The following is a 56,074-nucleotide window of genomic DNA, read 5'->3' as shown; positions in this document are numbered from 1 at the left end:
TGGCTATAACGCCGGCGTCGCAGGCACGAAACAGTCCGACCACCATATTTTCAACGTCAGGACGGACCCGAGCCTGAACCCTGTCGCGAGGGGTGACGGCGTCACCAATGACGCCGGCGCGATTCAATCGGCGCTCGACCAGGCCTCAAGAAACGGCGGCGGCATCGTCTACCTTCCCGCGGGAACCTACAATCTCGGAGTGACGGGCATCGCCATCCGGCCCGGCGTCGTCATTCAGGGCCATAGCAATGCCGACACGAAAATCATCTTCGGCCCGACGTCCGCTCAGGGCTCGTCCTTCGGCATGTCGGGCATTGAAGTTCCCGACAACGCGGTGTTGACGGGGATCGCGGATCTTTCGATTCAGAATGTCGACCTCACGAGCCAGAGGGTCATCAATCTCGACACGCGAGGCGGGACCATCAGCAAGTTCTTCATTCAGCGCGTCAATTGGGAACTCGGCAGCGGAGCGTCTATTTTTCCGGTCGGCGATCGAATCAGCATTATGAATTCCAACTTCCATCAGGCGGTCAACTTCCAGAATGGAAGCCCGGCGACCGGCGGATTGGGACCGATTTATATCCTCGGATCAAGCAATCTCGTCTTTGTCGGCAACACCGTCAAATGGGCGACCGATCAGGTTCTGATGAATGACATGGTTAATGCTTTCATCGAAAGCAATCACTTCACGCGCAGCGCGTCCGATAAGGTTGCCGCGACGTCGGCGATGGCTGCCGCCGCGTGCTGCACAAGCACGCCGGTCGGGACCGGTCAGATGGTCAGTCGCAGGCTCGGACGCCAGTTGACGATCCAGTTCGGCAAAAACATCATTATTGCAAACAACATTTTTGACGTGTCGGACGGCTCCCTCGACAGCACCCTGAACGATGGCGAAACGTTTCTGAATGAATCGAGAGGCCGTGAGGACGAAGGCGTCGTGACCTCGGCAAATAGCACGAGCGTCAGCGCCAACGCCAAAAGCTGGAATTATTATTCAAATTCGATGGTCATCATCGTCAGCGGCGCGGGAGCCGGGCAGTGGAGACACATCACACAGTTGAGCAACAACAGCACTTTCACCATTGATCAACCCTGGGACGTCGTTCCCGCGGCGGGCGATCATTTCACCATCGCGGTTCCTTCTTTTGAAAACGCCTGGATCAATGGCAACACCATGAGCAACAATCCCCAAGGGATCAGTCTGTGGGCAGGCGCATTTCTCAACACCAACGTCTCTTCTAACAAAATGACGGACAACGGCGGCATTTATCTCAATCCGATATCGACCAATTCCGACGCCGTTGGGCTCCCCGAGTTCAGCGTGTCGCGAAACATCGAAATAAAAGGAAACACTCTCGCTAACATAAACTCTACGAGATCGCCCTTTATCAACATAAACCTGACGAACATCTGGCCGAACACCTTTTGGGGGTATAGCACCCTCGGCGTCGAAGTACGCAACAACAGCATCACGACGCGCTCAGGCACCTATTCTTACCCATACCCGCAAGGCTTTCAGAATGTCGTCTATTACCAGGGGCAGACTCCTTATGTAGAACAAGGCAAGTCAGCTCTTGTCGGAAATATTTTCCAGGGAAACGCCTGCATCAATTGCCCGGTTGACTTCCAGATCGGCACCGGGGATCTCGATACGGTCATCTGGAATTCATATACCGTAAACTCCCCCGGAGTTACCTCGACATTGCTGCTCGATACAAGCCAGTTGAATTACTGGGTTCCGGGATCGATTGGCACAGTGATCGGACATGATTGAACGCGCATTGTTGCTTCATTCGGTCTGAACCGGCCAGCTCGCGCTAACCTTCGATCGGACACGACGGAGAAATCCGTCGTGTCCGCGCCGTTCATAACCGTAGAACGGCGGCCGCCGAGCCACGCCTACGATCGCGAGAATCGCTCGCATTGTCTGCCAATCCTACGCGCCAGCCCCTGACGGCGCCGCGCTTCGCGCAGTCCAGCACGGCGCAAGACTGGGATGCTTTTCTTCTTGCAATGATTTCCCGCGCGCTGGATCCGATGCATCGCGCAACGGACCTTTGAGGATGGAGTTCGATCGACATGCAGCGCGATCGCCCGGCGCAGGCCGCTGACTCTTGAATTACGATCAAGGACAGCGCGTTGAGGATGGCGTTGACGCGGCCATCGAGCGGTCGATCGCGCAGCTTCGCAGCGGCCGGACCGAGGACGCCCTGCTTGGTGTGCGCCCTTTGGACTCGCAGCAAGTTGGGAGTCCGGAAAAATCCACGCTCATCGGCCTGATTTGCCTCAGCGCCGCGGACTATGAGACGGCGCTTAACTGGTTCAATCGTTCGCTCAGCCTCGATCCCGCCAATACGCAAGCCTGGCTCCATCGCGGAGCGGCGCTGCAGCAGCTTGGCCGGGCGGAGGCGCTCGCATGCTATGACGAGGCGCATCGTCTTGGACTCGCAGAGCCGGCGCTCTTCTATAATCGCGGCAATCTTTTGCGCGCGGCCGGCCGGCTCGATGAGGCGATTGTGTCTTACGATGCCGCTTTGCGGCTCAATCCCGCCTATCCGGAGGCTTTACGCGCCGGCGCGCTTGTCCTGCGTGATCTCGGCTATCCGCAGGGCGCCATCGAATTTCTCGACGAGGCGGTGCGCCTCAGCCCGAGCTTCACCGAAGCCCTGATTGATCGCGGCGATATTCTGCAAGGTCTCGATCGTCTGGACGAGGCCATCGCCTGTTACGATCGCGCATTGAACAACGATCCGGACAACGCCGCCGCCTGGAACAACCTCGGCGCCGCTCTGCTGACGCTCGGCCGCTATGGGGAGGCTGACAAGGCGTTTGACGCCGCTTTGCGCGCCGACCCACATTCTCCTCAAGCCTGGAACAATCGCGGCAATCTGATGCTGGCGACGCAGCGCCCGGAGGCGGCGCTGTCCGATTATGAGCGGGCGCTCGCTTTGCGCGCTGACTATTCGGAAGCGTTGATCGGACGCGCGGGCGCGCAAAAGCAGCTCGGCCGGCTCGGCGAAGCTCTGGCCGGGCTGGATAACGCCCTCGCGTTGCAGCCGGACTCGGACCATGCGAAGAACAACAAAGCGGTCCTGCTGCTGCTGCGCGGCGAGTTCGCACGGGGCTGGGATTTTTATGAATCGCGCTGGATTATCAGCAGAACGCCCAAGCACGCGCTCAAGCTTGCCGTTCCCGAATGGGAAGGTCAGAAGCTCGCGGGCAAAAGCATCATCGTTTTCGACGAACAGGGTTTTGGCGACACGATTCAGTTTGTGCGCTTTTGCCTCGTTCTCACCGAGCTTGGCGCCAACGTCACCTTCTTCTGCCGCCGGCGTCTGCACCGGCTTTTCAAGAGCCTCGCGCCGCCGCTTCGGCTTATTGACCGCCTCGAGCCGGGCGATCTTGGACGCGGTGAGCGCTTTGATTTTCAAATCGCCCTTTGCAGCCTGCCGCGCGCGCTGAAAACGCGGCTCCATTCGATCCCGACGCCTATTCCCTATCTTTTTGCCGAGCCGGCTCTTGTCCAAAAATGGGCGTCTCGGCTTGGCTCGCACGGCCTCAAGGTCGGGATTTGCTGGCGCGGGAGCGCCAATCTGAAGGCCGATCGCGGCCGCGCCGTGCCGCTCGCCCTGTTCGAGAGGCTCATAGGCGCAGGGCGGACCGGCGAGGGCGTGCGGCTGATCAGCCTGCAAAGGCCGGCCGACCTGCCGCCGCAGGACGATCTCGCCGCCCTACCCTGGCTCGAACAGATGGGCGCGGACTTCGACGCCGGTCCGGACAGTTTCATCGACACCGCGGCTCTCATGCAGAGCCTCGACCTTATCGTCTCCTGCGATACCTCGACCGCGCATCTCGCCGGCGCTCTCGGCCGGCCCGTCACCGTTTTGCTGCAGCGCATTCCCGATTGGCGCTGGCTGCTCGATCGCGAGGATTGCCCCTGGTATCCCTCGATGCGCCTTGTAAGGCAAAGCCGGCTCGGCGACTGGAGCGAGCCAATGTCGCGCGTCGCGGAGGCGCTGCGAAATCTCGCCTCATGACAGCTCGAATTCTGACCAATCCCGCGCCGATTCGCGATAGCCTCGTCGCCGCGTCCAAGCCAGCGCCCGCCAGAGGGAATAATGCTTTCCAAAACGCGATGGGATGAGCGGCAAACGCAAGCGACGGATCTGTCAAAAACGCGCCCTCCCCGGCCGGAAAGAGTACGGGATAAGCGGTTCAGACGCGTTTGACCGCGGCCATGATGTAATTGATGCTCATATCATGCGCGAGCCGCCATTTGCCCGCCAGCGGATCGAAGACGACCCCTGTCTCATCGAAAACGCGCAGGCCCGCCGCCTCGAGCGACTTTCCGAGCTCAGCCGGGGTGATGAACTGGCTCCAGTCATGCGTGCCGCGCGGCGCCCAGCGCAGCACATATTCGGCCCCGACGATCGCAAAGGCGAAGCTTTTGAAGGTTCTGTTGAGCGTCGCGGCGACGAGCACGCCGCCGGGCCGCGTCATCGCGCCGGCGTGGCGCAGGAAGCCTTGTACGTCGCGCACATGCTCCAGCACCTCCATCGCGAGGACGACGTCGAAAACCTCGCCCTCGGCGTTCAGCGCCTCGGCGGTCGCGCAGCGATAGTTGATTTTGAGGCCCGCCAGAGCGGCGTGATCCTTCGCCGCTTCTATATTCCGGGGCGCCGGATCAATCGCGGTCACAACCGCGCCATGCCGGGCGAGCGGCTCGGCCAGAATGCCGGCGCCGCAGCCGATGTCGAGCACGCGCAGGCCGGCGAGCGGCTGGGACCCGTGACGGTCGCGCGGGCGCCCGTCGACCGTGAAATGGCGGCTCAGCAGATCGCGCAGATAAGCGACGCGCACGGGATTGAATTTGTGCAGCGCCGCCATCGGCCCGTCAGGGCGCCACCATTCGTCGCTCAGCCGGTCGAATCTTGCGACATCCTCCGGATCGACGGTCGATTCGGGCGCGATTTTTTCCCTTTGAACCATGGTTTGCATTCCGCTGGGCTTTATTGCATTGACTCGCCGCGCCGGCCTTTGCATGAATGCGCCGCCGCGAGGCGAAGCGATACCGCCTTCGCCGCGCCGGCGAAGGCTGATTCGACTTGATAGGCTCCGGGAGCCTATCGACGCAAATCGGCCGCCGAATGACCCCTCTCGCGCAAGCCCAGCCAAGGAGCGCTTTTCGCCCCGATGTCCCGTCTAGTCATGAAGTTTGGCGGCACGTCGGTCGCAAACATAGAACGCATCCGGAATGTGGCAAGGCATGTCGCGCGCGAGCGCAAGGCTGGCTTTGACGTCGCCGTCATCGTCTCCGCCATGTCGGGCAAGACCAACGAACTCGTCGGCTGGTGCCGTGAAGCCGCGAAACTCTATGACGCGCGCGAATATGACGCGGTGGTCTCGTCGGGCGAACAGGTCACCGCCGGGCTGCTCGCGCTGGTTCTGCAGGACGCCGGCATCCCGGCGCGCTCATGGCAGGGCTGGCAGGTGCCGATCCTCACCTCCGATTCGCACGGGTCGGCGCGCATTCTCGACATCGACGGGTCGGCGATCATCAAGGGATTTGAAGCGCGCGGCGAAGTCGCTGTGATCTCTGGCTTTCAGGGCGTCAACAAGGACACCGGCCGCATCGCGACGCTTGGCCGCGGCGGCTCCGACACCAGCGCCGTCGCCATCGCCGCCGCGATCAAGGCGGACCGGTGCGACATTTATACCGACGTCGACGGCGTTTATACGACCGATCCGCGGATCGTTCCGAAAGCGCGCCGCCTCGATCGCGTGGCGTTCGAAGAAATGCTGGAAATGGCTTCGCTCGGGGCCAAGGTCCTGCAGGTGCGCTCGGTCGAACTCGCCATGGTGCACAAGGTCAAGACATTCGTGCGCTCGTCGTTTGATGATCCGGAAAATCCGCAACCCGGCACCTTGATTTGCGATGAGGAGGATATTGTGGAGCAGCAGGTCGTCACCGGCATTGCTTTTTCAAGGGATGAAGCGCAGGTCACTTTGCGGCAGGTGGCGGACCATCCGGGCGTCGCCGCCGCCATATTCATGCCGCTCGCCGAAGCTAACATAAATGTTGATATGATCATTCAGGTCGCTTCCGAGGATGCGGGATCGACCGACATGACTTTTACGGTGCCAGCCGCCGATTTTGAACGAACCAAAGCCATTCTGCTTAAGGCGCAGCCACAGATTGGTTTCGCCAGCCTCCACGGAGCGAATGATGTCGTCAAAATCTCCGCCATCGGGGTCGGCATGCGCAGCCACGCGGGAGTGGCCGCCCGCGCGTTCAAGGCTTTGGCGGAAAAAGGCATCAATATCAGGGCGATCACCACGTCCGAGATTAAGTTTTCGGTGCTGATTGAGGCGGCCTACACGGAATTGGCGGTCAGGACTCTTCATTCGCTTTACGGCCTCGATAAAGCCTGAAGCGCAAATTGCCGCGCATTCCTTCGCAAACGCCCTACATTCTCTTGCGGTCCGGGGTTTGCACTGGTTAAACGAACCCAAGGCAGGAGAGAGCCTGCTCAGCGCTCTTTTCGCGCCCTTGGCGCATGATCATGAGGCCTCAAGGCCTGGACAGGAAACAGCCATGTATGGCGCCCTCGGCGGACCCCGTCTGCTGCTGCGCCGGCTTCGCGAAGTCATGGCGGAGCCGGTCAGTCCGCAGGCTAGGCTCGACAAGATCGTCGTTCACATCGCCGCCAATATGGTCGCCGAGGTTTGTTCGGTCTATGTCCTTCGCGCCGACGGCCGGCTTGAGCTCTACGCGACAGAGGGCCTGAACCGCGAAGCCGTCCATCTCACCACTATGCGGGCGAGCGAAGGCCTCGTCGGACTGATCGCCGAGACCGCCGAGCCGCTTGCTCTCGCCGACGCGCAAAATCACCCCGCGTTTTCCTATCGTCCCGAGACGGGCGAAGAAATTTATTCCTCTTTCCTCGGCGTGCCGATCCTGCGCGGCGGCAATACGCTCGGCGTGCTCGACATCCAGAACCGGGCGCGCCGGGTCTATACGGAAGAGGAAATCGAGGCGCTCCAGACGACGGCCATGCTGCTCGCCGAGATGATCGCCTCGGGGGAGTTGCAATCGATCGTGCAGCCCGGCGCCGACATCGCCCTCGGCCGTCCGCTCAGCCTCAAAGGCTCCCCTCTCGCTGAAGGGCTCGGCCTCGGCCATGTCGTCCTCCACGAGCCGCGCATCATCGTCAAACAACTCGTCGCCGAAGACGTCAAGCAAGAGATAGCGCGCCTCGACAAAGCCATCGCCGCGATGCGCGATTCGATCGACAATCTGATTGAACGCGGCAATATGGGGCCGGGCGAACATCGCGACGTGCTCGAGACCTTCCGCATGGTCGCGCATGATCGCGGCTGGCTGCGCCGCCTGCGCGAGGCCGTGACGACGGGCCTCACGGCCGAGGCCGCCGTCGAGCGCGTCCAAAACGACGCGAGAGCCAAGCTGCAGCGCCACACCGATCCCTCGATGCGCGAGCGCCTGCACGATCTCGACGATCTCGCCAATCGCCTGCTGCACGAGCTGACAGGACAGAGTTTCGTCTCGGCGCATGATGAATTGCCCGATAATGCGATCATCGTCGCGCGCACGATGGGACCGGCCGCGCTGCTCGAATATGACCGCTCCAAATTACGCGGGCTCATCCTCGAAGACGCGGGCGGCGGCAGTCATGTCGCGATCGTCGCCCGCGCGCTTGGCATTCCGGCGGCCGGCGACGTCGCCAATATCCTTGATTTCGTCGAACCGGGGGACGCGATCATCGTCGACGGGGCGCTCGGCGACGTGCAGGTGCGGCCAACGCCCGACGTCGAACACGCCTATGCCGAAAAGGCGCGGCTGCGCGCCAAACGGCAGGAGCAATATCGCAAGCTGCGGGATGTCCCCGCCGTCACGAAAGACGGCGTCGGGATCGACCTCCACATGAACGCCGGCCTTCTCGTTGATCTGCAGCATCTTGCCGAGACCGGCGCCATCTCGGTGGGCCTGTTCCGCACGGAGCTGCAATTCATGCTCGCCTCCCGCTTTCCAAAAATGAGCGAGCAGGAGCGGCTCTACCGCGCGGCGCTCGATCTGGCGCAAGGCAAGCAGATCACCTTCCGCACGCTGGATATCGGCTCCGACAAGGTGCTTCCCTACATGACCCAGCTGCAGGAGGAGAATCCGGCGCTCGGCTGGCGCGCCATCCGCATCGGGCTCGACCGGCCGGGGCTTTTGCGCACCCAGCTCCGCGGCCTGCTGCGCGCCGCCGCCAGTCGCGATTTGCGCATCATGTTTCCGATGATCGCAACGCTTGACGAACTCAGCGCCGCAAAAACCCTGCTCGATCGCGAAATGGCGCACTTGCTTCGTCATGGACGCGAGCCGCCGAAAGATCTCAAGGTCGGTATTATGGTCGAGGTGCCTTCACTCCTGTGGGACCTGCAGGAAGTGTGCAGCCGCGTCGATTTTATTTCGGTCGGATCGAACGATCTCATGCAGTATTTCTACGCGGCCGACCGCGACAACAAGCGCGTGTCGAAGCGCTTCGACTCCCTGTCCGCGCCTTTCCTGCGCGCCTTGAAGCAGATCGTGGACACGGCTCGCGCGTCATCGACGCCGCTAACGCTCTGCGGCGAAATGGGCGGCAAACCGATCGAGGCGCTGGCCCTGCTGGCGATCGGCTACCGCGGACTTTCGGTCTCGGCCGCCTCGATCGGCCCTGTGAAGGCGATGACGCTTGCAACTGATCTGCGTCTCGCCCGCGCCTTCGTCACCGGCCTGCTCGTCGAAAAGACGGCTGGCCATAGTCTGCGCGACGCGTTACGCACATTCGCAGAAGATCAGGGGATACCTATATAAGTCGGGTCCCTGTTCCGCAAACCGCGTCCATTCCCTTCCATTTCAACACAATTATGCTGCCGCAAGAAAAGCTCGATCTCATCTTACGCCGCTTCGAGGAAATCTCCGCCCGCCTCAACGAGGCGGTCGAGCCGGCGTTGTTCGTCTCGCTCTCGCGCGAACTCGCCGGGCTTGAGGGCGTCGCGGCGGCGATCCGCGACTATCGCACGCAGACCGCCGAGGTCGACGGGCTTGAGGCGATGCTCGCTGATTCCGCGACGGACGCCGAGATGCGCGGCCTTGCCGAAGAGGAACTGCGGGCCGCGCACATGCGTCTTGAGGAGTTGGAGCAGCAATTGAAGATCGCGCTCCTGCCGAAGGACGCCGCGGACGAAAAAAGCGCCATTCTCGAAGTGCGCGCCGGAACCGGCGGCGATGAAGCCGCGCTTTTCGCCGGCGATCTTTTCCGCATGTATCAACGCTACGCTGAATCGAAAGGCTGGAAGGTCGAGATCATTTCGGCCAGCGAGGGAACGGCGGGCGGATTCAAGGAGATCATCGCCGAGATCGTCGGCCGCGGCGTTTTCGCGCGCCTCAAGTTCGAATCGGGCGCGCATCGCGTCCAGCGCGTGCCGGATACCGAAACGCAGGGGCGCATCCATACGTCGGCGGCGACCGTGGCCGTGCTGCCCGAGGCGGAGGACGTCGACGTAGATATCAACGAAGCTGATCTGAAAATCGACACCATGCGCGCGCAGGGCGCCGGCGGCCAGCATGTGAACAAGACGGAATCGGCCATCCGCATCACCCATATTCCGACCGGCACGATCATTTTCGTGCAGGACGAACGCTCCCAGCACAAGAACCGCGCGCGGGCGATGTCGCTCCTGCGTTCGCGCATCTACGACGCCGAAAGACAAAAGCTCGACGCCGAGCGCGCGGCGGACCGGCGCTCGCAAGTCGGCTCGGGCGACCGTTCGGAACGCATCCGCACCTATAATTTTCCGCAAGGCCGCGTGACCGATCACCGCATTAACCTGACGCTCTATAAGCTCGACAAGGTCATGACCGGCGAGGCGCTGGACGAAATCATCGACGCCCTCATCACCCATCATCAGGCCTCCCTGCTGGCGGACAGCGAAAGCCAGAGGCTGTGAAGGGCCTCGCCGCGCCCTGGCTGATCTGGGCGCTTCTCTCCGCATGCTTCGCGGCATTGACGGCGATTTTTGCAAAAGTTGGCGTCGCCAACGTCAATTCCGACTTCGCCACACTCATCCGCACGGTCATCATCGTCGCCGTGCTCAGCGCGATTCTCGCGGCGACGGGGCAGTTTCAGCCGCTCGCGTCGATTTCGCCGCGCACCTATCTTTTTCTCGCCCTCTCGGGTCTTGCGACCGGCGCCTCCTGGATCTGCTATTTTCGCGCCCTTAAACTTGGCGAGGCCGCCCGCGTCGCCCCGATCGACAAGCTTTCGACTGTTCTTGTCGCCATCTTCGGCGTCGCTTTTCTGGGCGAACGCCTCAGCGGTCCCAATTGGGCCGGGGTCGCGCTCATCGCCTGCGGCGCGTTGCTCGTCGCCTACAGGGGCTGAACGGTCCCGCTTCTCCACGCAAAGCTTTCGCTTCGAACCATTCGGCTTCCGGCGCGTTACCTCAGCTTACCAAAAGAGGTGATCCATGCTCGGGAAATTGCCCTCGTCGATCGGCCATGCGCTCAAAAATGTGCGGCCGGGGCTCGAAAAGCTGATCTACGCCGACGCTGCTTTGGACGCGCCCGAAATCATCAGGGTCGAGAGCGTCGCCTTTGATGACAACGAAGCGATCCCGCCGCTTTTCTCGGCCGATGGGGAGGGCGAATCGCCGCCGCTGCGATGGCGCGGGGTGCCGGATGGCGCCGCCGGCATCGTGCTTGTCGTTGAGGACGCGGACAGCCCGACGCCGGCGCCCTTCATTCACGCTCTGGCGATCAAGACGCCGGCCAGCGACGATGATCTCATTCCTGGCGCATTGACGCGTAAAAGCGCCGCGGCGACCGAGGGACTGCTGCTTGGCCGGAACTCTTTGATGCAGGCGTCATGGACGCCGCCCGATCCGCCGCCGGGCCACGGGCCGCACCGTTATGTATTCGAAATTTATGCAATTGATCATATCCCGGAGCTCAATGAGCCTCCCGGCAAAAAGGAAATCCTTAAAATCCTGCGTGGGCACACGCTGGCCAAGGGGTGCATGATCGGAATTTACGAGCGCAATGCCTAACTTATGGGCTGAGGCGCATGGAACTCGAAACGTCGTCGGCGCTTTATGACGCGAATTTGACGTTGCGAGGGACACGCGTCGGGCGGTCCCTTCAGCCGACAGAGATGAACGGGACCACCCATGCTGATTCGCTACGGATACGAACTCACGTTTCAATGCTTTCAACCCACATTGATGGTGTGTCTTCTCGATTCGCATCCCGAATATGATTATCGCATTCGCTACAAAACCCCCTTTAGCGCCAATCCGTCGATCGCGACGCATACCTATGTGGATTCATTCGGCAATCAGGTCCGACGGTTCGTCGCCCCGGTCGGCGACCTCACCGTTTCGCGCGATTTCGTCATCGAGGACAATGGTCTGCCGGACGGTTATGAGCAACACGCCCAGGAAGTCCCGCTGGAATTTCTCCCGAGCGAAACGCTGGTTTATCTCCTCGGCAGCCGCTACTGCGAGACAGACAAGCTCGGCGACATCGCCTGGCAATTGTTCGGATCGGCGCCGCGCGGCTGGGCGCGGGTGAAGGCGATCTGCGATTTCGTCTGCAACCATCTGACCTTCGGCTATCAATATGCGCGAGCGACGCGCACGGCCTATGAGGCCTATAATGAACGCATCGGCGTTTGCCGCGATTTCGCGCATCTCGCCGTTGCTTTCTGCCGCTGCATGAATATTCCGGCGCGCTACGCCAACGGATTTCTTGGCGACATCGGCGTTCCGCCGGATCCCGCGCCGATGGACTACAACGCCTGGTTCGAAGCCTATCTCGACGGCCGCTGGATTACCTTCGACGCGCGCCACAATACGCCGCGCATCGGCCGTATCACCGTGGCGCGGGGACGGGACGCCACCGATATTCCGCTCGCGACCTCTTTTGGCCCGCACATTCTCAAGGGCTTTCGCGTCTGGACGGAAGAAGTCGACGAAACGCTCGTCCGCGGCCTGGAACGGCAAAGCGCCTAGAGCGCTTTCCGATTGAATGGAGTCATTCGATCGATCAGAAATCGCTCCAGACTCAAAAGCTGGAGCATATTCTTGTCGATCAGATCGACCGATCTGATCGGAATGTGCTCCAGCACGCAGAAGGGCCTGCGCGACGGTGTGGCGCCAATGCGGCGCCCTTAATGCAATTTTTAATTGACGCCTCTTGCGAAGACCTCGCGCCTTGACGAGGCGCCGCGATAAAGCCACGGTCCGGTCAGACGGCCCAGATCCGGGCCGCGCGGCGGCGTGGTTGGTCAGATGCGTCAGGTTTTGTGTAGAGGCGAAGCGTTTCCTTCGCGCGCGCGCTGCAATGCACGTCCTTCGCGTGCGCGAAGGAATGCGCGGCTTGGCGCGGCGTCGATCCTGCGCATCACGCCGCTGGCCTGCATCGCCGCCTTGGTCCTCGGCGGCTGCTCCACCATCAATGGCTACCTCGCTCCCGTGCCCTCCTCCTACGCCGACGCGCCGGGAACATCCCACGTCGAAATGGTGGTTGCGACGACGCGCACGCGGGCTGAGAGTTCAGCGATCATGTTTGCGGGAGGCAGAGCCCTTGAGCCCAGTTTCGCCGACATGATGGTTTCGATTCCGCCGGACGCCAATCGCACGATCGGCCAGGTTCAGTGGCCAAAGCAGCTTCCGGGCAATCCGGAAACCGATTTTGTGACCCTTAAGGCCGAGGTCATCAACAAAGATCAGGCGATCGCCACATTCTCCCGGCTTCTCAGCGAATCGAATAAAAGCGAGGCGCTGGTCTTCGTGCATGGCTTCAATGAGCGCTACGAAAACACTGTCTATGGCTTCGCGCAGATTCTGCACGATTCGGGCGCTCTTGGCGAGGTCGCGCCCGTTCTGTTCACCTGGCCCTCGAAAGGCAATGTCTTCGCCTATGGCTATGATCGCGAAAGCACAAATTATTCTCGCGACTCTCTCGAAGCGCTTTTGCGCTATCTAGTCAAAAACCCGAAGGTCAAGAAAATCTCGATCCTCGCCCATTCGATGGGTAATTGGGTGACCCTCGAAGCGTTGCGGCAAATGGCGATCCGCGATGGACGCGTCGCCGAGAAGATCAAACTCGTCCTCCTCGCGGATCCGGACGTCGATGTCGACGTCTCCCGCGAACAGATCGCGGCGATGGGACCTGATCGCCCGCATATCGCATTATTCGTGTCCGAAGACGACCGCGCGCTTGCCGCGTCGAAACAGCTGTGGGGCGCCCCGCGCTTAGGGGCCATCAATCCCGATATCGAGCCTTACAAATCCATGCTCGAGCGGGAAAATATCACCGTCATCAATCTCACCCACCTGCCTTCGCATGATCAATTCAATCACGGCAAATTCGCCGAGGATCCGAAAATCGTCGAACTGATCGGCCGCAGCCTTGCGTCCGGCCAGGCCCTGACCAATTCACAAGTCGGCTTCGGCGAGAAAATCATGGAAACGACGGCGAGCGCCGCGTCGTCGGTTGGTCACGCCGCCGGCCTCGTTGTTTCCGCCCCTGTCGCCATCGTCGATCCGGAGACGCGCGATCATTTCGGCGATCAGGTCGATCAATTCAGCGAATCGGTTCAGCAAATCGGGCCGCACGCCCAGCACTGAGCAGACGCGCCGGCCGCTCAGCCCTTTACGCTTATCGGCAATCTGATGCGGATTGCGCGTTGCGCAAGCATTCTGCGGGCCGCCATTCAGCGCTCGATGGCGGCGGCGGTTCCATGTTTTGAGCTAGGTCGGAGCCGGCGGCGCGCTTTGGCGTGAGGCGGAGATCGTTCTCGATCTATCCGGGCCGGCTCGCGACTCGCCGCGGGGGCGAGTCGCTGAGCGGATTGGCTTTTCGAACGCCTTGATACTCAAGCAGCGAGGGCGAGCTTCACAGCCGTTCCGGTAGCAAGAATGCGCCGGAGGCTTACGCCGGTTTCCTCGACAGGAACAACCCCGTCCGTCTCATAATTAACATCGATGATTGCATCGGCGTCGACATCTTCCGCCTGACGGATCAATTCGCGCAGAGCGAGTTCACGCCAGTTGCTTTGGAGGCCGTCGACCTGCACGACGTGCCAGGCAGAAGCGGCCTTGATCTTGCCGATGGGATAAAGAACACGGCCTCCATCAATAGAGTCCGTTGTGCTGATAAGCATTTTAGTCTCTCCGATACCTATTCAGCGATAGCCGCCGAGAGTTTCCCGAAACTTAACCGGGGGTCATTGTCCCGGCGTTGAGATCACTATCGCTCGTTCAAACTGAACAGTAGGTGACATATCACACCCTGCTGCATTGCAGCATTCACAATAAATTGCAAAGCGTTTTATTAAATAAAACAATCAGATATAGCCTTAACGGAGGATTAACTCCGCGGCTCCGGGCCACGCCAGAAAATGGGTGTGCGAAAAATCAGTGGCGGAAATGACGGAATCCGGTGAATGCCATGGCGACCCCCACGGCGTCCGCCGCCGCGATGACCTCCGCGTCGCGTACTGATCCCCCCGGCTGAATGAGCGCCGTCGCCCCCGCCTCGATTGCCGTCAGAACGCCATCGGGGAAAGGAAAAAACGCATCGGACGCGACCACCGAGCCGACGGCAAGGCTGCGTGGCAATCCAGCCGCCTTGGCGGCGTCCGCCGCTTTCATCGCCGCGATCCGCGTCGAGTCGACGCGGCTCATCTGCCCGGCGCCAATGCCGACCGTCGCGCCGTCCTTGGCGTAGACGATCGCATTCGACTTCACATGCTTCGCGATCCGGAACGCGAAGGTTAGATCGCGCCATTCAGCTTCGGTCGGCGCGCGCTTGGTGACGACGCGCAATTCCATATCGTCGACGACGGCATTGTCGCGCCCCTGAACCAGCAGGCCGCCGGCGACAGGACGAAGCGTCAGGCCGCTGGCGCGCGGATCGGGCATGCCGCCGGTCAGCAGCAGGCGCAGATTTTTCTTCGCGCCGACGATCGCGATCGCCTCTTCGTCGGCCTCGGGCGCAATGATGACTTCGGTGAAGACCTGGACGATTTCCGCCGCCGCCCTGGCGTCGAGGCGGCGATTGAGGGCGACGATGCCGCCAAAGGCGGAAACCGGGTCGCAGCGAAGCGCCAGCGCATAGGCCGCCTCGATGCTGGCCGCCTCGGCGACCCCGCACGGGTTTGAATGCTTGATGATGGCGACGGCGGCGGTGCGCTCGGGATCGAACTCGGCGACAAGTTCGAAAGCCGCGTCCGTATCGCCGATATTGTTATAAGAGAGCTGCTTGCCCTGCAGCTGCCGCGCGGTGGCGACGCCGTAACGCCGTTCGGGCGTCACATAGAAAGCCGCCTTCTGATGCGGGTTCTCGCCATAGCGCAGGGTCTGCGCGAGCTTGCCGCCGAAAGCGCGGAAGGCCGGCGCATCCTCGCCGATCTGTTCAGCGAGCCAATTCGAAATCGCGGCGTCGTAAGTCGCCGTGCGGGCAAACGCCTTCTGTGCGAGCTTCTGCCGCAGGGCGAGCGTCGTCGCGCCGCCATTCGCCCGCAGTTCCGCGAGTAGAGGCGCGTAATCTTCGACCGAGACGATGACGGCGACGTCATTGAAATTTTTGGAGGCGGCGCGGATCATCGCCGGACCGCCGATGTCAATGTTCTCGATGCATTGGTCGAAATCGGCCCCCGCGTCGATCGTCGCCTGAAACGGGTAAAGGTTCACCACGAGAAGGTCGATCGGGCTGATGCCATGCGCCAGCATCGCCGCCTCATGCTCGGGGTTTTCGCGGATCGCGAGGAGGCCGCCGTGCACTTTCGGATGCAAGGTTTTGACGCGCCCATCCATCAGCTCCGGAAAGCCGGTGACGTCGGCGACGTCCAGGACCTCGAGCCCCGCCTCGACGAGCGCCTTATGGGTGCCCCCGGTCGAAATCAGCTCGATGTCGAGAGCGGCGAGGCCGCGCGCGAAATCGACGAGGCCGGTTTTGTCGGAGACGGAGATCAGCGCCCGTGCGGCGCGACGGAACTCGATCGGCATTGAGGCTTCCACCTGCTGGCTGCGTAAAGCAGGCTGTTAGCATGAAGCTGGAGCCGATCCTATCTTCGTTTCATCGCGGCTTCGCCTCCGCCAGATTTTCGTCGAGGCCCTGCCTTGCGAGGCCCGGCCGCCCCTCCCTCTTGTCGCGCGCCGCGAGCGGCGACGTAAAACGGCGCAGCCGCAGCGCGTTGAAGACGACGAAGATGGACGAAAACGCCATGGCGCCGGCCGCCAGCATCGGCGACAGCATGACGCCGAAGGACGGATAAAGCGCGCCCATCGCCACAGGAATCAGCAGAATATTGTAGGCGAAGGCCCAGAACAGATTTTGTTTGATATTGCGCATCGTCGCCCGGCTCAGCGCGACGGCCGTCGCCGCCGCGCCGAGATCGCCGCCGATCAGCACGACATCGGCCGCCTCGATGGCGACATCCGTACCGCTGCCGATGGCGAGGCCGACATTGGCGGCGGAGAGCGCCGGCGCGTCATTGATGCCGTCGCCGACAAAGGCTGTCGCGCCGCTCCTCGCCTTGATGCGCTCGACCGCCTCGACCTTGCCCTCGGGCAAGACCTCGGCGACGACCGCGTCGATGCCGACGGCCCTGGCGATCGCCTCGGCGGTCTTCTGATTGTCGCCGGTGATCATGACGAGATCGAGCCCCTCGGCCCGCAAGGCGGCGACGGCCTCTTTCGCGCCGTCCGCGATCGGATCGGCGACGACGATCAGCGCCGCGAGCGTTTCGTCAATCGCCACGTAAAGCGGCGATTTCGCCTCCGCGCCGAAGCGCCCCGCCTCCTGCGCGAAGCCGCCGACGTCGACGCCGAGACCGCCCATGAAGCGATCGGACCCGACCGCCACGCGGCGGCCATCGACGATGGCCTCGACGCCGAGGCCGGGTTTGGCGTCGAACTGCTCGGCCGGCTTCAGGGCAAGGCCCTCCCTGCGCGCCGCCGTCGCTATGGCGACCGCCACCGGATGCTCGGAGCGCGCCTCAACGGCGGCGACGAGCGCCAGAACGTCCGCGCGCGAAAAGCCCGCCGCTGGAACAAGGTCAGTCAGTTCGGGAGCGCCCTTGGTGATGGTGCCTGTCTTGTCGAGCGCTACAGCCGTGACGTCGGCCAGCTGCTGCAGGGCGTCGCCCTTGCGAAACAGGACGCCGAGTTCCGCGCCACGCCCGGTGCCGACCATGATCGAGGTCGGCGTCGCAAGCCCCATGGCGCAGGGGCAGGCGATGATCAGCACGGTGACCATGGCGACCAGCGCATAGCTGAACGAAGGCGTGGGGCCAAGGAAGAACCAAAGGAGGAACGTCAGAACCGCGACGGCGATCACAGCCGGCACGAACCAGCCCGTCACCTTGTCGGCGAGGGCCTGGATCGGCAGTTTCCCGCCCTGCGCCTGCTCCACCATGCGAATGATGCGCGCCAGGGCCGTATCGGAGCCGGTCTTGGTCACTTTGAAGGAAAAACTGCCCGTCGTGTTGATTGTCGCGCCGACGACCTCGGCGCCGGCGCCTTTGGGCGCCGGACGCGGCTCGCCCGTCAGCATCGATTCATCGACGAAGGACGAGCCCTCCACCACGACGCCGTCGACGGGTATTTTTTCGCCGGGCTTGACGAGAACAATGTCGCCGACGACGACCTCGTCGAGCGGCGTCTCAACGGGCCCGCCCTGCCGCAGCACAACGGCCGATCGCGCCTTGAGGCCGATAAGACGTTCGATCGCCGCGCCAGCGCGGCCCTTGGCGCGCGCCTCCAGCGTGCGGCCGAGCAGGATCAGGGTCACGATGACGGCGGCGGATTCGAAATAGACCTGCCCTGTTCCGGCTGGAAACAGGGAGGGCGCGAAGGTCGCGAGCGTCGAATAGGCGAAGGCGGCGCCAGCGCCAAGAGCCACGAGAGCGTTCATCTCGGGAGCGCCGCGCAGCAACGCCGGAATCCCGCTCTTGAAGAAGCGCCAGCCCGGACCAAACAAAACGAGGGCCGTCAGCACGAATTCGGCGATGCGGGCGGTCTGCATCCCGACGCGCTCCATCACGAACATATGTACGGCGGGAAAGAGATGCGCGCCCATTTCGAGCGCGAACACGGGCAATGTCAGTAGTGCTGCGAGGAGGGTCGAGCGCGCCAGCGCTTTTCCTTGCGCGCGGCGGTCGTCGGCCTGCGTCGGCGCGGGCGCTTCAGGCTTGATCTCGCGCGTCGGATAGCCGGCCTCGGTCGCGGCCCTTGCGATCGCCTCGGCGCTGGTCGCTCCGCTGACAAAGCGCACCGTGCCGGCGCCGGTGGCAAGATTGACATGGGCCTCGACGACGCCTTCGACATCCTTGAACGCCTCTTCCACCGTCTTGACGCAGCCCTCGCACGTCATTCTGGTGATGGAAAATTGCGCAGTCGTGAGGACGGCGGCGAAACCTGTCTTATTGATCGCTTCGATGACCGCTTCGAGATCGGCCGGTCCGTTAAAGCTGACGTCGGCGCGTTCGGTCGCGAGATTGACCGAGACGGAAGCGACGCAAGGGACGGCGCTGATGGCTTTCTCGACCCGCCCGACGCAAGAGGCGCAATGCATGCCCTCGACGGGAACGCTGACCGGAGCAGAGCCGGCCTCGGACGGATGAGGGGACATTTAGGCTATCCTTTGCTGAAGACGCGGGCTTTCCTTTGGGTAAGAAAAAGCAATGCGATGAGACATTCTATGTAGATCATCGGCCGCCGCTTGAAATCAAGAGTAACGCCGTGGCGCCGGCGCGCAAATCTTGAACGGCGTCGTTGCAATGCGTGAGCCGCTGGTCAATAGATACGCCAAAACAACGAGATAAAGCCGCTCATCGAATGGATATGGATGTTGCGGCGTTTGTGCGCATAAACGGAGCCGACGGAAATATGCCGCTGGCGTTCTTTCGGACCCGGCGTTGAACCTCTACATGGGGAGAGTGGAGGAGATAAATGTCGAAATCGATCGTCATCATCGTGCCGCACGCTCTTGGGACCGACGCGGCGAAAAAGCGCATTTCGGAGCGCATAGACGTGCTGCGAACGGACTATATCGACAAACTGGGCTATTCTGAAATCAGCTGGGCCGGCGATCAGGCCAATGTGCGCGTTGTCGCTTTTGCCCAGACCGTGACGGCGCAGATCGACGTCATGCCGGATAGCTTGCGCATCGAGGCGCAACTCCCCTGGCTGCTTGCGTCATTGGCCAACAAGATCCAGGGGGTGCTGACCTCCAACGCGAAGGATTCGCTGAAAATCGGCTATACGCCGCCGAAGGGCTGAGGCTGAGCGATCGGCGCTGAGCCAAGGTCTCGGCGTCAATGAGATGAACGACATAAAGGATTGGAAGGCGCCCCTCGGGACGCTCGCCGTCCTGAAAGGGCGGTGGTTTCACCGCCCCTCCAAACGCCCTGGGCGAGTGCGGAAAATGGCTTAATCGACGGCAACGATCACGTCGGATGATTTGATAATGGCGGTGGCCTTCTTCCCAACCGCCAGGCCGAGATCCTCGACCGCTTCATTGGTGATGGAAGCGGTGACGATTCCACCGCCCTTGAGCTCGATTTCGACATGCGCGGTGGTTGCGCCCATGTGGACTTCCTTAATGGTGCCTTCAAGCGCATTGCGGGCGGAAATTTTCATTCGAGTTTCCCTTTCTTGCCTTGCGGCGCCCACATCAAAGCGCCGCCTCCGGCTTCGGAGAGGGCTAATCTATAACTATAATGATACAGTTTATAAATTCCTTTTAATACAGCTTTGACGAGGACTTTTCCCGCCGGCTCTTCTAAGCTTCGCAGCGGCGGATAGAGACGCCGGATGGAGAGCGGCGCCGAGAACGATGTTGGAAAGCCCCAGAAAACGCGCGGCGCGCCCGGCCCTCAAGGCCGCCCTTTCGGCGCGCGTGCTGCGTCACGATCTTTCAACGGCGATGACCACGCTTTTCTTCGAGGATGGCGAGCTGCGCGCGCCCTTGATCACCGATCCGATCGGCTCCGGCGTCATCGTCACCATCTATGCGCGCGACGTGTCCATCGCCTTGTCGCGGCCGATGGATGTGTCGATCACCAACCGCCTGCCCGGCGAGATCGTGGACATCTCTCATCTGGATCCGCCCTATGTCCGGGTGACCTTCAGTCTCGGCGCTACACGCCTTCACGCGCTCGTCACGAGCGAATCGGTGGAGCGGCTCGCGCTCGTGCCCGGCCTTCGCGCCTGGGTCATGATCAAAGCTGTCGCGATCTCGCGACGCGACCTCAAGCCGGATCGCGCTCCACAGCCGCGACCCTGGCCTTTGGATCAAAATTCCAGTCCAGGGAAGCCGTAAGTTCGTCCAGCGACTTTTTGGACGAGGCCGAGGCTTGGCGTCCAATAGACCGGTAGAGCGCGACGAGACGCTCCCCGAATTGCGTGATTTCCGCGCCGGCGTTGCGCCGCCCCGGGAACGTCACGACCACAGGCGATTCGAAGCAGCGGTTCAGCATGTCGACGGTCAGCCAGCATTTTCGATAGGAGAGGCCGAGGGCGCGGCTGGCGCCGATGATCGAGCGCTCTTTGCGAATCATATCGATCAAGGCCAGTTCCTCCGGTCCGAAGGAGGCGCCGTTCGGCCAATGGACTTCGATCGAAATGACGGCTGTCTCTCGCGAGCTATTCGGCATGAGGCGTCCCTGAACTGGAGCATTGAAGCAAAGCAAATCGCGCCGGCCGCGAAGCCGCCGCGCTCAACCTTCTATCTCTTCGCAAAGTCGGACGGCAAAGCCGCACTCCCTTGGGCCTGATTCTGCCGCGGCTCCCAAGCAGGCGCCGCATCCGCCAGCCATTGCTCCAATATAGGATTTTATATCGCTGAGCGCAAAGGGCCAAAGGGCGAACGCCACAGAGCGACCGCTTGCACTCCGCGCCGGCGACAGCCCATAATGCGCGCATGACCTTGAAAACCGCTCTTTTGCTTTCTGCTTTCTGTCGCACACAGGCGCCGCGCGGCGCGAGCGCCATCGTCCGCGCATGAAAAAGATCGCGCCCTACGGGACCTGGACTTCGCCGGTCACCACCGATCTCATGACCGCCGCCGCGATCAGCCTTGGCGGCCTCACGGTCGACGGCGAAACCCTCTACTGGCTCGAGGGACGCCCCGCCGAGAATGGCCGCACCGCCCTGCTCCGGCGCCGCCCGGACGGCGTCATCGAGGAATTGACGCCGGATCCGATCAATGTCGGGAGCCGGGTTCATGAATATGGCGGCGGCGCATTCGGCGTTCAAAACGGCGTGATTGTTTTCAGCGAGCGTAGGGACGGCTCCGTCTGGATTATCGAGCCCCGCCATCCGCCGCGAAAAATTGCAACGCCGGAGGGCTGTAGATACGCCGATTTCGAACTCGACCTGCCGCGCCGGCGGGCCCTCGCGGTGCGCGAAGACCACCGCGAGCGTTCGCCGACCGATCCCGAGGCTGCGATCGTCGCTCTGGACCTCGATGCCGCCGCCGAGACCGTGCTCGTCAAGGGGCCGGATTTCCTGAGTTCGCCGCGCCTTTCTCCCGATGGTCAAAAGCTCGCCTGGATCGCCTGGGATCACCCCCACATGCCTTGGGACGAGACCCGACTCTACTGCGCGGGCATAAAGGACGACGGCGCGCTCGCGGCGCCGCAGATGATCGCCGGCGCCGAGCCTGAAGCGATCGTCCAGCCGGGCTGGTCGGCAGAGAACATCCTGCACTTTTCCTCGGACCGAACCGGCTGGTGGAATCTTTACGCGCGTGAGGGGGGACGCGACGTCGCGCTCTGCCCCGTCGAAGCCGAAATGGGCGGCCCGCATTGGGTGTTTCGCCAGCGATTCTATGCCTTTCTCGAGAGTGGCGGCCTCATTGCGTCGCTAGTCCAACATGGCGTCAAGCGCGCGGCGCTGATCACGGAGGGCGCCTATACGACGCTCGATATCGGACAGGTCGCCGAATCTCCACAGCCGGTCGGCGCGGGCCTCGCCTATATCGCGACGCCGCCAACGGCGCCGCCGGCGATCATGCTGAAACTTGGCTTCGATCAGCCCGCCCTCTTCGTCAGAGCGGCCGCGCCTTCCGTTCTGCCGTCCGAGACCGTTTCGATCGGCGAGGCGATTACCTTCCCGACCTCGCACGGGCCGGGTCACGCTTTCTGGTATGCGCCGAAAAATCGCGATTTCGAAGGACCCGAGGACGCTTTGCCGCCTCTCGTCATCCTGTCGCATGGCGGCCCGACCAGCATGACGACCAATCATTTCAACTTGCAGATCCAGTGGTGGACCAGCCGCGGCATCGGCGTCGTCGACGTGAATTATGGCGGATCAACAGGCTATGGCCGCGCCTATCGCCGTCTCCTCAATGGCCAGTGGGGCATTGTCGATGTCGATGACTGCCGCGCCGCCGCTGAGTATCTTGTCGCCCGGGGCCTTGTCGACGGCGGCCGCCTCGCCATTCGCGGCGGCAGCGCCGGCGGCTTCACGACGCTCGCCGCGCTCACATCGAGCGACGCGTTCAAGGCTGGCGCGAGCCTTTACGGCGTCGCCGATCTCATGCTGCTCGCGAGTGACACGCATAAGTTTGAATCACGCTATCTCGACGGCCTCATCGGCCCGCTGCCTGAGACCAAGTCGCTCTACGCCGAACGCTCGCCGATCCATCATCTCGACCGGCTCGCCTGTCCGGTCATCTTCTTTCAGGGCGAGGAAGACAAGACTGTGCCGCCCAACCAGGCGGAAACCATGGTGGCGGCCATGTCCGCGCGGGCTCTGCCGGTCGCCTATTATTTATTCGCAGGAGAAGGGCATGGCTTCCGCAAGGCCGAGACGCTTCGCCGCGTGCTGGAGCTGGAGCTTGATTTCTATGGACGCGTTTTCGGATTTTCAGCGCCCGGGCTCAGTGAACGCGTCAAAATCGCCAATATGTGAGCCGGCCGCGCTCAGGCCGCATCCCAGGGCTTGACGCCTTGATCCGTCGCCGCCTTGGCCGCCTCGCCGACGCTGCGTCCGCCAAGCCGCAGCTTTGGCGCGATCTCGGCCAGGGGCACGAGGACGAAAGCCCGATTGAACAGATCCTTATGCGGCAGAACGAGTTCGGGTGAATCAAAAACCTGATCGCCATAGAATAAAACGTCGATGTCGATGAGGCGCGGTCCCCAGCGCACGCCGTCTTTGCGGCCCAATTCGGTTTCGACCGCCTTGACCTCGGCCAGCAGTTCGCCCGGCTGAAGCGTCGTCGTCGCCAAGGCGCAAGCGTTGGCGAAATCTTCCTGATCGAGATAGCCCCAGGGCGCCGTCCGATAGATTGACGAGACGGCGGTGACGACAAGCGCCCCGCGCTCCTGCAGGCGCGCCAGCGCCGCAGCTATGTTTGCGGGTTTATCGCCAATGTTGCTGCCAAGGCCGAGGCCGATTTCGACGATTTTCGGCTTTTGAGGATCAGGCACGGGAGATTGCATCGAAAACCTTGAACGCGGCGAGATGTTCGGCGGCGTCGTGAACCCGGAAAATGGCGGCGCCCTCCGCCGCCGCGGCAATGTTCGCGGCAAGGGTGGCGATGAGGCGCGGCTCGATTTTCAGATCGCCGGCCGGCGTCCCTTCAACGATGGCGCCGAGCAGCGATTTGCGTGACAAACCGACAAGGATAGGCAAGCCATAATGCTGCAATTGGCGCAAGCCCCGCAGCGCCTGCAGATTTTGCGCTTTTGACTTGGCGAAGCCGATGCCAGGGTCGAGGATGATGTGCCTCATCGGGATCCCGGCTTTATCCGCAAGGCTGAGCGAGATATCGAAAAAACGGCGCATGTCCGCGATGATGTCGCAATCGCGATCCGTCTCCTCGCGATTGTGCATGATGACGACGCCGGTCTCAGTTTCAGCCACCACATCGGCCATCGCCGGATCTTTCTGCAGGCCCCACACGTCGTTGATGAAGGCGACGCCCTGATCGGCTGCGAAGCGGGCGACCGAGGCCTTTGACGTGTCGATCGAGACCGGCTGCTCGATCGACGACACGACAGCGCGCAGCAGCGGCTCGAGCCGCGCGCATTCGACATCCGCCGGGACGGGTTCATGCCCCGGCCTTGTCGATTCAGCGCCGACGTCGATGATGTCGGCTCCGTCGGCGGTCAGCTTTCGCGCTTGGGCCACAGCCGCCGCAGCGGTCTGAAATTGACCGCCGTCGGAAAAGGAGTCCGGCGTCGCATTGACGATGCCCATGATAAGAGAGCCGGACCCGATCCGGTTCAGGAAGCGATCACGCTTGGCCTGCATCGAATGAGACTTTGCAGCAAGCTCGGCGGTTTGGCTCAAAGATCCTTGCCTTCCTGCTCGGGATAGCCGCAGCGCCATTTCACGACGAAACGCGTCGGGTGGTGATTAACCCAATCGGCGATGGTCGGCGGCGCGGACATCGCGCATTGCATCAAGCTTTCACCCTGATCGACGAAGGTCAGGTTTTGTTCCTGACATTGCGCGGGCTGCGCGAGAGAGCAAACGGTCAAAATCAATTCCATCAGCCCCATTGCTGAGTTCCTTTCAGGCTAATCCAGTTTATTGGCCCCACCACGGCGGTGAACATGCACAATGCACGAGACAAGCACAAGTTGCGCCGCTGCGCTCCGATGCCGGCGCTAATCTCTTTTTTGCGGTCATCACCGCGCCGCTTCCGCCGCCTGGGCGATTTCCCGCCCTTCTGATCTCGCGCCGGCCGCCGCTGGCGGTTCGAAAACGTTAGATCGGCAGTTGGCGTCGCTTATCAACTTGTGCCATTTAGAGCTTGCTCCGGGCTGCATTGCGCGCCGCCCGCCGCGAGCCAAAAAGGAAAGAGCGGAGGAATCGTCATGCAATTTCAAGGATTCACGCCTTCGTCCGCCGCCCTCTCCTCGCGCGAATTGGCGCGCGCCTTCGCCGTTACGATTGTGTTGGCTATCGTCCACGGGAACGCCTTCGCCGAGGCGGCAAAGCCGGAACCCGCTAATCCGGATTGGCCCTGCAAGCAGATTTTGGTGGAGCAGATTTCCCTGCCGGCCGTCTGGGCCGGCCCTTCGATCGAGGGGGTTGACTGGCGAGGCGATGAGCCCGTCGCCGATCTCGTCGCCCACCTCGCGGCGCGCAAAACTCCGATTGAAGCGGCCGAACATTCAATCGAGGCTTTCGCCGCCTCGGCCGGCCCGGACAAGAAAGCAAAGCTTGTCGCCTTGTTTGCAGGGCTGTTCGAAACGCTCAACAGTCAGCGGCTCGAGATCATCGACGGATTATCCCGATTCGGACGTAAGCAGAAAGCGCTCGCCGCGAAGATTCGCGCTGAAAACGCCGAGATTCAAAAGAGCCCGGACGCATCGCGCCCCACTGGTCCCTCCGTCGAAGGCAACGCCGCCGCACAAAAGCTCGAATGGGATCTTCGCCTCTTTGATGAAGGGCGCGTCTCGCTATCCTATGCCTGCGAGGCGCCGACGCAGGTCGAACAAAGGCTTTTTGCCCTCTCAAGGGCGATCCAGAACAATCTGGACTAATCACCGAAAAAATAGCGCGCCCCGCAGGGCCCGCTATTCTAGACGCTCCAGGCTCGCTCGCGAATCAGCGCCCTTAATTGCGCCGGCTCAGTTCACCCTGGGCTTGTCGTTCTCATCAAGAAGCGGCACGCCATAGTCCTGCAGGATCTTGTCGATTTCGCCCTGATTTTCGGCAATGAGCTTGTTCAGCGTGCGTTTCCATTCCTGATCGCTATGACGGACGCCCATGCCGATTCGATAGATCATGCGCGGCCCGATTTTCTCGTTCACGAGCGGCGTCACCGTCACCGAAGCCTTGGAGGTCTTGGCGAGATTGCCCGCGATGGGGCCCCAGAGAATCGCGACATCGATAACGCCGTCTTCAAGATCTTTCATCATGTCCGCTGTCGGCGCGTCGGCGCGCGTATCGATCACCAGCGGATAGGATTTGATGCCCGGCAGCAGCCCGTCAACCGCAAGGTTGGTCGCTGGCGGGGTTCCGGCAACGATGCCAATATGCTTGCCCTTCAGCCGGGGATCTTCGAGCGTCACGACGCCATCGAGATCGCCGCCCTTTTTCGTGACCATCGCATAGGACGCGCGGTAATAGGGGTTTGTGACCTGGACGAAGTCATTGCCCTGTGGCATCTCCATCACGACATCGCACCGGTGGGCGTTCAGCGTGTTGCGGATAAAGCCGGTGGAGTTCGGATAATAGACGTAGGCCAGCGATTTGCCGAGCTTTTGGGCGAGAAGGGCGGCGATCTTGTTTTCAAAACCTTCGCCGGCCTCATTGGAGAACGGCAAATCGCGCGGGTCGGCGCAAACGCGCAGCACGTCCGGATCGACCAGCTCGATCGCCGCGTCGGCGGCGCCCTCGGCCAATGCCGCGAACCGCGAGCCTAACGGCGCGAGGAAAGCGATTGAAAGGACGAGAGGCCAGATCCGTTTCATTTTTCCAATCCCAGACATTCTTTTTCCGCCGCTGTCGCCGCGGGCAGTTTGTCGACGTGGCCCGCGGGCCGTCCACGCGCAACGGCGTCGGTGGAGCGCGCACGAAGATAAACGTAAATATCGTCCAGATAGCACATGACATTTTTGTTATCGCCGAAGGCCGGCATAACATTTTCCTGGCTGCTGGTGACGTTCCTCCTGCCACCCACCACAGTGCCGACGAACTCGGCGTAACTCATCGTCTTCACGGAGTTCTTCAGGGCAGGCGCATAGCTCGAACCTTCGCCGTCAGGGCCGTGGCAGACGTGGCACTCGGAATGATAGCGGCGAAATCCTGAATAGGCGAACCAGTCGAGCTTTCCGTCAGGCTCAATCTTGTAGGTTGGATCGCCCTTCGCGTCGACCCATTTGCCGAGATCGTCCTCTTTAACGGCTGCGGGATCTCCGGGGGCGTCGGCCATAGCGGCGCTTGCGGACGTGATGAGAAGGGCGGCGGACATGGCCCGCGCCAGAGAGCTAATGTGCACGAAAACATCCTTGATTCGACGGCGCCAGTGAATAGAACCCCGGCGCAGGAGCGCCGAGGTCCAAGTTCACATCGTTCAACCAGGCAGACTATTTGCCGTGGAGGGCGAACACGGTCAGCTGACCGCCGAGCGCCGTATAGTTGGACAGAGCGGCGTAACCGCCGACGGCGCCAAGACCTGCGTTCGGATCCGTCAGGCCCGCCGCGAGGCCGATGCCGGCCCAGCCGCCGACGCCCGAGAGAACCGCGACATATTGTTTGCCGTTGTGCTCATAGGTGTTCACGTTGCCGATGATGCCGGACGGAGTTTTGAACTTGTAGAGTTCTTCGCCCGTCTTGGCGTCGACAGCCTTGAGGTAGCCTTCGAGCGTGCCGTAGAACACGACGTTGCCGGCGGTCGCGAGCGCACCCGACCACACCGAGAACTGCTCCTTGTCCGACCACACGATCTTGCCGGCCTTCGCGTCCCACGCGATGAAATTGCCCATGTTGCTCTGGCCTGGAGGCGGATACATGGACAAGGTCGCGCCGACGTAGGGCTGACCAGCGGTATAGCTCACCCTGAACGGCTCATAGTCCATGCAGACGTGATTGGTCGGGACGTAGTTCAGCTCCGTGATGGGCGAATAAGCCGAAGGCTGCTCGTCCTTCGAACCGAGAGCCGCGGGGCAGATGCCCTTATAGTTGACGTCTTCACCCTGGGATCCCGGCGCATATTTGGCGACGACTTCCGGACGGCCATAAGTCTTCGAGGACTTGTCCATGTCGACCTTGGTCGCCCAGTTGACGGCCGGATCGTATTTTTCGGCGACCAGCAGTTCACCCGTGGCGCGATCGAGCGTGTAGCCGAAGCCGTTACGATCGAAGTGCACCAGGACTTTCTTGTTGCCCTGATTCTGCAGCACCATTTCGTTGATGCCGTCATAATCCCACTGATCATGCGGCGTCATCTGGTAGATCCATTTGACTTCGCCGTTATCAGGATTACGCGCCCAGATCGACATTGACCAACGGTTGTCGCCGGGACGCTGCACGGGGTTCCAGGTCGATGGATTGCCGGACCCGTAATAGACGAGGTTCAACTCGGGATCATAGGAGATCCAGCCCCAGGTCGCGCCGCCGCCGATCTTCCATTGATCGCCTTCCCAGGTATTGGTGCCGGAGTCCTTGCCGACCGGCTTGCCGAGGGCGGTCGTCTTCTCAGGATTGATGATGGTGTCCGCATCCGGGCCCATCGAATAGCCGCGCCATGCGAGCTTGCCGTCCTTGATGTTATAGGCGGACACATAGCCGCGTACGCCGAACTCGCCGCCGGACACGCCGATCAGCACCTTGTCCTTGACGACGAGCGGAGCCGAAGTTCCGGTCGCGCCTTTGGACGGATCGCCGTCTTTCACGGACCAGGCCGGCTGACCGGTTTTTGCGTCAAGCGCGACCAGCGTGGTGTCAGCCTGATGCAGGAAGATTTTGCCATCGCCGTAAGCAACGCCGCGATTGACAGTGTCGCAGCACATCACCGGAATGACGCTCGGATCCTGTTTCGGCTCATACTTCCAGATGATCTTGCCATCATTGTTGAGGTCAAGCGCGTAGACGATGTTCGGGAATGGCGTCGAGAAGTACATGACGTCGCCGATCACGAGCGGGCCGCCTTCGTGGCCGCGCAGAACGCCGGTGGAGAATGTCCATACCGGCACCAGATCTTTTACGTTCTTGTTGGTGATCTGGTTGAGCTCGGAGAACCGGGTATTCGAATAATTGCCGCCTGGCATTACCCAGTCCTTGGCGTTCTTCTGCATCTTGACGAGCTCGTCATTGGCGAAGACCGCGCTGTTCGCCATGAGTGCAGTTGCGGCGACACAGGACATCAGTAGAAGTTTGCGCATGAATTTCCTCCGGACCGTTTGTCTTTCGCTGCTGCGAAGCTTATCTTGCTTCGGCAGTGCTTTTCCGCGTGTTTTTTCCGGCAGCGTGTCACCACCTCAGTGGGACGATGCATCACCGCACGACCCACTCCGTCTTCGAATAGAGCAACGACCCCGACCGTTAGCTCATGAAGCCGGAAAACTACGTGACCTGTATATATTGGGCCGCGACCCGACACAATAGTCCTCGCGCAACGCGCAAGCCCGCCAAATCGGCCGGAAAGAAGGCGCGAGCAAAGCTTGGGCCATGCGCGTAGACCTTTGATTCAAAAACAACATTCAGAAAGCGCGAGTGATTCTTGTAGCGTCTTACCGATAAGCTCGCGTCCAAAAGCGGCCATAAAAAAGCGGGAACTTTTCTTGCAGCAAAAGACAAATTTTGCCGCAATATAATTGCTGCATTGCAAGAAATTCAATCCTTCGCGATCGCACAACATTTTTGCCGCGCGCATCGCGGCCGCGGCCGTTGATTTTCAGACCGGGAATGCCGCCGCGGCGACTCAGAAGCAGCGAACTTCCGCTTCAGCCTGTGCGCGGCGCAATTCGTCCGAGGTCGCTTTGGCCTGTGGGCTGTTGCGGAACATCGTGCCGATCTGGCCAATCGCCTGATCCATGCTCACGACTGTCTCCGCCGCCACAAAGCGGTCGTAAGGCAGGAGAGAAGCGATGACGTCGATCGAGCAGGAGCAGCGCTTCAAGATATCGCGCGTCTCGCCGTTGGTTTTCATGCAGACGTAAACATAATCGGCGCGCGCCTCTGTTGGATAATCATTGACTTCAGCGGCGAAGGCGGGCGCCCCCGCGAGAGCGGCGCCAATGACGCACATATTTATAAGGGCGATTTTCAACATTGCGGTTTCATGGCTCGAGTTGACGATGCGGCGGCGCATGCGGTGGAACAATTCGCCAGATGCTGACCCCGCCGCCAGCGGTCGTGGGCGAAGATTGCGACGAAGGCGCCGAAGAGGACCACTCCCATCAGCGCTCCAACCGGCGCCTGCGCCTCGCGACAGCTACAAAGAAACAGATGAAGGTTCGCCGCCGGCGCCCCGCCGCCGCAGGATAGCTTGAGGCCCGAGCGATGGCCAGCGCGAAACGCGCCCGGCATCCGCAGCCGAGGAGCAGGCGCGGCTGGCGCTCCTCGTGGGTCCGGCGCCTGCTATTGAGCGCGCGTCGCCGCGAAGGCGGGAACGTCGGCGGTAAAATCCGCGAGCCATGCGGCAAGCTCGGGGTGGGCCGAGCGCCAGCGCCCCTCGAAACGCAAATCAAGATAGCCGAGGACGCAGGCGAGCCCGATATGCGCGACATCACGCTTGCCGGACGGCGGCGCGCCTGCAAACGCGGCAAGCCCGCGCGCTGCTTTATCGGCCTGCCACGCCAGCCATTTTTCGTCTTGTTTCGCAGGTTCGCGCCGGCGCTTCTCATAGACCTGAAGCAGGCTGGCGTCGAGGACGCCATCGGCGAGAGCCGCCAGCGTGAGCGCATGAAATCTTGCTCCGGATTCGGCGGGAATGAGCGCGTCGCCGCCGGCAAGATGATCGAAATATTCGACGATGACGCGGCTGTCGAAATAGGCCTCTCCGCCAGGCAAGGTGAGAACCGGAATTTTGCCGAGCGGATTATGGTCAAAAAGCCCCCTGTCCGGGTCGTTGGCGTCCGTCGTAACGATACGGATCTTCTCGCTCAGCCCCGCGATGGCGGCGGCGAGGCGCACTTTCCGCCCGAAGGGCGACGGCGCCGACGTTCGCAAAATCATCATCTCGACATTCCCAATCAAAGCGCGAGCGCCAGGCCGCCCAATACGCGCCCGACCAAAGCCAAAGCACAATGCGTTCAGGCGCGACCGCATACAGCTTTAGTCTTTGCTTAATGCATGATGTGGGTCCGAAAAATCTGCAACTTTTCGGCATCATGCTCTCGTCCTTGTTCCGACGCATGATGTGGGTCCGAAAAGTCTGCAACTTTTCGGCATCATGCTCTCGTCTTCATTCCGACGCATGATGTGGGTCCGAAAAGTCTGCAACTTTTCGGCATCATGCTCCGAAGCCGCGCCGGACCGATAATCAACGTTGAGCTGCGCGGCGGGAATCGCCGCGCGCGGCGCTCAATCAACCGGACAGGCGTAGATCGCCTTGATTCGCGAGGTCACGCGCAAGCTCGGATAGCCGTCGGCGACATTATTCATAAAGAATGTGCCGCTTTCGCCGGGCTCGACAATGCCGCTCGCGGTCAGCGTAACGTCTTGCAGGGAAAGACTCTGAGTCCCGATTTCAACGCGGCGGATGATTTTGCCGGGCAAAACATTGTTCACGTCCCATGTGAACGCATTGGCGAAAGCAACGACCGAGGGGCTGGCCGAGCGAATCTTTTTGAGGTCCGCGTCATCCACGGGCTGTGGCGCGCAGCCCTTGATCTTGTCGCCGAGGCCCGCCTCAATCAGCCGCGCCTCGGCCCGCTCCGCGCAGACGTCGCGGCAATCCGACATCAGATCGCGGATGCCTTGGTCGTCGATGTCGGGCGCGGTCATCTTTTCCTTCAAACAGACATGAAAACAGGTTTCAGCGGCTCTTCCAGAGCTCATCGCCGCCATGAACCCGGCGGCTCCAGCGATGAAAACCAGCGTCGATCTTAGCATCGAGCGCATCCTTCCCTTTTGCGTTTTTCATTTCGGCCTGCCCGATCGTTCACAAAGGCCGCGAAACATATAACGAGCGCCAGAGCCGCTTAGTTTCGGCCCAGCCATTCGACCAAATAATCGGCCCGGGGAGCCTCAAGGCTCCGCGCAAGGCGTTGGCTGAGGCCCGGCAGGATGCGCCTTGCCTCCGCCTCCAGCGTAAAAGGAGGATTGGCGATGATCAGCCCGCAGCGCGTCAAGGCGCCCTGCGGGCGCACATCATCGATCTGAAGCTCGATTCGAAGGACCGATTTGACGCCGCTGGCGGCGAAGCCCTCGGCAAGCGCTCTGGCGAAGGCGCCTACCGCCGCTCGATCCTTGACCGGATGCCACAGCATGAAGACGCCGGACGTCCATTTGCGCGCAGCCGCGGGCAGCGCCCGCGCCAGGCGGTCGAACTCGGCGGCGTCCTCGAAAGGCGGATCGATCAGAACGAGGCCGCGCCGCTCGACCGGGGGCACAAAAGCCATGAGGCCTGTGTAGCCGTCGATCTCCATCGCCTTTGCGCGCCGATCGCGCCGCAGATTGGCCCTGAGCCGCTGGAAGGCGTCTGGATGAAGCTCGCAGGCGAGCATTTTATCCTGTGGCCGAAGCAGCGCCGAGGCGATCAGAGGCGAGCCGGGATAGAGCGGCGAATCGGCGCCGATGAGCGGCTTCACAATATCGAGATAAGGCTCAACAAGCGCCTGCGCTTCGGGCTCGAGCGGGCTTGCGGCGAGGCGCAGCACGCCGGTTCGCCATTCGGCCGTCCTTTCCGCCTGCGGCCCTGCGAGATCATAAAGGCCGCTGCCGGCGTGCGTCTCGATGTAGCGCAGCGGCGCCGGCTTTCGCGCGAGGTAATGCAGGATTCGCGTCAGAAAAATATGCTTGAACACATCGGCGAAATTGCCGGCGTGAAAGTCATGCGCGTAATTCAAAGGTCAAAGCGCCGGCGGAACGGCGATCTGCCCGATCGGACAGTGACGGCGGCTGACCTCGGGACATGCGTGAAAGTCGCGCAGATCCTTCGAAAGACAGACCCTGACTTCCTGCAGCACGCCGCGTGAGCACGCGACTCCGATCATTCCGGGCCGCAAACGCCCATTGGCGGCGAGAAACGCGCGCTCGATATCGATTGCCGTCCAGGTCTGATCCCCTTTGGCGTTCTGAAAGGGAGGCGGAATGGCGATAGCCTCGCGCGCGCGGCGCACATCGTTGAAATAATCCGTCGGGCTTTTGCCGGCGCAGACGCCATGCTTGCGCCATTCATGGCGCGCCAGCCCTTCGCTGGGATAGAGGCCGGCCGCGCTCTGGAGAGCTATCCGGGACGGGCTTGCCGGGCCAAACGGGCAATCTTGCGGATAGCCATGCTCATATTGCGGCCAGAGTCCATGTACGACAAACCCGAGATTGGCGCCAGGAGCGCACTGGCCCTGCGCCCGAGCCCCGGCAGGCGTGCGGCAAAAGCCCGGCGACCAGGACAGCGCCAGGACATAAAAATCGAAGTCGGCGGAGGCGCCGCGCCCCATCGGCGCCGGCCGCAGCGAACCGGAAGGCGCGCGCGGAGCGGCGTTGTCCGGAGCGGGAGCGGCTTTGTCGGCGCAATTGTCGAGGATGCAGTCATCCGCGGAAGCGGCGAACCCGGCGCGCAAAAATGGCGCGGCGGCAAGGACCAGACAGGCCAGAACCATCGTGGCGATGGCGCGGCGCCAGCTTGCCGCGCGCGCCAAAGCAGGGCCGAGCCTATGGCGAAGCATCGCCGGGTCTTTCGTCAGGGCTGCGCCATCTTGCAATTGGGCGCATCGGAGTCGTTGCGATCGAGGCCGACGACGCACCATTCGATGCCGAACTGGTCGCCAATGCCGCCGAGATCCTTCGAAATCGAGTAGGACACCGAGCGCACCCTGGCGTCGCTCATGATGACGTGGGCCTGACAATAGCGCCGCGGAATATAGTCGAGCCCATTGGAGCGGAAGCCGATTTCCCTGATTTCCTCGAAGGCCGCTATCTCGAGGCCGGTGCGCCAGAATTCGCTTTCGCGTTCGTGAAAGCGCGCCTGCAGCTCGGTCAGCGGCGCCAGGTCGCCGCAGCCCGGCATATTGGCGGTGTCGAAGGGCTCATAGCGACGCTCGGACGGAACGATGGGCCGCGCGCCCGCTGAGGGGATGGAGACCGGGCCCATGGCGATCACCGCCGCCGCGGCAGCCACACTGAACATCTTATGCGCCATCATACCCGCTCCGCCCTGTCGCCGCTTTCGAGCGCCACAATCAATGCGACCCAAATTCGCGGGAACGATGCGTCGCAAAGTCCAAGCCGTCAAGAGCCCCGCCGGGAGCATAAGGGATCACAAACAGGCGATTCCGACGCCCGCGCTCCCCGGGCGTCGGCGCTTATATCTGAAACCGGAGGCTCAGAGCCGCTTCAGGCCTTCCTCATAAGTAATGGCTTCAAATGTCTGATCGTATTTGGCCGCGCCATCGGCAATGACGTCAAGCTTTTCAGCCGTGTCGAACTTTTTCATTTTTGTCTTGTCGAGATAAAGGACGTCGATCAGCTCATTATAGACCGACGTATCGTCAATAGGAAAAACGTATAACGACACGCCGTCAATGCTGATTTGATAGCGTGACGCGCGGTCGAGATCGCCGACATAAATAAAATACTTGCCGTCCGCCTTCGCACTCGGGCCGAGGATTTCGACAAGAGCGGGGAGTTGCTTGTAGCTCGTGAGCGAACCGGCAAGAAACGACAGGGCCGCGTTACCTTCTTCAGTCGCGGCGAAAGCCGCCTCCAATGTGACCGGAGGATCGAGCGAGAGGGCTATTTCGCCGCGAAAGCCGAAGCGGCCCGCGCGATGCGTCGGCGCTTTAAGGGCGGGCTTCAAAAGACGGCCTTCGGCCTCGAGGCGCTGAAAGGCGGTGACGTCGATGGAGGTCATTTTCAATGTCCATTTTCCCGCTCATTCTTGAAAGATTCAACAATATAACGGCCGGTTTTATGCGTAAGTCTTGCGGGCGTCGGCGCTTCGATCGATTTCGAGCGCCCTGCTCGAAGCGCGCGGGCCGCGCGGTGATCCAATCAGGGCGATTGGCGGAAAGCGGACTGTCCGAAAGCTGCGAAGGACGCCGCCGGATCAGGGCACCAGCATCCGGGCGGCGGCCCATCCTTTTGTTCTATCGTGCATTTTTGAAAGAACCGACGCCCGCGCCGTTACCAATGCGCCGGCTCAGTGTCGGCTTTCGGACCAGACGTCTGCATTCTGAAGCCTCGCAACGCATTTATCGCGCCAAACCCAGCTCAGAACATGCGCGCCGCGAAGACGGCGGCCAAAAACAGATGGGGCGGAGACCGGTTCGCGATACGAACCCATCTCCGCCCTATCTGTCGTTCGCGCTCGGACCCGCCGCGGCGGAGGCCTTATCCGCGGTTATAAATATCCTCGATGCGGACGATGTCGTCCTCGCCGAGATAGGAGCCGGTCTGCACCTCGATCAATTCGAGATCGATGCGGCCGGGATTGGCCATGCGGTGGATGCAGCCTATCGGCAGATAGATCGATTCGTTTTCATGCACGAGAACGACTTCATTGTCGCGCGTCACCTCGGCCGTGCCTTTGACGACGATCCAGTGCTCGGCCCTATGGAAATGCTTTTGCAGCGACAGGCGCTGGCCGGGCTTGACGACGATGCGCTTGACTTGATAGCGCGCGCCATTGTCGACCGATTGATAGTAGCCCCAGGGCCGATACGCTCGCTTATGGCTCAGCGCCTCCGGCCGGTTCTCAAGTTTAAGCCGGTCGACCAACTGCTTGACCTGATCGCCATATGCTTTGTTCAGGACCAGCACGGCGTCCTGCGTCGTGACGACGATGACATTATCGACGCCGACGACGGTGGTCAGGTAATCATCCGAGCGCACATGCACATTGGAGGCGTTCATGATGACGCCGTGTCCGCGCGTCGAATTGCCGTTTTCATCGCGGTCCGACAATTCCCAGACGGCGCCCCAATTGCCGATGTCCGACCAGCCAATATCCGCCGGGACGACGGCCGCCTTGTCGGTGCGCTCCATGACGGCGTAGTCGATCGAGATTTTTGGCGCCTGGCTGAAGGCGTCCTTGTCGAGCACCAGGAAGTTCAGATCGTGTTTTGCCTTGGCGACGGCCTCGGCGGCGGCGTCCGCGATGGCTGGTTCATACTTACGCAGCTCCGCCTGCATGACGTCGGCGCGGAAGAAGAAATTGCCGGAGTTCCAGAGGTAATTGTCGTGGACATATTGCTCGGCCGTCGCAGCGTCGGGCTTTTCGACGAAGCCGGCGACCTTCAGCACCGCGCCATCGCGGGCGACCGGCTTGCCGGTCTTGATATAGCCATATCCTGTCGCGGCCGACGTCGGCTTGACGCCAAGCGTCACAATATAGCCAAGCGCCGCCGCTTCCGCCGCCTGCTTGCAGAGATCGACGAAACCCTGCTTGTTCTGCACGACATGATCGGCGGCGAGCACCGCGACGATCGTCTCGGGATCGGACAGCGCCGCGAGTTCAGCCGCGACAGCGACGGCGGGGCCGGAATCGCGCCGGACCGGCTCGAGAATGATGCGCGCCTCCCGGTTGATCTCAGCCAACTGCTCGGCGACGAGGAACCTGTAATCATGATTGGAAATGACGATCGGCGTTTCGAACACGCTCTCGTCGAGGATTTCGGTCGCCATCTGGAATGTCGAACGCGCGCCGATGAGGGAAATGAATTGCTTCGGCAGGCTTTCACGCGACTCTGGCCAGACCCGCGTGCCCGAACCGCCGCACATAATGACCGGAAGAATTTTCGCCATTCTTAACTTCCCCGCAGGCAAATCGATTGATTTTCAACCCTGAGCGACTTTCGGGCGCTATAGCATGAGCGTTTCCGTTTAGCGATCACGCCGCAGCGTGATTGTTTCCTCCCAGATGCCGGCTTCTCCTTGGGTCTTGCGCTCAAAAGCAAGCTCGACCTGAATTGGCGCTTGCCAAAATCTATATATGCTGGCGTTCAAAAAGTCGCCTGTTTCCGGCAGCGCGGCTAGCCGCCGGAACAAGTCCGCGCGCCTTCCGCACGGATTGAGGGGGCGCCGGCGCTGGCCTTTGTCAAAGAGCCGATTTAAGAGACTGAGGCATGGAAAAGCCCGATTTCCGCATGGAGCGGAAACTCCTGAAGCGTGATGTCTGGCCTGTCGCGGGCGTTGACGAGGCGGGGCGCGGGCCATTGGCCGGCCCGGTCGCGGCGGCGGCGGTGATCCTTGATCCGCACAATCTTCCGCGCGGCCTCAATGATTCGAAGCTTCTGACGCCGGAGGAGCGGGAAAGCCTCTATGAAGCGATCATGGCGCGCGCGCTCGCGGTCGCGGTCGGCTTTTCCAGCGCCGCGGAGATCGACGCGGTCAATATCCGTCAGGCGACGTTCCGCGCCATGCGCCGGGCTCTGGCGGCTCTCGCAAGCCCGCCGCGCTATGTGCTGATCGACGGCAACGACCTCGCGCCGGGGCTTTGCTGCGAGGCCGAGACGATCGTCAAGGGCGACGGCGCCATTCTCTCCATCGCCGCCGCCTCCATCGTCGCCAAGGTCACGCGCGACCGGCTGATGCGCCGGCTCTGCGCCGTCCACCCCGTCTACGGCTTCAGCCGGCACGCCGGCTATGCGACGCCCGCCCATCTCGCGGCGATCGAGGCGCATGGCCCCTGCCCGTTTCACCGCATGAGTTTCAGCCCGTTCCGCGCGGCTCCGGAGCCGCGCGCGGATTAGAAATTGAAGTCGATTTGGACCACGCCGACATCCGCGCCATGACCGCCCGCCAGAGTGATGGCCGGGCCGGCGAGCTCATGCAGATATTCGCCAAAAAGGATAATGTTCGGAGCGAGTCTCCATTGGGCGGTCGCGACGAGATTCGTGCCGATATAGGCCGCTGTGTCCGTCGGCGTCATGGTCTTTGGAAGCGGCGTAGCTCTCGAAACATAAACGGCGTCATATCTTGAGGCGCGCCACAATATCTCCGGCCCAAATCTGAAGGCGAAGGTCGGCGTCGGACTGACGATGAACGCCGGGTAGACCTCGATCAGGTTTTCGAGCGTCTCGAGACCCGCGTAATTGAGCATCGTCGGGCGGGGAAATGGGGCGCTGAACGTGCCGATGGTCTTGCTGTTGGGGCCGCCCCCGCCGCTGAAATAGCTGGTTTGCAGTTGCAGGCCAGGGTTCCAGGGCAGGCTTTCAAAAGAATAGAGCACGCGCGTCGAGGCGCCGAAGGCCGAGATCGCTTTATTGTTGAACGTCCCGAACTGATAAGCGAAATCGCCGTCATAGAGCAGCGGTCCGAATGCGCCCCAGACCCGGCCGCCAACAGTGTGGCGATCTTCATTGCCGGCAAGCCCGACATATTGGGCGCCGATGTTTCGCCGATAAAAATAATACTCGTCCAGATGAAGTTGATTCGGAAGCAAGACCTGGCTGGCGTAGGCCGCGCCGAACACGCCCGAATGGGTGTCCCAGTCCGAGAAGGCGTCGAGCACCGATGTGACGGGCCTCGCGACGGCAAGATCGAGTGTAGCCTCGTTGGGAAATCGAGCACGCAAGCGGACGCCGTCCTGGGTGGTGCGGACGTTGGAGCTGTCGTTGATCCAGACAAAGCGCCCTGACCCAAGGAATATCTCCTGCCGGCCGAGGCGCGCCGTGACGTCGGCGGGGCCGACCGGCTCCTTCAGCTCGATGAAGCCCTGCTGGATGCGTCCTCGGTCCTGGTCCGTCGTACTGGGGCTGATCCTATTGAAGGCGTCATAACGGGCAAGCTGAAGAAAAACGGCCAGATGCCGATCGAAATGGAAATAGATGTCCCCGACGATCCTTTCGAGATCATAAGTATTTTGAAGCGGCGCGCGAAGACCGTGCCCCGCATTGTTCCATGACCAGAACTGCTGGCGGAACTCGCCGCCAAGGGAGAGATAGGCTTCAGAACCGATTCCAACCGGAATGTAGTGCAAGGCGTCGAGTTGGCCGGTCCTGTTGGCGGGATCGGCGAGATAGCTGAAATCAATGTCGTAGAATTCGAGCGGATAAGCGCCCTTTCCGAGCGCGAAATATTGCGCGTGCGCCGCAGGCGCAAACAAAGCGCCGGCCAAGAATAGCAGCGGAAAGACGGCCGTTCGCGCGAAAGCGGACGCGAATGTTTTCCTCCGCGACCCGCGCGCCTTCTCTCCGAACGCGCAGTCCTGGCGCTGCTGAGGGCTAAGCCATCGCGGCCAGAAGGGCGAAAACGCAATCATTGAGCGTCGGGGAAGAGTGAGGGAGGGCAACGCGCGCTTCCTTATTTTAGTCTATAGATTTAATAGACTTTATCGCGCGCCGATGATTGGGCAAGCTTTTTTATCGCGCTGCGAAAGGACTTTTCGATTGGCCCCGGCGGCCCAAACCTATCGCCTTCAGCGTCCGAAAACGGGACAGACCACGCTGACGCTGCGTAACGCGCCCTTCACTGACACAAGGGTAAAAAAACTACGTCAGTAGCGTAGCGGTTTTTAATCATGCGTCCAGCATCCGCCGGAGCGGCAGCGCTCGCAGACGGCGCCCAATCTCAGATCAAGGTTCTGCGTGCTGAGAGTCAGGCGCCGCGCTCGCGAGCGCGCTTTCCGGCGGTTGTCGGCGAGCCGCTTCCCCTCAATCAGATCCTCATAGGCGACTGCATCGAGGAGCTGGCGCGGCTGCCCGCCGCCTCCGTCGATCTCGTCTTCGCCGATCCGCCCTATAATCTTCAGCTCGAATCAACCCTGTCGCGGCCCGACCAGAGCATCGTCGACGCGGTCGACGATGATTGGGATAAATTCGCCAGCTTTTCCCATTATGACGCCTTCACCAGGTCCTGGCTCGAGGCCGTGCGGCGCGTCATGAAGCCGGATGCGACGATCTTCGTCATCGGCTCCTATCACAATATTTTCCGCGTCGGGTCGCTGCTGCAGGATCAGGGCTACTGGATCTTGAACGACATCGTCTGGCGCAAAACCAATCCGATGCCGAATTTCCGCGGCCGGCGCTTCACCAACGCCCATGAGACGCTGATCTGGGCGGCCAAGGGCGCGGGCGCGAAAAATTATCGTTTTAATTACGAGCTGCTGAAAGCCGGCAATGAGGATTGCCAGCTGCGCTCCGACTGGCTGTTTCCGATCTGCACCGGCCATGAGCGGCTGAAGGACGAGTCGGGCCACAAGACCCATCCGACACAAAAGCCGGAAGCCTTGCTCGCCCGCATTCTGCTCGCCGCCACCAACGCCGGAGACGTCGTGCTCGACCCGTTCTTCGGCTCGGGCACAACCGGCGCGGCGGCGAAAAGGCTCGGGCGTCATTTCGTCGGCATCGAGCGCGAGGAGATTTATGCCGCCGCCGCGCGCAAGCGCATCGCGGCCGTCGAGCCCTTGCCGCATGAGGCGATCGCCGCGACGCCGAGCAAACGTTCCGAGCCTCGCGTTGCTTTCTCCGCGATCGTCGAGGCGGGCCTGATCGCGCCAGGCGCCGAACTGACGGACGAGAAGCAGCGCCATCGCGCAATCGTGCGAGCCGATGGAACCGTCGCGATCGGCGCCGTCGTCGGGTCGATCCACAAGATCGGCGCCCTCACCCAGGGGCTGCCCGCCTGCAACGGCTGGACCTTCTGGCATTATGTGTCGCAAAGCGGAAAACGGGAGCCGATTGATTTGCTGCGCACCGTCGCGCGGAAAAATCTGCGCGAGGCCGAAGCGTGAGCTTGCCATTTTAGCGAGGACCGCTTCGGCGCGATCACGCCGAAGCGGTCGTGCGTTGAAACCCTTCGTTCAGCCTTGCGTCTTCTTCAGCGTGTAGCGCACCGTTTGAAGGCGAATTTGGCCGTCGCGAAACACAAAGGTGTCGACGCCGTCATCGGCGTAGGTCGCTTCGGAGCGCGCTTTCCATTCCAGAAAGAGCGCGTCGCCCTCAAAGAGAACGGTCGGCACCTCCCAGTCCGCTTTCGGCAGATCGGCGAGCAGTTTGATGAATGTTTCCCGAACCCCCGCCTTGCCCCTCTTCACTCCATCAGGCGAAAGGATCACGGCGTCCTCGCTATAGTCGGAGACGACGCCCTCGAGATCCCCGGCGATGAGCGTCTCTGCGTGATGTTGGAAAATCTCTTGCGGCGTGCGCGTTGCCATTTTGAACCACTCCTTGCGGCGACTTGTCTCTTTTGGGCAAATCGGCGCGCTTCCGCAAGGTCCGACGGCGTCCCAAGCGTCTGGTTCTCATGGGATTCATGCGTTCGCCGCACCGCTTGCGCGGCAAGAACCATGGACGGGCGGCGATCGCGCCGGCTCCGCCGCCGGAGCCGACCATGGCAGAAAACGATTCCTCAGTCCTCCTTTTTGACATATAAGGATTTCAGAAGCGCCAGTTGGGTTCGCGCGCCCAAGCGCCACTTAAACATTGCGCTGTTTGGTCTTTGCGATCTTGGCGCGGGAGGACCCTTATGCGCGGCTTGCCCGGCGTCGTCGCCATTGCCCTTGCAACCCTGCTTCCATCCCTCGCCCAAGCTCAAACCCCTCCGGACGTCCTGATCGCGGGGCAGACAAGAGAGGCAATCGGCGCGGTTGGTTTTGGAGCGCGCTGCTATCTGAATAGAGGCTTTTCGACCTTTCAAAGAAATGGCTCCAGCCTCAAGGCCGTCATTTCATTTGCCGAGATCGTCGATCAATCGTCGTTTGATTTGGGCGGCCAGGCGACCATGACATTCGCCTCGCCGACGAGCGGCAATATTCATTTCAAGCAGACCCCTACCCTGCCGGCAAATGTCAAGGACCCGCCGTTCTCGAACTATAGCGAAACCTATAATGCGACGGCTAAGCAGCTCGTCGTGCAATTCTCGATCACGTTTCCAGATTGCACGCTTCCGATTTATGCCGTCTACGATGGCGCCTGACATGCTGTTGTGCTGAGTCATCGCCAGGCGTGATTTCGCGGAGGCCAAGATGCGCATTCTTTGTTTCGCTGCAGCCGCCGTAGCAATCTGCGTCAGCGCCGGTTCGGCGTTGGCGGGCGGCAATCCCTTTTTGGGCGAGATTGACACTTTTCCTTACAATTTCTGCCCTGTTAACTGGGCTCCGCTGAACGGGCAGCTGCTTCCGATCAACCAATACCAGGCGCTCTTTTCCCTCCTCGGCACAACATTTGGGGGCGACGGAAGAACGACGTTCGCCCTGCCGCTGGCTAAGCCTGTTCTCACTCTGACGCAGGGCGCCGGCCTGATCCAGTGCATATCGCTGACGGGCATTTACCCGAGCCGGAGTTAGCCGTTAGCATCGGATGCGTGGCTTCTCAATGGCCGCCGGCGTCATCAGTTCGCGAGGTCCGTCGGGCGTTCAGGCGAATTCAGGCCGGCGCCGAGGCGGGTTTCATTGACGATGCCAACGTCGCGCGCCGAATGGCCAGTCGAGACGACAGAGCGGCCAGTCTCTCTCATTTCATAAATTATCGACGCTTTGCTGAGCTTGTCGACATAAAGCTCTTTTGCTCCGACCACTGATATTACGGACGCAAAAGCGAGGGCGACAAGGCCGATTTTAGCCCTTTTCATTTTCATATCTCCTTGCACCTGAGATCTTCAACTCTCGAGATGACGAAGATACATAGGCTACCTGGCCTTCTGGATAACCAAGGGTGGCTGCATTTAAATGCGCCGCCGGCGACAACAATGAAAACACGAAAGGCTTGGCCGCGCGGGCCTTGGCCGGCGAGGCAACGTGTCCGGTCTAAACGGCCAGACCCTACCTCAAGACGATAGCTGCTACTCCGCCAGCAGGCGCGACAGGGCGACGCCTTCCGCCGCCCCAAGGTCGCAGGCGCCCCAGGTGCCGCGCGGTTCGCCCGCGAGGCGCGTCGCCGCATAGGCCTCGGCGAAAACGCCGTTCGTTTCATGAAGCGCGGCGAGCGCGCCGAGCCGCGCCAGCCTTTCTGCGATCATCCGCGCGCGGCTTTCGGCCTCCGCGCTGGCGGCAAGCTGCTTGATTGCTGCGGCGGCCGTTTTGCCCGGAGCGCCGCACGCCGCCGCCAGAGCGTCGATCACGCCCGCCGTCGCCTCGCGGTCCTTTCGCATGGCGCGCAGAATGTCGAGCGCCATGACGGAGCCGGACCCCTCCCAGATGGCGTTGAGCGGCGCCTCGCGATAAAGACGCGCCATCGGAAAATCCTCGACATAGCCATTGCCGCCAAGGCATTCGAGCGTCTCATAGATGAAGGACGGCGCTGATTTCGTGACGAGATATTTCGCCGCCGGCGTCATCAGCCGGGCGTAGGCCGCCTCCGCCGGATGCGCCGCCGCGCGCTCATAGGCGCCCGCGAGGCGAAAGGCGAGCGCGACATTGGCTTCGCTCTCAAGAGCGAGATCGGCCAGCACGGCGCGCATCGCCGGCTGATCCATGAGCCGGCGCTGAAACACTGTCCGATGGCGCGCATGATGGCCCGCCTGAGCAAGGCCGAAGCGCATCTGGCCCGCGGCGGCGACGGTGCAGTCGAGCCGCGTCCATTGCACCATATTGATGATGGTCCGCACGCCCGCGCCTTCCTCGCCGACGCGCTCGGCATAGGCGCCGATGAATTCGACCTCAGCGGATGCGTTGGAGCGGTTGCCGAGCTTGTCCTTGAGGCGCTGGAGCCTCAGCCCGTTGACGGCGCCGTCCGGACGAAAGCGCGGCGCGAGGAAACAGGTGAGGCCGCCCGGCGCCTGCGCCAGCACGAGAAAGGCGTCGGACATCGGCGCCGACATGAACCATTTATGGCCGGAAATCTCATAATGTCCGTTACAGGCTTTGGCCTCGGTAATCGTCGCGCGCACATCCGTGCCGGACTGGCGCTCCGTCATGCCCATGCCGATCGTCGCGGCCTTTTTCTCGAACCACGGCTTCATCGCGCCGTCGTAGTCGCGCGACAGAATATGCGGCAGCCATGCCGACAGGAGCGATGACGAGGCTCTGAGCGCCGCTGCCGCCGCATTGGTCATGGTCAGGGGGCAGATATGCCCGGCTTCGATCTGCGTCGCCATATAAAGGCGCGCGGCGCGTTCGGTGACGCGCGTGGCGCCCGCCTCGGAGGCCGAACCATGCAGCCCCGCCGCCATGCTTTTTTGCATCAATGCATGATAGGCCGGATGAAACTCGATTCTGTCGGCGCGCTCGCCATCCGGTTCGACAATGCGAAGGCGCGGCGGATTCTCATTGGCGAGGCGGCCGAGTTCGATCGTCCCGGCCGAGCCGAAATCCTTGCCGAAGGCTGCGAGCCCCGAGCAATCGGGGTCGACGCCAGCGCGCAAAACCGCCTCGCGAAGCGCGACGTCGGCGCCAAAGAGATCAATATCCTCGAAGCGCGGCGACTGATTGAAGGAGCCCGCTTCAAACCCGCCTGCGACGCGAGACATGGCAAAACTCCCGGCGCCCGATGCTGGGGCATGATCATTTGAATGATCGTGTCGATCATGCCCTATTCGAAGGCGACGACGAGCCCGAGTTTTTCGAGATCGGCTTCAATAGCCTGCATGATGATCTGCAATTCCTCAACGCCGATTTCGACGCTCTGATGCGGCGGATCCCAGGTCATGATCTGGTCCATGTCGATGACGAAATCGACCGCCTCCTCGGAATCCGGCGGTTGCGCCGCCGGCAGGATCGTCAAAACCTTGTCGGTCCACAAAATGCGGATCGCGCCTTCCGTCAGGGTGATCCGCGGCCCCCCGCGTCGCGTGGCCATGCTCAACTCATCCCATTCATGTTGTATTGACGCATGATCTCATCCATGAGCCCGAAACTTTAGACTTCAGTCGCGCCGCGCGCGGCCTCGACGACTTTGCGCATGAGGCTCGGCAGAGCCTCCCCGTCGAGCCTTTCCGCGGGCGTCCAGCGGCAACCCTCGGGCGCCGCGCTTGCCGTCTCAACTTCGCCCACATAAACAGAAAGCTGCAAGGCAAAATGCGTGAATACATGCTCGACGCAGCCGTCGAGCTTGCGGTAGCGGGCCTTGATCGGCGCCAGATCCAGCGCAGATCCTTCGATGAAATCACCGCTCCAGGGCGTTCCCGGAATTTCCGTCATCCCTCCGAGCAGGCCCTTCGGCGGACGCGTGCGCACCAGAACCGCGCCATCCGCGCGCGTGACATAGAATGCCGCGCCGCGCCGCCGCGGACGGACGGTTTTGGGCATTCTGACCGGAAAGCGCGCCGGATCGCCAAGGGCTTTGCCCCCGCAAGCCTGCGAGAGCGGGCAGATCGCGCAAGCGGGCTGCTTTGGCGTGCAGATCGTCGCGCCAAGATCCATCATCGCCTGCGCGTAATCGCCGGCGCGATGGTCCGGCGTGATCGCGGCGGCCCTTTCCCGAATGAGCGGCTTTGCCGCCGGCGTCGGCGTCTCGATGGCGAAGAGCCGCGCGACGACGCGCTCGACATTGCCATCGACCACCACGGCGCGCCGCCCGAAGGCGATCGCCGCGATCGCCGCCGCCGTATAGGGCCCAAGTCCCGGCAGCGCGCGCAGCGCCGCCTCATCGTCCGGGAAGCGCCCGCCAAACCGCTGGGCGATCGCAAGCGCGCAGGCGTGAAGGTTGCGCGCCCGCGAATAATAGCCAAGACCGGCCCATTGCCGCATCACCTCGTCAACGGGCGCCGCCGCCAGCGCCGCGACGTCGGGCCAGCGCTTGAGAAAAGCCGCGAAATAGGGCTTCACCGCCGTGACCGTCGTCTGCTGCAGCATGATCTCGGAGAGCCAGACCGCGTAAGGATCGCTCGGCTCGCCGGGGGCGGCGCGCCAGGGCAGCACGCGGCGATGCCGATCATACCAGACGAGCAGCGCGCTGGCGTGGGAAGTATTAGACGAAACGTCATACATGCGCCTCGTTTAGCCGCTCTCCTTCCCCGCGAAAAGCCATGACATCATTGCGGGGGAGCAAAGTGATGAATGAGCCGTCGCCTTTGAAGGTAAGCCCCGTTCCCGTGGGACGGCAAGGCGCGACGCCCTATCTCAGCGTGCGCGCCGCCGGCGCCGCCATAGATTTTTACAAGCGCGCCTTCGGCGCCGTCGAAAGGGTTCGCATCGAGCATGAAGGCTGCGTCGGCCACGCCGAACTCGAAATCGGCGACGCCTGCATCATGCTGTCCGACGAGTTTCCCGATTACGAGGCGCTGTCGCCGCAGACCATCGGCGGCACGCCGGTGCTGATCCATCTCTATGTCGCGGATGTCGACGGCTTTACCCGGCGCGCCGAGGACGAGGGGCTGAAAGTGCTGCGCCCGGTGGCCAACCAGTTCTACGGTGACCGGGGCGGCAAATTCGAGGACCCGTTCGGGCATCGCTGGTGGATCGCAAGCCACATCGAGGATGTTTCCATCGATGAAATCCGCCGGCGCGCCGAGGCGCTGCACGGCGGGGCGCCCGAGAAGACCGGCTGAGCCGCGGCCGTTGCGATAGGATCATGCGCTGGAAAAGGAAGATCGCTTTCGTGTTCGACGCCCATTCGGGATATCCCGCCCGGCCGGCGCAATATTTTGCCGCTGAGCCGTAAAAGCGCTAGAAAAAGCCATGCGAGCGTTCCGTCCCAAAGATCCCTGGTCAAGACCGCTCGCCGACCTTGTCGGACCCATCATCGATCCGACGTTGGCGCGGCGAGGATTCGGGCAATCCGACGTTATTTTGTTTTGGGACGAGATCGTCGGCGAGCGCCTCGCCGCGATGTCGCAGCCGATCAAGCTGCAATGGCCGCCGCGCCCGCGCGGGACGGCGGGCGGATCTTCTCCGGCCTCGCTCATTGTGCGCGTCGAAACGGGCTTTGCGCTGGAGCTGCAACATCGCGCCGGCGCCGTCATCGAGCGCGTCAACGCGCATCTTGGCTGGCGTTGCGTCGACCGGCTGCTCCTGAAGCAAGGTCCGCTCGAAAGGCGCGCGCCTGCGCGACCGCCTCGCACGCCTCCCGCTCTCGCGATCGTGAAGGCCGCCGAAGCGGCTGTGGGAAATATCCCCGACGAAGCGCTCCGCAAGGCCTTGACGCGGCTCGGGGCCTGTGTGCTAACCCGCTCGTCGCTGAGCGGCGGCGATTAGTGGGGTTCCTACGCCTTGATGCCGCTTTTCAGCTACGCCATGATCGTTTTGCCTGCGCCTTCAATCAGACGCACCGCTATCAATCAGAAACGCCCGCAAACCAAAAAGTCGCCGCTTACGTGAAAAGAACGCGATAAAACAAACCATTAGAGATAATTCTCGCCCTCCGGATGGATCGAAACCCATGCAGACGCTAACCAAAAGCCCGGCCGTTCAGAGCCGCCGCGTCCTTTTCCGGATCGCCGCCGCCGCCCTCCTCCTTGGACTTGCAGGGGGCTCCCCGGCATTCGCCCAAGGCTCCAGCGTGCCGGTCGATCAACTCATGGCTAGCGAGGCCTTGCCGGATCTGGCTCTCGGCAAGAGCGACGCGCCCGTCACGATCGTCGAATACGCCTCGATGACCTGCTCCCATTGCGCGGCGTTTTACGCCGAGACATTTCCAACCTTGAAAAGCAAATATATCGACACCGGCAAGGTGCGCTTCATTCTGCGCGAGTTTCCGCTGGACCCGCTCGCCACGGCAGGCTTCATGCTCGCCCGCTGCGCCGGCGACGACAAGCGCAACGCCATCGTCGATTTGCTGTTCTTGCAACAGAAGAACTGGGCGTTTACCGACAAGCCCGTGGAATCCCTCGCCAACCTCGTGAAACAGACGGGCATGGGCCAGGAAGCCTTCGAGACCTGTCTCAAAAACCAGGATCTTTACGATAAGATCAATAAGATACGCGATCACGCCTCGGAGAAATTCGGAGTGAGCGCAACGCCGACGTTCTTCTTCAACGGCCAGAAGCAGACAGGCGAAATATCGCCTGAAAAACTCGACCAGATTTTGGAGCCTTTGCTGAAAAGCTGAGGCTGCGGGCGGCCCGTAAGCATTTTCAGGCGGTCCGGAAGCCGGTCCGCGTCAGGAAAGGGCGCTCGTCGGCAGGACGGCGCCTTTCCTGGCTGTGGGACGTCAGAACATGTCGAGAGCGACGCGGGCCTCGTCCGACATGCGGCTCTGATCCCAGGGCGGATCGAAAACGACGTCGACTTTCGCGCTGAGCGTTCCGTTGACGGAGCCGACCGCGGTCTCGACCATGCGCGCCAGTTCGCCCGCCACGGGACAGCCCGGCGCCGTCAGGGTCATTTCAACCTTGACCGCGCGTTCGGCCTCGAGCTCGACCTTATAGATCAGCCCCAGTTCGTAGATGTCGCAAGGTATCTCAGGATCGAATACGGTCTTGAAGGCCGCGATCGCGTCGTCGATGAAGCGAGCCCGTTCGGGTTGCGGAATGGAGCCGTCGAATATCCACTGCGGCTCGTTCGGCATGACGTCCGCGGTTTCGGCGGCTTGCAATTCGGCCATGGATCGGCTCCTCATCCTTCCGCGTGGACCGGTTCAAGGCCGGCGACGCTCGCTTAAACTTGTGTTCGCGGCCCGAAAATTTCAAACCTTCACAGTTGAGCATGACCGATCTGGATTAAACCGATCATACTCGCGCTCCCTTCTGCCATGATCCCAAAAATCTGCAACTCTCGCAGGATCACGCCTCAGGCGAACAGACGCTCGGCCTTGGTCAAGGCCTCGGCGAGCTTGTCGACCTCATCGAAGGTATTGTACAGCGCAAAAGACGCGCGGCACGTCGATGTGACCCCGAACCGGCTCAGCAGCGGCTGCGCGCAATGAGTTCCGGCGCGCACCGCGACGCCGGCGCGGTCAAGAATGGTCGCGACATCATGCGCATGGGCGTTCTTCATCTCGAAGGAGATGATCGCGCCCTTGCCTTTGGCGCGGCCAAAAATGCGCAGCGAATTCATTTGCGACAGGCGCTCATGCGCATATTCGCTCAGCGCCGTTTCATGCGCATGAATGCGATCGCGCCCGAGCTGCTGCATATAGTCGAGAGCGGCCCCAAGCCCCACCGCCTGGATGATCGGCGGCGTGCCGGCCTCGAAGCGATGCGGCGGATCATTATAGGTGACGAGATCGCGGGTGACTTCCTTGATCATCTCGCCGCCGCCGAGGAAGGGCGGCATTTGCTCCAGCCATTTCGCGTTGCCGTAGAGCGCGCCGACGCCGGTCGGCCCATAGAGCTTATGGCCCGTCACGACATAAAAATCGGCGTCGAGATCGCGCACGTCGACGGAAAGATGCACCGCCGCCTGCGAACCGTCGACGAGAACCGGAATGCCGCGCTCATGCGCGATGCGGATGATCTCCTTGATCGGCGTCACCGTGCCCAGAACGTTCGACATATGCGTGATGGCGACGATCTTGGTCCTGGGGCTCAGGGCCGCCTCGAAACGCTCGAGCGAGAACTCGCCCTCATCGTCGACGTCGACCCATTTCAGCACGGCGCCCTTGCGCTCGCGCAAAAAATGCCAGGGCACGATATTGGCGTGATGCTCCATGATCGAGAGCACGATTTCATCGCCCGCTCCGATAAAGGCCTCGCCAAAGGAGGCGGCGACGAGATTGATCGCCTCGGTCGCGGATTTCGTGAAGACGATCTCGTTCACGCTCTCCGCATTGAGGAAAGATCTGACGCTTTCGCGCGCGGCCTCAAAAGCGTCCGTCGCGGCGTTGGCGAGAAAATGCAGCCCGCGATGAACATTGGCGTATTCATGATAGGTCGCATGCACCATCCGATCGACGACGGCCTTCGGCTTTTGCGCCGAGGCGCCATTGTCGAGATAGACGAGCGGCTTGCCGTAGATCTCCATCGACAGGATCGGGAAGTCTTCGCGCACTTTGGCGACGTCGTAAGGCGCCGGCGCGACGATATGCTTGTTCATGCCTTTTCCCCCCGCGCAGACAGCCAGCGCGCGATTTCGGCGCGGAATGGCGTGGCCAGCTCCTCGTCGTCGAACTCGTCGAGAAGGTCGGCGGCGAAAGCTTCGAGCAGAAGGGCCTCGGCCTCGGCGAAAGGCAGGCCCCGCGCCTGAAGGTAGAACAGCTGGTCGTCATTGAGGCCGCCGCAGGTCGCGCCATGGCCGCAGGCGACGTCGTCGGCGAAGATCTCCAGCTCCGGCTTGTTGTTCATCGCGACATTGTCCGACAGAAGCAGCGCCTTGCTCAGCATCCGGCCGTCGGTCTTTTGCGCGTCCTTCTCCACATTGATCTTGCCCTGGAAGACGCCGGTGGCTTCCTCGTCGAGAACATATTTGAAGGTCTGGCGGCCGGTGCAGCCCGGCGCCAGATGTTCGACCAGCAAAGTCGTGTCGGCGTGCTGGCGCCCGCGCAGCAGCGAGACGCCGCGCAGCGAGCCTTCCGCGCCGTCGCCCTCAAAGCGCGCGAAAATCTGGCGGCGGACGACGCCGGCGCCGGTGATCAGCGCGAAACTGTCGAATTTGGCGCGCGCGCCGATGCGGGCAATGAGGCTTTCGATGCGAAGGCTCGCGGGCGCCATGCCGGTCATCATCGCGGTATGCTGGAATTTGGCGTCATCGGCGACCGAGACGATGAGGCAGCCATTGGTCTGGCCCGTGCGCGCGCCCTCGCCAAGGCTTTCCTCAGCGATGTGGACGGACGCGCCGGCGCCGACGACCACCGCCGAGCGCGAATAGCGCGCGGAAGGCTCGCTCAAGGCCGTCGCATAGACGAGACGGATCGGGGCAGCGAGGGCGACGCCCGGCTCGACCTCGATGACGACGCCATCCTGCATCAGCGCCGCATTGAGCGAGACGATCGTGTCAGTCCCGCCGAAATCCTGCGACGCGATGAGAGCGATCATCTCGGGACGCCCCTCGCTCAGCGCGGCGGCGAGCGAACGCACAAAGACGCCCGCCGGCAGGGGGTCGGAGAGTTCAGGAACGAATACGCCGTCAACGATGACGAGACGCTGCGCTGGCGCAGATTTCGACAGTTCGTCGCGCAAGGCCGCGATCGCCGCCGCGCTCGGCGGAGCCGCGAGCGGCAAAGCGGCGCGCATCAGAGCGCGCAGATCGGTATAATGCCAGGCCTCGATGCGCCGATGCGGAAGGCCCGCCGTATAGAATGCGCTGAACGCCGCCTCGCGCAATTTCTTCACATCGGCGCCGCCCGGCAGCTTGGAGACGGCCGCGTCGAAGGTTTCGGCCAGAGCCGTTTCCGCGGACGTGCGCGCGGCAGTGATTTGAGCGCTCATCGTTGCTTCCTCTCAGGCGGCCGCTTCTTCGACGGAATAGTCGCGATAGCCGCTCTTTTCGAGTTCGACCGCGAGATCCGCGCCGCCCGTTTTCACGATTTTGCCCTTTGTCATGACATGCACGGTGTCGGGCACGATATAGTCGAGCAGGCGTTGATAATGGGTGATGATGAGGAAGCTGCGTTTTGGCGAGCGCAGCGCGTTGACGCCGCTCGCGACGATCCGCAGCGCGTCGATGTCGAGCCCCGAGTCGGTCTCATCGAGAATAGCGAAGCTCGGCTCGAGCAGCGCCATCTGCAGAATGTCCATGCGCTTCTTCTCGCCGCCCGAAAATCCGACATTCAGCGCGCGCTTCAGCATCTCCTGCTTGATCTCGAGCTTGTCGGCGGCGCCTTTGACGCGCTTCATGAATTCCGGCGTCGTCAGCTCCGCCTCGCCGCGCTGCTTGCGTTGCGCGTTCAGGGCGGCCTTGAGGAATGTCATCGTCGCGACGCCCGGGATTTCGAGCGGATATTGGAAGGCGAGGAAAACGCCATGCGCCGCCCGCACGTCGGGCTCGAGGTCAAGGAGATTGACGCCGTTCAGGAGAACTTCGCCGGATTCGATCGTGTAATCCTTGCGGCCGGCGATGACATAGGAGAGCGTCGACTTGCCGGTGCCGTTCGGACCCATGATCGCGGCGACTTCGCCGTCCTGGACCGTCAGGTTGAGTTCGTCGAGAATGGTCCGTCCATCAATCGAAACAGTGAGATTCTTGACTTCGAGCATGATTTAAAATCCTTGCATTCATTCGGCTGACGCCAGGCGCGGCAAAGGCGCGCTCCCTGGCTGTTGAGGCGGCGCGGGCGGACGCCGCCATTTGATGCTGAGCAGGTCCCGAGGGGCCGTCGAAGGCCGGGCGTCAGCCCCGGCCTTTTTCGCTAACCGACGCTGCCCTCGAGCGAGATCGCGATCAGTTTTTGCGCCTCGACCGCGAACTCCATCGGAAGCTGCTGCAAGACGTCGCGCACGAAGCCGTTGACGATCAGCGCCGTCGCTTCCTCGGCCGAAAGACCGCGCTGCTGACAATAGAACAGCTGATCGTCGGAAATCTTCGAGGTCGTCGCTTCATGTTCGAATTGCGTGCTCGTATTGCGCGATTCGATATAGGGCACCGTATGCGCGCCGCAGGAATTGCCGATCAGAAGCGAATCGCAATTCGTAAAGTTGCGCGCTCCCGTCGCCTTGCGATGCGAGGAGATCTGGCCGCGATAGGTGTTTTGCGACGCCCCCGCCGCGATGCCTTTCGAGATCACCCGGCTCGTCGTATTCTTGCCGAGATGGATCATTTTGGTGCCGGAATCGACCTGCTGGCGTCCGTTCGAAATCGCGATCGAATAGAACTCGCCGCGCGATTCGTCGCCGCGCAGGATGCAGGACGGATATTTCCAGGTGATCGCCGATCCGGTCTCGACCTGCGTCCAGGAAATCTTCGAGCGCGCGCCGCGGCAGTCGCCGCGCTTGGTGACGAAATTATAGATGCCGCCCTTGCCGTCCGCGTCGCCCGGATACCAGTTCTGCACGGTCGAATATTTGATCTCGGCGTCCTCATGCGTCACGAGTTCGACGACAGCGGCGTGAAGCTGATTTTCATCGCGCTTCGGCGCCGTGCAGCCCTCAAGGTAGGACACATAGGAGCCCTTGTCGGCGATGATCAGCGTGCGCTCGAACTGCCCGGTGTTTTGTTCATTGATGCGGAAATAGGTCGAGAGCTCCATCGGGCAGCGGACGCCCGGCGGGACATAGACGAAAGATCCGTCCGAGAAGACGGCGCTGTTCAGCGTCGCGTAATAATTGTCGGTGGTCGGCACGACCGAGCCGAGATATTTTTTCACGAGCTCGGGGTGGGAGTGAACCGCCTCGGAGATCGGGCAGAAGATCACGCCGGCTTTCGCCAGCTCTTCCTTGAAGGTGGTGACGACCGAGACCGAATCGAACACGGCGTCGACGGCGACGCGGCGCTCCGGGGCGACGCCCGCCAGAATTTCCTGCTCGCCGAGCGGAATGCCGAGTTTGGCGTAGACTTTCAGAAGTTCGGGATCGACCTCATCCAGCGATTTCGGTCCGGCCGCCGTCTTGGGCGCCGAATAATAATAGAGATCCTGATAGTCGATCTTCGGAAAGTCGACGCGCGCCCAATGCGGCTCGGGCATGGTCAGCCAGCGCCGGAAAGCCTCAAGCCGCCATTCCGTCAGCCATTCCGGTTCGTTCTTTTTCGCCGAGATGAATCTGACAATGTCCTCATTCAGACCTTTTGGGGCCTTTTCGGACTCAATGTCGGAAAAGAAACCGTACTTATATTCGCTGACGTCGACCGACTTGACCCGGTCGACGGTCTCCTGGACCGCTGCCATAACACTCTCCTCACCCTGCCGGTTTCAAGGACCGCCGGTTCAGACCTCAACCCTAGTCCGGGCTTCGTCAACCGCGTCAGCGGCGTAACGTCACGCTGCTTGACCTGACGCTCCCGGCAGCCTCGCCCTGAGAGAGCGAACCGCCTTTTCGAGCGCCTTGACGAACAATGCGCAATCGTCCTCAGACGAATCCCAGCCCAGACTGACCCGAATTGCTCCGTTCGCCAAGTTTGGCGCGACGCCCATCGCCGTCAAGACGTGGGAGCGCTTTACCTTTCCTGACGAACAGGCAGACCCGGACGAGACCGCGACGCCTTCGACATCAAGACACATCAGCAAAACCTGTGCCTCAATCCCGGGAACAGCAAAGCACGAGGTATTCGGCAACCGTTCCCGCTCCGCTCCGAAAAACGCCGCATCGGGGGCGATGCGCGAGACTTCGGCCTCAAGACGGTCGCGCCAGGAGGCTAAAACTTCGCTCTGCCGCCGCAACCGCTCCGCCGAAACCCGCAAAGCCGCCGCCATTCCGGCGATCGCCGCGACATTCTCGGTGCCCGCGCGGAGCCCGCGCTCCTGACCGCCGCCGCGAATCATCGTCGCCCTTATATGGGAAGCCGGAGAGGCAAAACAAAGCGCGCCGACGCCCTGAGGGCCGCCAAATTTATGCGCCGAGAGAACGAGCGCGTCCGCGCCGAGCCGCGTCATGTCGCAATCGATCTTGCCGGCGGCCTGCACGGCGTCGCAGAGGACAAATCCGCCGGCGGCATGGACGAGCTCCGCCGCGGCCGCCACCGGCTGGATGACGCCCGTCTCATTATTGGCGGCCTGCAGCGCCAGCATGACGCGCTCCCCCCTGGCGCGCGCGAGCGCGGCGCCCAGCGCCTCAAGGTCGAGCGCGCCGTCGCCGGCCAGCGCAACGATCTCGGCGCGATCGGCGGCAAACCGATGGCCGTTCAGAACGGCAGAATGTTCTGCGGCGCCGATGAGCAGCCGGTCGAAAGGGCGAGGACCATCGGCTCCGTCGATCGAGGGCGTCAGCGCCAGATTGAGCGCTTCCGTGCCGCCCGACGTGAAAATGATCGCCTTCGCGGGCGCATTGACGAAAGCGCCAAGCTCAAGCCGGGCGTTCTCGATCGCGGCTCGGGCCGCGCGCCCTTCGGCGTGGACGGAAGAGGCGTTGCCAGGCCTCGCCAAGACCGCGCGCATAGCCTCAAGCGCCGCCGGATGCAAAGGCGTCGTGGCGTTATGGTCGAGATAGGCGCGCGGCGGCACGGCGGCATCATCCTGTTTAAAGAGACAAATTCTCGCTCATTCGCCTAAAGTGCTTGCAATCCTTTGGGGCGAACGTGCTAAAAAGGCGAGTATTCGCCTTCGGGGGCCAAATGAGCCTCATTTGGCGAGGTCGCCAAGAACCTGCTCGGGCGCTTTTCGGGATCCCGAAGGACCCTTCTCGGGCTCACATGAGACAAAGGAGCGTCTGGGGTTGATCTGCGGCGCTCTGGTTTTGACGACAAAAGGGCCCTCTCCATTTAGGGGTCGCGCGGGAGGCAAGTCAAGGATGAGCCGGGCGCCCATCGTCGCCCGCTTCGGCCAGATCCCGGAAGCGGGACGCCTGCGAGCTTGCTTGCGGACGAGGGCGTGTTTGCTTGCGGACAGCGAATGACGCGCCGAACACGGAAGGCGAGCGCCTCCGCGCCGCCGTTTTTTGAGAGAAATCATGGACGATAACGAAAAATAGGCGGCGTGGTGGAAACGATCATGCCGCAAGGTCCCGCGCGTTGATGGAGCGCCAAAGCGTGGCGGGGTTCTGGCGTAAAAACGCTCGCCGCGGAAAAATTCAAACCCTGATCATGGAGCAAAGATGCCCGAGGTAATGTTTAACGGTCCGGCCGGCCGCATCGAGGGTCGGTTTCACCCCTCGACCGTACGCGGCGCGCCGATCGCCATTATTCTGCATCCCCACCCGCAATTCGGCGGGACGATGAATAATCAGATCGTCTACAACCTCTATTATGCTTTCGCCGAGCGCGGCTTCGCGGTCCTGCGGTTCAATTTCCGCGGCGTCGGGCGCAGCCAGGGCGGCTTCGATCACGGCCAGGGGGAATTGTCGGACGCCGCCGCGGCGCTCGACTGGGCGCAGGCGATCAATCCGGAAGCCCGGGCCTGCTGGATCGCCGGCATCTCCTTCGGCTCCTGGATCGGCATGCAGCTTCTGATGCGCCGGCCGGAGATCGAAGGATTCATTTCGATCGCGCCGCCCGCCAACCGCTTCGATTTCTCCTTCCTCGCCCCCTGCCCCTCCTCGGGCCTCTTCGTGCATGGCGACCAGGACCGCGTCGCGCCTTTGAAGGAAGTCACCGGACTCATCGAGAAGCTGAAGACGCAAAAAGGCATATTGATCGAGCATGCCGTGATTCCCGGCGCCAATCATTTCTTCGAAAATTGCGTCGAGCCTCTGATCGAGGAAGTCGGCATCTATCTCGATCGCCGCCTCGGCAATCCGCCGCGCCTGCCGACGCCGACCCGCAGCGAGCCGGCGGAACGGCGCTAACGCATGATGCCGGAAAGTCGCAGGCTTTTCGGGCCAGCGGCATGCGGTAAAGCAAAGGCTTAAAGAGCGGAATGCGATTGCGCCTGAACGCAGCCTGCTCTTTTTTGATCGAATGGAGTCGTTCGATCGATCAGAAATCGCTCCAGATTCAAAAGCTTGAGCATATTCCTGTCGATCAGATCGAACCGATCCGACCGGAATATGCTCTAGGTCATCGACTCATTATGGCGCAACCAGATGCGTATTGAGGCGAGCTTGACTCCGGCGAGGAAATTGTCGGCTCGTTTGTCGTAGCGCGTGGCGACGCCGCGGTAGTGCTTGATCTTGT

53 protein-coding genes and 1 pseudogene (1 of these 54 cut by a window edge) are annotated in these 56,074 nt (G+C 61.9%); 21 read left to right on the top strand and 33 right to left on the bottom strand.

The genetic code is table 11. From position 1 onward, the window contains the following. Positions 1-1,774, top strand: the 3' portion of a protein-coding gene (locus tag MPC4_RS18435; RefSeq protein ID WP_174513820.1) for a glycosyl hydrolase family 28-related protein. The gene continues 473 nt to the left of window position 1, outside the view; only the last 1,774 of its 2,247 coding nucleotides appear in the window; the start codon falls outside the window, past its left edge; it ends in the stop codon at positions 1,772-1,774. Between the two features lie 340 nt (positions 1,775-2,114). After that, the gene (locus tag MPC4_RS18430; RefSeq protein WP_174513819.1) at positions 2,115-4,037 is read left to right on the top strand and encodes a tetratricopeptide repeat protein; all 1,923 of its coding nucleotides are present in this window, start codon (positions 2,115-2,117) and stop codon (positions 4,035-4,037) included. Positions 4,038-4,215: 178 nt separating this feature from the next. On the opposite strand, the gene ubiG is transcribed toward MPC4_RS18430, so the two are convergent. After that, positions 4,216-4,989, bottom strand: coding sequence for a bifunctional 2-polyprenyl-6-hydroxyphenol methylase/3-demethylubiquinol 3-O-methyltransferase UbiG (ubiG, locus tag MPC4_RS18425; protein ID WP_174513818.1), 774 nt, complete (start codon positions 4,987-4,989; stop codon positions 4,216-4,218). Between the two features lie 204 nt (positions 4,990-5,193). Here ubiG and MPC4_RS18420 point away from each other — a divergent pair, with 204 nt between their 5' ends. From MPC4_RS18420 to MPC4_RS18390, 7 genes are all read left to right on the top strand, one after another. Then, positions 5,194-6,432 carry an aspartate kinase gene (locus tag MPC4_RS18420; RefSeq protein WP_134491223.1) on the top strand — a complete coding sequence of 413 codons (1,239 nt, stop codon included), beginning with the start codon at positions 5,194-5,196 and terminating at the stop codon, positions 6,430-6,432. A 163-nt stretch (positions 6,433-6,595) separates the two neighbouring features. Next, positions 6,596-8,860: a phosphoenolpyruvate--protein phosphotransferase gene (ptsP, locus tag MPC4_RS18415; protein ID WP_174513817.1), complete on the top strand. Its 2,265-nt coding sequence runs from the start codon at positions 6,596-6,598 to the stop codon at positions 8,858-8,860. A 53-nt stretch (positions 8,861-8,913) separates the two neighbouring features. Continuing rightward, on the top strand, positions 8,914-9,996 hold the full coding sequence (gene prfA / locus MPC4_RS18410) for a peptide chain release factor 1 (RefSeq protein WP_134491218.1): 1,083 nt from the start codon (positions 8,914-8,916) through the stop codon (positions 9,994-9,996). After that, positions 9,993-10,430 carry an EamA family transporter gene (locus MPC4_RS18405; RefSeq protein WP_174513816.1) on the top strand — a complete coding sequence of 146 codons (438 nt, stop codon included), beginning with the start codon at positions 9,993-9,995 and terminating at the stop codon, positions 10,428-10,430. Before prfA ends, MPC4_RS18405 begins: the two co-directional genes overlap by 4 nt. Positions 10,431-10,515: 85 nt before the next feature. After that, complete coding sequence (locus MPC4_RS18400; protein WP_174513815.1) at positions 10,516-11,094, top strand: YbhB/YbcL family Raf kinase inhibitor-like protein; 579 nt, start codon at positions 10,516-10,518, stop codon at positions 11,092-11,094. 120 nt (positions 11,095-11,214) lie between these two features. Next, complete coding sequence (locus MPC4_RS18395; RefSeq protein ID WP_174513814.1) at positions 11,215-12,057, top strand: transglutaminase-like domain-containing protein; 843 nt, start codon at positions 11,215-11,217, stop codon at positions 12,055-12,057. 279 nt (positions 12,058-12,336) lie between these two features. Then, a complete protein-coding gene (locus MPC4_RS18390) occupies positions 12,337-13,677 on the top strand; it encodes an alpha/beta hydrolase (protein WP_174513813.1) in 1,341 nt (446 codons plus the stop codon). A gap of 248 nt (positions 13,678-13,925) precedes the next feature. Here the strand turns inward: MPC4_RS18390 and MPC4_RS18385 are convergent, their stop codons facing one another. The 3 genes from MPC4_RS18385 to MPC4_RS18375 form a co-directional block, all read right to left on the bottom strand. Next, the gene (locus MPC4_RS18385; protein ID WP_174513812.1) at positions 13,926-14,213 is read right to left on the bottom strand and encodes a heavy metal-binding domain-containing protein; all 288 of its coding nucleotides are present in this window, start codon (positions 14,211-14,213) and stop codon (positions 13,926-13,928) included. Between the two features lie 253 nt (positions 14,214-14,466). Then, positions 14,467-16,059, bottom strand: coding sequence for a bifunctional phosphoribosylaminoimidazolecarboxamide formyltransferase/IMP cyclohydrolase (purH, locus tag MPC4_RS18380; protein WP_174513811.1), 1,593 nt, complete (start codon positions 16,057-16,059; stop codon positions 14,467-14,469). Between the two features lie 70 nt (positions 16,060-16,129). After that, positions 16,130-18,685 (bottom strand): heavy metal translocating P-type ATPase, encoded by a 2,556-nt coding sequence (locus MPC4_RS18375; protein WP_174513810.1) that lies wholly within the window; start codon positions 18,683-18,685, stop codon positions 16,130-16,132. 320 nt (positions 18,686-19,005) lie between these two features. On the opposite strand from MPC4_RS18375, the gene MPC4_RS18370 reads away from it, so the two are divergent. Beyond that, positions 19,006-19,335 carry a polyhydroxyalkanoic acid system family protein gene (locus tag MPC4_RS18370; RefSeq protein WP_174513809.1) on the top strand — a complete coding sequence of 110 codons (330 nt, stop codon included), beginning with the start codon at positions 19,006-19,008 and terminating at the stop codon, positions 19,333-19,335. A 150-nt stretch (positions 19,336-19,485) separates the two neighbouring features. Here MPC4_RS18370 and MPC4_RS18365 read toward each other — a convergent pair whose 3' ends face one another. Further along, complete coding sequence (locus tag MPC4_RS18365) at positions 19,486-19,695, bottom strand: TOBE domain-containing protein (RefSeq protein ID WP_134491202.1); 210 nt, start codon at positions 19,693-19,695, stop codon at positions 19,486-19,488. Between the two features lie 196 nt (positions 19,696-19,891). Here MPC4_RS18365 and MPC4_RS18360 point away from each other — a divergent pair, with 196 nt between their 5' ends. Then, entirely contained in the window at positions 19,892-20,377 is a 486-nt protein-coding gene (locus MPC4_RS18360; protein WP_174513808.1) for a TOBE domain-containing protein, read from the top strand. On the opposite strand, the gene MPC4_RS18355 is transcribed toward MPC4_RS18360, so the two are convergent. Continuing rightward, a complete protein-coding gene (locus MPC4_RS18355; protein ID WP_134491198.1) occupies positions 20,307-20,711 on the bottom strand; it encodes a winged helix-turn-helix domain-containing protein in 405 nt (134 codons plus the stop codon). The two genes, MPC4_RS18360 and MPC4_RS18355, sit on opposite strands and share 71 nt — an antisense overlap. A 346-nt stretch (positions 20,712-21,057) precedes the next feature. Between MPC4_RS18355 and MPC4_RS18350 the strand changes: the two genes are divergently transcribed. Continuing rightward, complete coding sequence (locus tag MPC4_RS18350) at positions 21,058-22,971, top strand: prolyl oligopeptidase family serine peptidase (RefSeq protein ID WP_174513807.1); 1,914 nt, start codon at positions 21,058-21,060, stop codon at positions 22,969-22,971. 11 nt (positions 22,972-22,982) lie between these two features. Here the strand turns inward: MPC4_RS18350 and folK are convergent, their stop codons facing one another. The 3 genes from folK to MPC4_RS18335 are packed head-to-tail and all read right to left on the bottom strand — an operon-like array spanning position 22,983 to position 24,566. Next, a complete protein-coding gene (gene folK / locus MPC4_RS18345) occupies positions 22,983-23,501 on the bottom strand; it encodes a 2-amino-4-hydroxy-6-hydroxymethyldihydropteridine diphosphokinase (RefSeq protein WP_174513806.1) in 519 nt (172 codons plus the stop codon). Then, positions 23,482-24,315: a dihydropteroate synthase gene (gene folP, locus MPC4_RS18340; RefSeq protein ID WP_174513923.1), complete on the bottom strand. Its 834-nt coding sequence runs from the start codon at positions 24,313-24,315 to the stop codon at positions 23,482-23,484. The genes folK and folP overlap by 20 nt, the downstream gene beginning before the upstream one ends. 35 nt (positions 24,316-24,350) lie before the next feature. Beyond that, on the bottom strand, positions 24,351-24,566 hold the full coding sequence (locus MPC4_RS18335) for a hypothetical protein (protein ID WP_134491194.1): 216 nt from the start codon (positions 24,564-24,566) through the stop codon (positions 24,351-24,353). A 318-nt stretch (positions 24,567-24,884) separates the two neighbouring features. Between MPC4_RS18335 and MPC4_RS18330 the strand changes: the two genes are divergently transcribed. Next, complete coding sequence (locus MPC4_RS18330) at positions 24,885-25,556, top strand: hypothetical protein (protein WP_174513805.1); 672 nt, start codon at positions 24,885-24,887, stop codon at positions 25,554-25,556. Between the two features lie 87 nt (positions 25,557-25,643). On the opposite strand, the gene MPC4_RS18325 is transcribed toward MPC4_RS18330, so the two are convergent. The 11 genes from MPC4_RS18325 to MPC4_RS18275 form a co-directional block, all read right to left on the bottom strand. Then, the gene (locus MPC4_RS18325; RefSeq protein WP_174513804.1) at positions 25,644-26,507 is read right to left on the bottom strand and encodes a substrate-binding domain-containing protein; all 864 of its coding nucleotides are present in this window, start codon (positions 26,505-26,507) and stop codon (positions 25,644-25,646) included. Further along, positions 26,486-26,971, bottom strand: a complete 486-nt coding sequence (locus MPC4_RS18320; RefSeq protein ID WP_280514842.1) for a c-type cytochrome, methanol metabolism-related — start codon at positions 26,969-26,971, stop codon at positions 26,486-26,488. Before MPC4_RS18320 ends, MPC4_RS18325 begins: the two co-directional genes overlap by 22 nt. 133 nt (positions 26,972-27,104) lie before the next feature. After that, positions 27,105-28,901: a lanthanide-dependent methanol dehydrogenase XoxF5 gene (xoxF5, locus tag MPC4_RS18315; RefSeq protein ID WP_174513803.1), complete on the bottom strand. Its 1,797-nt coding sequence runs from the start codon at positions 28,899-28,901 to the stop codon at positions 27,105-27,107. 539 nt (positions 28,902-29,440) lie between these two features. After that, positions 29,441-29,791, bottom strand: coding sequence for a hypothetical protein (locus MPC4_RS18310; RefSeq protein ID WP_174513802.1), 351 nt, complete (start codon positions 29,789-29,791; stop codon positions 29,441-29,443). A 308-nt stretch (positions 29,792-30,099) separates the two neighbouring features. Further along, positions 30,100-30,699 carry a glutathione S-transferase family protein gene (locus MPC4_RS18305; RefSeq protein WP_174513801.1) on the bottom strand — a complete coding sequence of 200 codons (600 nt, stop codon included), beginning with the start codon at positions 30,697-30,699 and terminating at the stop codon, positions 30,100-30,102. A 345-nt stretch (positions 30,700-31,044) separates the two neighbouring features. Continuing rightward, positions 31,045-31,575: a hypothetical protein gene (locus tag MPC4_RS18300; RefSeq protein ID WP_174513800.1), complete on the bottom strand. Its 531-nt coding sequence runs from the start codon at positions 31,573-31,575 to the stop codon at positions 31,045-31,047. An 89-nt stretch (positions 31,576-31,664) separates the two neighbouring features. Further along, entirely contained in the window at positions 31,665-32,531 is an 867-nt protein-coding gene (locus MPC4_RS18295) for a 23S rRNA (adenine(2030)-N(6))-methyltransferase RlmJ (protein WP_174513799.1), read from the bottom strand. A 3-nt stretch (positions 32,532-32,534) separates the two neighbouring features. Then, positions 32,535-33,350, bottom strand: a complete 816-nt coding sequence (locus MPC4_RS18290) for a ribonuclease T2 family protein (RefSeq protein WP_244629105.1) — start codon at positions 33,348-33,350, stop codon at positions 32,535-32,537. A 14-nt stretch (positions 33,351-33,364) separates the two neighbouring features. Further along, positions 33,365-33,811 carry a hypothetical protein gene (locus MPC4_RS18285; protein ID WP_244629104.1) on the bottom strand — a complete coding sequence of 149 codons (447 nt, stop codon included), beginning with the start codon at positions 33,809-33,811 and terminating at the stop codon, positions 33,365-33,367. Positions 33,812-34,006: 195 nt separating this feature from the next. After that, positions 34,007-34,534: a hypothetical protein gene (locus MPC4_RS18280; protein WP_174513798.1), complete on the bottom strand. Its 528-nt coding sequence runs from the start codon at positions 34,532-34,534 to the stop codon at positions 34,007-34,009. 479 nt (positions 34,535-35,013) lie between these two features. Beyond that, a complete protein-coding gene (locus tag MPC4_RS18275) occupies positions 35,014-36,426 on the bottom strand; it encodes a mannose-1-phosphate guanylyltransferase/mannose-6-phosphate isomerase (protein WP_174513797.1) in 1,413 nt (470 codons plus the stop codon). Between the two features lie 320 nt (positions 36,427-36,746). On the opposite strand from MPC4_RS18275, the gene MPC4_RS18270 reads away from it, so the two are divergent. Next, entirely contained in the window at positions 36,747-37,373 is a 627-nt protein-coding gene (locus MPC4_RS18270) for a ribonuclease HII (RefSeq protein ID WP_174513796.1), read from the top strand. Here the strand turns inward: MPC4_RS18270 and MPC4_RS18265 are convergent. Beyond that, positions 37,370-38,740, bottom strand: a complete 1,371-nt coding sequence (locus MPC4_RS18265; protein ID WP_174513795.1) for an alginate export family protein — start codon at positions 38,738-38,740, stop codon at positions 37,370-37,372. The genes MPC4_RS18270 and MPC4_RS18265 overlap by 4 nt on opposite strands. 402 nt (positions 38,741-39,142) lie before the next feature. Between MPC4_RS18265 and MPC4_RS18260 the strand changes: the two genes are divergently transcribed. After that, the gene (locus MPC4_RS18260; RefSeq protein WP_174513794.1) at positions 39,143-40,354 is read left to right on the top strand and encodes a site-specific DNA-methyltransferase; all 1,212 of its coding nucleotides are present in this window, start codon (positions 39,143-39,145) and stop codon (positions 40,352-40,354) included. Between the two features lie 69 nt (positions 40,355-40,423). Here MPC4_RS18260 and MPC4_RS18255 read toward each other — a convergent pair whose 3' ends face one another. Next, the gene (locus tag MPC4_RS18255) at positions 40,424-40,777 is read right to left on the bottom strand and encodes a nuclear transport factor 2 family protein (RefSeq protein WP_174513793.1); all 354 of its coding nucleotides are present in this window, start codon (positions 40,775-40,777) and stop codon (positions 40,424-40,426) included. Between the two features lie 311 nt (positions 40,778-41,088). Here MPC4_RS18255 and MPC4_RS18250 point away from each other — a divergent pair, with 311 nt between their 5' ends. After that, positions 41,089-41,538 carry a hypothetical protein gene (locus MPC4_RS18250; RefSeq protein WP_174513792.1) on the top strand — a complete coding sequence of 150 codons (450 nt, stop codon included), beginning with the start codon at positions 41,089-41,091 and terminating at the stop codon, positions 41,536-41,538. A 49-nt stretch (positions 41,539-41,587) separates the two neighbouring features. Next, positions 41,588-41,908, top strand: coding sequence for a phage tail protein (locus tag MPC4_RS21815; protein WP_174513791.1), 321 nt, complete (start codon positions 41,588-41,590; stop codon positions 41,906-41,908). A 44-nt stretch (positions 41,909-41,952) separates the two neighbouring features. Here the strand turns inward: MPC4_RS21815 and MPC4_RS18240 are convergent, their stop codons facing one another. From MPC4_RS18240 to mutY, 4 genes are all read right to left on the bottom strand, one after another. After that, a complete protein-coding gene (locus tag MPC4_RS18240) occupies positions 41,953-42,192 on the bottom strand; it encodes a hypothetical protein (protein ID WP_174513790.1) in 240 nt (79 codons plus the stop codon). Positions 42,193-42,402: 210 nt separating this feature from the next. Continuing rightward, complete coding sequence (locus tag MPC4_RS18235; RefSeq protein ID WP_174513789.1) at positions 42,403-44,028, bottom strand: acyl-CoA dehydrogenase family protein; 1,626 nt, start codon at positions 44,026-44,028, stop codon at positions 42,403-42,405. A 62-nt stretch (positions 44,029-44,090) separates the two neighbouring features. Then, positions 44,091-44,357 carry an Imm74 family immunity protein gene (locus MPC4_RS18230; protein ID WP_174513788.1) on the bottom strand — a complete coding sequence of 89 codons (267 nt, stop codon included), beginning with the start codon at positions 44,355-44,357 and terminating at the stop codon, positions 44,091-44,093. 59 nt (positions 44,358-44,416) lie between these two features. Continuing rightward, positions 44,417-45,487, bottom strand: a complete 1,071-nt coding sequence (gene mutY / locus MPC4_RS18225; protein WP_174513787.1) for an A/G-specific adenine glycosylase — start codon at positions 45,485-45,487, stop codon at positions 44,417-44,419. A gap of 65 nt (positions 45,488-45,552) precedes the next feature. On the opposite strand from mutY, the gene MPC4_RS18220 reads away from it, so the two are divergent. From MPC4_RS18220 to MPC4_RS18210, 3 genes are all read left to right on the top strand, one after another. Continuing rightward, complete coding sequence (locus MPC4_RS18220; RefSeq protein ID WP_174513786.1) at positions 45,553-46,047, top strand: VOC family protein; 495 nt, start codon at positions 45,553-45,555, stop codon at positions 46,045-46,047. Positions 46,048-46,177: 130 nt separating this feature from the next. Beyond that, on the top strand, positions 46,178-46,693 hold the full coding sequence (locus tag MPC4_RS18215; protein ID WP_174513785.1) for a DUF721 domain-containing protein: 516 nt from the start codon (positions 46,178-46,180) through the stop codon (positions 46,691-46,693). A 184-nt stretch (positions 46,694-46,877) separates the two neighbouring features. Next, positions 46,878-47,546 carry a DsbA family protein gene (locus MPC4_RS18210; RefSeq protein WP_174513784.1) on the top strand — a complete coding sequence of 223 codons (669 nt, stop codon included), beginning with the start codon at positions 46,878-46,880 and terminating at the stop codon, positions 47,544-47,546. 102 nt (positions 47,547-47,648) lie between these two features. Here MPC4_RS18210 and MPC4_RS18205 read toward each other — a convergent pair whose 3' ends face one another. From MPC4_RS18205 to MPC4_RS18180, 6 genes are all read right to left on the bottom strand, one after another. Beyond that, positions 47,649-48,041 carry an iron-sulfur cluster assembly protein gene (locus tag MPC4_RS18205; RefSeq protein WP_134491151.1) on the bottom strand — a complete coding sequence of 131 codons (393 nt, stop codon included), beginning with the start codon at positions 48,039-48,041 and terminating at the stop codon, positions 47,649-47,651. 185 nt (positions 48,042-48,226) lie between these two features. Further along, the gene (locus MPC4_RS18200) at positions 48,227-49,471 is read right to left on the bottom strand and encodes a cysteine desulfurase (RefSeq protein WP_174513783.1); all 1,245 of its coding nucleotides are present in this window, start codon (positions 49,469-49,471) and stop codon (positions 48,227-48,229) included. Continuing rightward, positions 49,468-50,802 (bottom strand): Fe-S cluster assembly protein SufD, encoded by a 1,335-nt coding sequence (sufD, locus tag MPC4_RS18195; protein ID WP_174513782.1) that lies wholly within the window; start codon positions 50,800-50,802, stop codon positions 49,468-49,470. The genes MPC4_RS18200 and sufD overlap by 4 nt, the downstream gene beginning before the upstream one ends. 12 nt (positions 50,803-50,814) lie before the next feature. Next, the gene (sufC, locus tag MPC4_RS18190) at positions 50,815-51,570 is read right to left on the bottom strand and encodes a Fe-S cluster assembly ATPase SufC (RefSeq protein ID WP_174513781.1); all 756 of its coding nucleotides are present in this window, start codon (positions 51,568-51,570) and stop codon (positions 50,815-50,817) included. 152 nt (positions 51,571-51,722) lie between these two features. Further along, on the bottom strand, positions 51,723-53,195 hold the full coding sequence (sufB, locus tag MPC4_RS18185; protein ID WP_174513780.1) for a Fe-S cluster assembly protein SufB: 1,473 nt from the start codon (positions 53,193-53,195) through the stop codon (positions 51,723-51,725). A gap of 90 nt (positions 53,196-53,285) precedes the next feature. After that, positions 53,286-54,467 carry a cysteine desulfurase family protein gene (locus MPC4_RS18180; protein ID WP_174513779.1) on the bottom strand — a complete coding sequence of 394 codons (1,182 nt, stop codon included), beginning with the start codon at positions 54,465-54,467 and terminating at the stop codon, positions 53,286-53,288. 589 nt (positions 54,468-55,056) lie between these two features. Here MPC4_RS18180 and MPC4_RS18175 point away from each other — a divergent pair. After that, positions 55,057-55,746, top strand: a complete 690-nt coding sequence (locus MPC4_RS18175) for an alpha/beta hydrolase (RefSeq protein WP_174513778.1) — start codon at positions 55,057-55,059, stop codon at positions 55,744-55,746. Between the two features lie 206 nt (positions 55,747-55,952). Here the strand turns inward: MPC4_RS18175 and MPC4_RS18170 are convergent. Beyond that, positions 55,953-56,074, bottom strand: a pseudogene (locus MPC4_RS18170) (IS5/IS1182 family transposase); the annotation flags it as partial.

The sequence above is a fragment of the Methylocella tundrae genome (assembly GCF_901905185.1).
In the GTDB taxonomy this organism is placed as follows: Bacteria; Pseudomonadota; Alphaproteobacteria; order Rhizobiales; family Beijerinckiaceae; genus Methylocapsa; species Methylocapsa tundrae.
This window is presented reverse-complemented; position numbering and strand designations above follow the sequence as displayed.

Excerpts from the sequence above, each read along its gene's own strand:
- MPC4_RS18390 (WP_174513813.1), top strand. The coding sequence starts at position 12,337 with ATGCGTCAGGTTTTGTGTAGAGGCGAAGCGTTTCCTTCGCGCGCGCGC.
- MPC4_RS18355 (WP_134491198.1), bottom strand. The coding sequence starts at position 20,711 with ATGCCGAATAGCTCGCGAGAGACAGCCGTCATTTCGATCGAAGTCCAT.
- MPC4_RS18305 (WP_174513801.1), bottom strand. The coding sequence starts at position 30,699 with ATGATGATTTTGCGAACGTCGGCGCCGTCGCCCTTCGGGCGGAAAGTG.
- MPC4_RS18420 (WP_134491223.1), top strand. The coding sequence starts at position 5,194 with ATGTCCCGTCTAGTCATGAAGTTTGGCGGCACGTCGGTCGCAAACATA.
- sufC (WP_174513781.1), bottom strand. The coding sequence starts at position 51,570 with ATGCTCGAAGTCAAGAATCTCACTGTTTCGATTGATGGACGGACCATT.
- xoxF5 (WP_174513803.1), bottom strand. The coding sequence starts at position 28,901 with ATGCGCAAACTTCTACTGATGTCCTGTGTCGCCGCAACTGCACTCATG.
- MPC4_RS18250 (WP_174513792.1), top strand. The coding sequence starts at position 41,089 with ATGCGCGGCTTGCCCGGCGTCGTCGCCATTGCCCTTGCAACCCTGCTT.
- MPC4_RS18300 (WP_174513800.1), bottom strand. The coding sequence starts at position 31,575 with ATGCTAAGATCGACGCTGGTTTTCATCGCTGGAGCCGCCGGGTTCATG.
- MPC4_RS18280 (WP_174513798.1), bottom strand. The coding sequence starts at position 34,534 with ATGACCTCCATCGACGTCACCGCCTTTCAGCGCCTCGAGGCCGAAGGC.
- MPC4_RS18260 (WP_174513794.1), top strand. The coding sequence starts at position 39,143 with ATGCGTCCAGCATCCGCCGGAGCGGCAGCGCTCGCAGACGGCGCCCAA.
- purH (WP_174513811.1), bottom strand. The coding sequence starts at position 16,059 with ATGCCGATCGAGTTCCGTCGCGCCGCACGGGCGCTGATCTCCGTCTCC.
- MPC4_RS18210 (WP_174513784.1), top strand. The coding sequence starts at position 46,878 with ATGCAGACGCTAACCAAAAGCCCGGCCGTTCAGAGCCGCCGCGTCCTT.
- folK (WP_174513806.1), bottom strand. The coding sequence starts at position 23,501 with ATGCAATCTCCCGTGCCTGATCCTCAAAAGCCGAAAATCGTCGAAATC.
- prfA (WP_134491218.1), top strand. The coding sequence starts at position 8,914 with ATGCTGCCGCAAGAAAAGCTCGATCTCATCTTACGCCGCTTCGAGGAA.
- MPC4_RS18175 (WP_174513778.1), top strand. The coding sequence starts at position 55,057 with ATGCCCGAGGTAATGTTTAACGGTCCGGCCGGCCGCATCGAGGGTCGG.
- sufD (WP_174513782.1), bottom strand. The coding sequence starts at position 50,802 with ATGAGCGCTCAAATCACTGCCGCGCGCACGTCCGCGGAAACGGCTCTG.
- MPC4_RS18205 (WP_134491151.1), bottom strand. The coding sequence starts at position 48,041 with ATGGCCGAATTGCAAGCCGCCGAAACCGCGGACGTCATGCCGAACGAG.
- MPC4_RS18395 (WP_174513814.1), top strand. The coding sequence starts at position 11,215 with ATGCTGATTCGCTACGGATACGAACTCACGTTTCAATGCTTTCAACCC.
- MPC4_RS18240 (WP_174513790.1), bottom strand. The coding sequence starts at position 42,192 with ATGAAAAGGGCTAAAATCGGCCTTGTCGCCCTCGCTTTTGCGTCCGTA.
- MPC4_RS18215 (WP_174513785.1), top strand. The coding sequence starts at position 46,178 with ATGCGAGCGTTCCGTCCCAAAGATCCCTGGTCAAGACCGCTCGCCGAC.
- MPC4_RS18325 (WP_174513804.1), bottom strand. The coding sequence starts at position 26,507 with ATGTCTGGGATTGGAAAAATGAAACGGATCTGGCCTCTCGTCCTTTCA.
- MPC4_RS18400 (WP_174513815.1), top strand. The coding sequence starts at position 10,516 with ATGCTCGGGAAATTGCCCTCGTCGATCGGCCATGCGCTCAAAAATGTG.
- ptsP (WP_174513817.1), top strand. The coding sequence starts at position 6,596 with ATGTATGGCGCCCTCGGCGGACCCCGTCTGCTGCTGCGCCGGCTTCGC.
- MPC4_RS18275 (WP_174513797.1), bottom strand. The coding sequence starts at position 36,426 with ATGGCGAAAATTCTTCCGGTCATTATGTGCGGCGGTTCGGGCACGCGG.
- mutY (WP_174513787.1), bottom strand. The coding sequence starts at position 45,487 with ATGTATGACGTTTCGTCTAATACTTCCCACGCCAGCGCGCTGCTCGTC.
- MPC4_RS18370 (WP_174513809.1), top strand. The coding sequence starts at position 19,006 with ATGTCGAAATCGATCGTCATCATCGTGCCGCACGCTCTTGGGACCGAC.
- MPC4_RS18375 (WP_174513810.1), bottom strand. The coding sequence starts at position 18,685 with ATGTCCCCTCATCCGTCCGAGGCCGGCTCTGCTCCGGTCAGCGTTCCC.
- MPC4_RS18335 (WP_134491194.1), bottom strand. The coding sequence starts at position 24,566 with ATGGGGCTGATGGAATTGATTTTGACCGTTTGCTCTCTCGCGCAGCCC.
- MPC4_RS18200 (WP_174513783.1), bottom strand. The coding sequence starts at position 49,471 with ATGAACAAGCATATCGTCGCGCCGGCGCCTTACGACGTCGCCAAAGTG.
- MPC4_RS18230 (WP_174513788.1), bottom strand. The coding sequence starts at position 44,357 with ATGGCCACGCGACGCGGGGGGCCGCGGATCACCCTGACGGAAGGCGCG.
- MPC4_RS18290 (WP_244629105.1), bottom strand. The coding sequence starts at position 33,350 with ATGCTTCGCCATAGGCTCGGCCCTGCTTTGGCGCGCGCGGCAAGCTGG.
- MPC4_RS18235 (WP_174513789.1), bottom strand. The coding sequence starts at position 44,028 with ATGTCTCGCGTCGCAGGCGGGTTTGAAGCGGGCTCCTTCAATCAGTCG.
- MPC4_RS18385 (WP_174513812.1), bottom strand. The coding sequence starts at position 14,213 with ATGCTTATCAGCACAACGGACTCTATTGATGGAGGCCGTGTTCTTTAT.
- MPC4_RS18285 (WP_244629104.1), bottom strand. The coding sequence starts at position 33,811 with ATGTTCAGTGTGGCTGCCGCGGCGGCGGTGATCGCCATGGGCCCGGTC.
- MPC4_RS18310 (WP_174513802.1), bottom strand. The coding sequence starts at position 29,791 with ATGTTGAAAATCGCCCTTATAAATATGTGCGTCATTGGCGCCGCTCTC.
- ubiG (WP_174513818.1), bottom strand. The coding sequence starts at position 4,989 with ATGGTTCAAAGGGAAAAAATCGCGCCCGAATCGACCGTCGATCCGGAG.
- MPC4_RS18330 (WP_174513805.1), top strand. The coding sequence starts at position 24,885 with ATGCAATTTCAAGGATTCACGCCTTCGTCCGCCGCCCTCTCCTCGCGC.
- MPC4_RS21815 (WP_174513791.1), top strand. The coding sequence starts at position 41,588 with ATGCGCATTCTTTGTTTCGCTGCAGCCGCCGTAGCAATCTGCGTCAGC.
- folP (WP_174513923.1), bottom strand. The coding sequence starts at position 24,315 with ATGCAGGCCAAGCGTGATCGCTTCCTGAACCGGATCGGGTCCGGCTCT.
- MPC4_RS18365 (WP_134491202.1), bottom strand. The coding sequence starts at position 19,695 with ATGAAAATTTCCGCCCGCAATGCGCTTGAAGGCACCATTAAGGAAGTC.
- MPC4_RS18270 (WP_174513796.1), top strand. The coding sequence starts at position 36,747 with ATGGAAAAGCCCGATTTCCGCATGGAGCGGAAACTCCTGAAGCGTGAT.
- sufB (WP_174513780.1), bottom strand. The coding sequence starts at position 53,195 with ATGGCAGCGGTCCAGGAGACCGTCGACCGGGTCAAGTCGGTCGACGTC.
- MPC4_RS18220 (WP_174513786.1), top strand. The coding sequence starts at position 45,553 with ATGAATGAGCCGTCGCCTTTGAAGGTAAGCCCCGTTCCCGTGGGACGG.
- MPC4_RS18255 (WP_174513793.1), bottom strand. The coding sequence starts at position 40,777 with ATGGCAACGCGCACGCCGCAAGAGATTTTCCAACATCACGCAGAGACG.
- MPC4_RS18360 (WP_174513808.1), top strand. The coding sequence starts at position 19,892 with ATGTTGGAAAGCCCCAGAAAACGCGCGGCGCGCCCGGCCCTCAAGGCC.
- MPC4_RS18350 (WP_174513807.1), top strand. The coding sequence starts at position 21,058 with ATGAAAAAGATCGCGCCCTACGGGACCTGGACTTCGCCGGTCACCACC.